At 62.3% G+C, this 56,645-nt stretch carries 54 protein-coding genes and 1 tRNA gene (1 of these 55 running past the window's edge); 21 read left to right on the top strand and 34 right to left on the bottom strand.

The window, feature by feature from the left end:
* Window positions 1–26: 26 nt before the first annotated feature.
* Complete coding sequence (locus G471_RS0106290; RefSeq protein ID WP_051295310.1) at window positions 27–539, bottom strand: disulfide bond formation protein B; 513 nt, start codon at window positions 537–539, stop codon at window positions 27–29.
* A gap of 123 nt (window positions 540–662) precedes the next feature.
* Between G471_RS0106290 and G471_RS16845 the strand changes: the two genes are divergently transcribed.
* The 6 genes from G471_RS16845 to G471_RS0106260 all read left to right on the top strand — a co-directional run bounded on the left by G471_RS16845 (window position 663) and on the right by G471_RS0106260 (window position 5,577).
* Complete coding sequence (locus G471_RS16845; protein WP_051295309.1) at window positions 663–2,789, top strand: putative bifunctional diguanylate cyclase/phosphodiesterase; 2,127 nt, start codon at window positions 663–665, stop codon at window positions 2,787–2,789.
* Window positions 2,786–3,007: a hypothetical protein gene (locus G471_RS0106280; RefSeq protein WP_028994599.1), complete on the top strand. Its 222-nt coding sequence runs from the start codon at window positions 2,786–2,788 to the stop codon at window positions 3,005–3,007. The genes G471_RS16845 and G471_RS0106280 overlap by 4 nt, the downstream gene beginning before the upstream one ends.
* 10 nt (window positions 3,008–3,017) lie before the next feature.
* The gene (locus G471_RS0106275) at window positions 3,018–3,716 is read left to right on the top strand and encodes a winged helix-turn-helix domain-containing protein (protein WP_028994598.1); all 699 of its coding nucleotides are present in this window, start codon (window positions 3,018–3,020) and stop codon (window positions 3,714–3,716) included.
* Complete coding sequence (locus G471_RS0106270; protein ID WP_028994597.1) at window positions 3,703–5,136, top strand: ATP-binding protein; 1,434 nt, start codon at window positions 3,703–3,705, stop codon at window positions 5,134–5,136. Before G471_RS0106275 ends, G471_RS0106270 begins: the two co-directional genes overlap by 14 nt.
* Window positions 5,137–5,233: 97 nt before the next feature.
* On the top strand, window positions 5,234–5,389 hold the full coding sequence (locus tag G471_RS19035) for a hypothetical protein (protein WP_157272453.1): 156 nt from the start codon (window positions 5,234–5,236) through the stop codon (window positions 5,387–5,389).
* Window positions 5,389–5,577, top strand: coding sequence for a hypothetical protein (locus tag G471_RS0106260; protein ID WP_028994596.1), 189 nt, complete (start codon window positions 5,389–5,391; stop codon window positions 5,575–5,577). Before G471_RS19035 ends, G471_RS0106260 begins: the two co-directional genes overlap by 1 nt.
* 60 nt (window positions 5,578–5,637) lie before the next feature.
* Here the strand turns inward: G471_RS0106260 and G471_RS0106255 are convergent, their stop codons facing one another.
* The 22 genes from G471_RS0106255 to rlmE all read right to left on the bottom strand — a co-directional run bounded on the left by G471_RS0106255 (window position 5,638) and on the right by rlmE (window position 26,859).
* The gene (locus G471_RS0106255; RefSeq protein ID WP_028994595.1) at window positions 5,638–6,177 is read right to left on the bottom strand and encodes an NUDIX domain-containing protein; all 540 of its coding nucleotides are present in this window, start codon (window positions 6,175–6,177) and stop codon (window positions 5,638–5,640) included.
* A 61-nt stretch (window positions 6,178–6,238) separates the two neighbouring features.
* Window positions 6,239–7,717, bottom strand: a complete 1,479-nt coding sequence (nuoN, locus tag G471_RS0106250) for an NADH-quinone oxidoreductase subunit NuoN (RefSeq protein ID WP_028994594.1) — start codon at window positions 7,715–7,717, stop codon at window positions 6,239–6,241.
* A 12-nt stretch (window positions 7,718–7,729) separates the two neighbouring features.
* Window positions 7,730–9,214 (bottom strand): NADH-quinone oxidoreductase subunit M, encoded by a 1,485-nt coding sequence (locus G471_RS0106245; protein WP_028994593.1) that lies wholly within the window; start codon window positions 9,212–9,214, stop codon window positions 7,730–7,732.
* A 32-nt stretch (window positions 9,215–9,246) separates the two neighbouring features.
* Entirely contained in the window at window positions 9,247–11,259 is a 2,013-nt protein-coding gene (gene nuoL / locus G471_RS0106240; RefSeq protein ID WP_028994592.1) for an NADH-quinone oxidoreductase subunit L, read from the bottom strand.
* A 2-nt stretch (window positions 11,260–11,261) separates the two neighbouring features.
* The gene (gene nuoK, locus G471_RS0106235) at window positions 11,262–11,573 is read right to left on the bottom strand and encodes an NADH-quinone oxidoreductase subunit NuoK (protein ID WP_028994591.1); all 312 of its coding nucleotides are present in this window, start codon (window positions 11,571–11,573) and stop codon (window positions 11,262–11,264) included.
* An 11-nt stretch (window positions 11,574–11,584) separates the two neighbouring features.
* Window positions 11,585–12,181 (bottom strand): NADH-quinone oxidoreductase subunit J, encoded by a 597-nt coding sequence (locus G471_RS0106230; RefSeq protein ID WP_028994590.1) that lies wholly within the window; start codon window positions 12,179–12,181, stop codon window positions 11,585–11,587.
* A gap of 12 nt (window positions 12,182–12,193) precedes the next feature.
* Window positions 12,194–12,682, bottom strand: coding sequence for an NADH-quinone oxidoreductase subunit NuoI (gene nuoI / locus G471_RS0106225; RefSeq protein ID WP_028994589.1), 489 nt, complete (start codon window positions 12,680–12,682; stop codon window positions 12,194–12,196).
* 10 nt (window positions 12,683–12,692) lie between these two features.
* Window positions 12,693–13,742, bottom strand: a complete 1,050-nt coding sequence (gene nuoH / locus G471_RS0106220) for an NADH-quinone oxidoreductase subunit NuoH (protein ID WP_028994588.1) — start codon at window positions 13,740–13,742, stop codon at window positions 12,693–12,695.
* Complete coding sequence (nuoG, locus tag G471_RS0106215) at window positions 13,743–16,076, bottom strand: NADH-quinone oxidoreductase subunit NuoG (RefSeq protein ID WP_028994587.1); 2,334 nt, start codon at window positions 16,074–16,076, stop codon at window positions 13,743–13,745. It abuts the gene before it with no gap.
* Between the two features lie 45 nt (window positions 16,077–16,121).
* Window positions 16,122–17,450 (bottom strand): NADH-quinone oxidoreductase subunit NuoF, encoded by a 1,329-nt coding sequence (nuoF, locus tag G471_RS0106210; RefSeq protein WP_211226392.1) that lies wholly within the window; start codon window positions 17,448–17,450, stop codon window positions 16,122–16,124.
* Window positions 17,450–17,923 carry an NADH-quinone oxidoreductase subunit NuoE gene (gene nuoE, locus G471_RS0106205; protein WP_028994585.1) on the bottom strand — a complete coding sequence of 158 codons (474 nt, stop codon included), beginning with the start codon at window positions 17,921–17,923 and terminating at the stop codon, window positions 17,450–17,452. The genes nuoF and nuoE overlap by 1 nt, the downstream gene beginning before the upstream one ends.
* The gene (locus G471_RS0106200; protein WP_028994584.1) at window positions 17,923–19,176 is read right to left on the bottom strand and encodes an NADH-quinone oxidoreductase subunit D; all 1,254 of its coding nucleotides are present in this window, start codon (window positions 19,174–19,176) and stop codon (window positions 17,923–17,925) included. Before G471_RS0106200 ends, nuoE begins: the two co-directional genes overlap by 1 nt.
* Window positions 19,169–19,774: an NADH-quinone oxidoreductase subunit C gene (locus tag G471_RS0106195; protein ID WP_028994583.1), complete on the bottom strand. Its 606-nt coding sequence runs from the start codon at window positions 19,772–19,774 to the stop codon at window positions 19,169–19,171. The genes G471_RS0106200 and G471_RS0106195 overlap by 8 nt, the downstream gene beginning before the upstream one ends.
* Window positions 19,775–19,792: 18 nt before the next feature.
* Window positions 19,793–20,269, bottom strand: coding sequence for a NuoB/complex I 20 kDa subunit family protein (locus G471_RS0106190; protein ID WP_028994582.1), 477 nt, complete (start codon window positions 20,267–20,269; stop codon window positions 19,793–19,795).
* A 9-nt stretch (window positions 20,270–20,278) separates the two neighbouring features.
* A complete protein-coding gene (gene ndhC, locus G471_RS0106185; protein ID WP_028994581.1) occupies window positions 20,279–20,653 on the bottom strand; it encodes an NADH-quinone oxidoreductase subunit A in 375 nt (124 codons plus the stop codon).
* A 66-nt stretch (window positions 20,654–20,719) separates the two neighbouring features.
* Window positions 20,720–20,804: transfer RNA gene (locus tag G471_RS0106180), tRNA-Leu, on the bottom strand.
* A 66-nt stretch (window positions 20,805–20,870) separates the two neighbouring features.
* Complete coding sequence (secG, locus tag G471_RS0106175; RefSeq protein ID WP_028994580.1) at window positions 20,871–21,242, bottom strand: preprotein translocase subunit SecG; 372 nt, start codon at window positions 21,240–21,242, stop codon at window positions 20,871–20,873.
* Between the two features lie 11 nt (window positions 21,243–21,253).
* Window positions 21,254–22,003 carry a triose-phosphate isomerase gene (tpiA, locus tag G471_RS0106170; protein WP_028994579.1) on the bottom strand — a complete coding sequence of 250 codons (750 nt, stop codon included), beginning with the start codon at window positions 22,001–22,003 and terminating at the stop codon, window positions 21,254–21,256.
* A gap of 65 nt (window positions 22,004–22,068) precedes the next feature.
* On the bottom strand, window positions 22,069–23,427 hold the full coding sequence (gene glmM / locus G471_RS0106165; RefSeq protein WP_028994578.1) for a phosphoglucosamine mutase: 1,359 nt from the start codon (window positions 23,425–23,427) through the stop codon (window positions 22,069–22,071).
* 2 nt (window positions 23,428–23,429) lie between these two features.
* Entirely contained in the window at window positions 23,430–24,257 is an 828-nt protein-coding gene (gene folP / locus G471_RS0106160) for a dihydropteroate synthase (RefSeq protein ID WP_081700125.1), read from the bottom strand.
* A 48-nt stretch (window positions 24,258–24,305) separates the two neighbouring features.
* Window positions 24,306–26,186: an ATP-dependent zinc metalloprotease FtsH gene (gene ftsH, locus G471_RS0106155; RefSeq protein WP_028994576.1), complete on the bottom strand. Its 1,881-nt coding sequence runs from the start codon at window positions 26,184–26,186 to the stop codon at window positions 24,306–24,308.
* 55 nt (window positions 26,187–26,241) lie between these two features.
* Entirely contained in the window at window positions 26,242–26,859 is a 618-nt protein-coding gene (rlmE, locus tag G471_RS0106150) for a 23S rRNA (uridine(2552)-2'-O)-methyltransferase RlmE (RefSeq protein WP_028994575.1), read from the bottom strand.
* Window positions 26,860–26,891: 32 nt separating this feature from the next.
* Between rlmE and G471_RS0106145 the strand changes: the two genes are divergently transcribed.
* The gene (locus tag G471_RS0106145) at window positions 26,892–27,239 is read left to right on the top strand and encodes a YhbY family RNA-binding protein (RefSeq protein WP_028994574.1); all 348 of its coding nucleotides are present in this window, start codon (window positions 26,892–26,894) and stop codon (window positions 27,237–27,239) included.
* 1 nt (window position 27,240) lies between these two features.
* On the opposite strand, the gene G471_RS0106140 is transcribed toward G471_RS0106145, so the two are convergent.
* From G471_RS0106140 to G471_RS16835, 7 genes are all read right to left on the bottom strand, one after another.
* Entirely contained in the window at window positions 27,241–27,702 is a 462-nt protein-coding gene (locus G471_RS0106140) for a DUF4149 domain-containing protein (protein ID WP_028994573.1), read from the bottom strand.
* 2 nt (window positions 27,703–27,704) lie between these two features.
* A complete protein-coding gene (gene greA, locus G471_RS0106135) occupies window positions 27,705–28,181 on the bottom strand; it encodes a transcription elongation factor GreA (RefSeq protein WP_028994572.1) in 477 nt (158 codons plus the stop codon).
* A 69-nt stretch (window positions 28,182–28,250) separates the two neighbouring features.
* Complete coding sequence (gene carB / locus G471_RS0106130) at window positions 28,251–31,457, bottom strand: carbamoyl-phosphate synthase large subunit (protein WP_028994571.1); 3,207 nt, start codon at window positions 31,455–31,457, stop codon at window positions 28,251–28,253.
* A 21-nt stretch (window positions 31,458–31,478) separates the two neighbouring features.
* On the bottom strand, window positions 31,479–32,669 hold the full coding sequence (carA, locus tag G471_RS0106125; RefSeq protein ID WP_425387148.1) for a glutamine-hydrolyzing carbamoyl-phosphate synthase small subunit: 1,191 nt from the start codon (window positions 32,667–32,669) through the stop codon (window positions 31,479–31,481).
* A gap of 84 nt (window positions 32,670–32,753) precedes the next feature.
* Window positions 32,754–35,309 (bottom strand): response regulator, encoded by a 2,556-nt coding sequence (locus G471_RS16840; RefSeq protein ID WP_051295308.1) that lies wholly within the window; start codon window positions 35,307–35,309, stop codon window positions 32,754–32,756.
* A 5-nt stretch (window positions 35,310–35,314) separates the two neighbouring features.
* A complete protein-coding gene (dapB, locus tag G471_RS0106115; RefSeq protein WP_028994569.1) occupies window positions 35,315–36,121 on the bottom strand; it encodes a 4-hydroxy-tetrahydrodipicolinate reductase in 807 nt (268 codons plus the stop codon).
* A 3-nt stretch (window positions 36,122–36,124) separates the two neighbouring features.
* Window positions 36,125–36,607 carry an outer membrane protein assembly factor BamE gene (locus G471_RS16835; protein WP_051295343.1) on the bottom strand — a complete coding sequence of 161 codons (483 nt, stop codon included), beginning with the start codon at window positions 36,605–36,607 and terminating at the stop codon, window positions 36,125–36,127.
* 96 nt (window positions 36,608–36,703) lie between these two features.
* Here G471_RS16835 and fur point away from each other — a divergent pair, with 96 nt between their 5' ends.
* Window positions 36,704–37,159: a ferric iron uptake transcriptional regulator gene (gene fur / locus G471_RS0106105; RefSeq protein ID WP_028994568.1), complete on the top strand. Its 456-nt coding sequence runs from the start codon at window positions 36,704–36,706 to the stop codon at window positions 37,157–37,159.
* 9 nt (window positions 37,160–37,168) lie between these two features.
* The gene (locus G471_RS0106100; RefSeq protein ID WP_043420943.1) at window positions 37,169–37,768 is read left to right on the top strand and encodes a TMEM165/GDT1 family protein; all 600 of its coding nucleotides are present in this window, start codon (window positions 37,169–37,171) and stop codon (window positions 37,766–37,768) included.
* Here G471_RS0106100 and recN read toward each other — a convergent pair.
* A complete protein-coding gene (recN, locus tag G471_RS0106095; protein ID WP_028994566.1) occupies window positions 37,765–39,423 on the bottom strand; it encodes a DNA repair protein RecN in 1,659 nt (552 codons plus the stop codon). The genes G471_RS0106100 and recN overlap by 4 nt on opposite strands.
* A 2-nt stretch (window positions 39,424–39,425) precedes the next feature.
* On the bottom strand, window positions 39,426–40,340 hold the full coding sequence (locus G471_RS0106090; RefSeq protein WP_081700124.1) for an NAD kinase: 915 nt from the start codon (window positions 40,338–40,340) through the stop codon (window positions 39,426–39,428).
* Between the two features lie 48 nt (window positions 40,341–40,388).
* Between G471_RS0106090 and hrcA the strand changes: the two genes are divergently transcribed.
* From hrcA to G471_RS0106070, 4 genes are read left to right on the top strand one after another with little or no spacing between them, the layout of a single operon-like run.
* Entirely contained in the window at window positions 40,389–41,417 is a 1,029-nt protein-coding gene (hrcA, locus tag G471_RS0106085; RefSeq protein ID WP_028994564.1) for a heat-inducible transcriptional repressor HrcA, read from the top strand.
* Entirely contained in the window at window positions 41,417–42,520 is a 1,104-nt protein-coding gene (gene hemH / locus G471_RS0106080) for a ferrochelatase (protein WP_028994563.1), read from the top strand. The genes hrcA and hemH overlap by 1 nt, the downstream gene beginning before the upstream one ends.
* Window positions 42,521–42,575: 55 nt before the next feature.
* Window positions 42,576–43,631 carry a hypothetical protein gene (locus tag G471_RS0106075; protein WP_028994562.1) on the top strand — a complete coding sequence of 352 codons (1,056 nt, stop codon included), beginning with the start codon at window positions 42,576–42,578 and terminating at the stop codon, window positions 43,629–43,631.
* A 39-nt stretch (window positions 43,632–43,670) separates the two neighbouring features.
* Complete coding sequence (locus G471_RS0106070; RefSeq protein ID WP_028994561.1) at window positions 43,671–45,290, top strand: methyl-accepting chemotaxis protein; 1,620 nt, start codon at window positions 43,671–43,673, stop codon at window positions 45,288–45,290.
* 41 nt (window positions 45,291–45,331) lie between these two features.
* On the opposite strand, the gene G471_RS0106065 is transcribed toward G471_RS0106070, so the two are convergent.
* A complete protein-coding gene (locus tag G471_RS0106065) occupies window positions 45,332–46,681 on the bottom strand; it encodes a protein kinase domain-containing protein (protein WP_043420941.1) in 1,350 nt (449 codons plus the stop codon).
* A gap of 152 nt (window positions 46,682–46,833) precedes the next feature.
* Between G471_RS0106065 and grpE the strand changes: the two genes are divergently transcribed.
* The 4 genes from grpE (at window position 46,834) to G471_RS0106045 (ending at window position 51,860) form a co-directional block, all read left to right on the top strand.
* Window positions 46,834–47,376, top strand: coding sequence for a nucleotide exchange factor GrpE (grpE, locus tag G471_RS0106060; protein WP_028994559.1), 543 nt, complete (start codon window positions 46,834–46,836; stop codon window positions 47,374–47,376).
* Window positions 47,377–47,445: 69 nt separating this feature from the next.
* Complete coding sequence (dnaK, locus tag G471_RS0106055) at window positions 47,446–49,383, top strand: molecular chaperone DnaK (protein WP_028994558.1); 1,938 nt, start codon at window positions 47,446–47,448, stop codon at window positions 49,381–49,383.
* A 97-nt stretch (window positions 49,384–49,480) separates the two neighbouring features.
* The gene (gene dnaJ, locus G471_RS0106050) at window positions 49,481–50,614 is read left to right on the top strand and encodes a molecular chaperone DnaJ (protein ID WP_028994557.1); all 1,134 of its coding nucleotides are present in this window, start codon (window positions 49,481–49,483) and stop codon (window positions 50,612–50,614) included.
* 103 nt (window positions 50,615–50,717) lie between these two features.
* The gene (locus tag G471_RS0106045; protein WP_028994556.1) at window positions 50,718–51,860 is read left to right on the top strand and encodes an ABC transporter substrate-binding protein; all 1,143 of its coding nucleotides are present in this window, start codon (window positions 50,718–50,720) and stop codon (window positions 51,858–51,860) included.
* 65 nt (window positions 51,861–51,925) lie between these two features.
* Here the strand turns inward: G471_RS0106045 and cysS are convergent, their stop codons facing one another.
* Window positions 51,926–53,296, bottom strand: a complete 1,371-nt coding sequence (cysS, locus tag G471_RS0106040) for a cysteine--tRNA ligase (protein ID WP_028994555.1) — start codon at window positions 53,294–53,296, stop codon at window positions 51,926–51,928.
* A gap of 104 nt (window positions 53,297–53,400) precedes the next feature.
* Between cysS and G471_RS0106035 the strand changes: the two genes are divergently transcribed.
* The 4 genes in view from G471_RS0106035 to G471_RS0106020 are tightly spaced (at most 9 nt apart) and all read left to right on the top strand, a layout consistent with a single transcriptional unit that may run on beyond the window.
* Window positions 53,401–54,465 (top strand): nuclear transport factor 2 family protein, encoded by a 1,065-nt coding sequence (locus G471_RS0106035; RefSeq protein WP_028994554.1) that lies wholly within the window; start codon window positions 53,401–53,403, stop codon window positions 54,463–54,465.
* Complete coding sequence (locus G471_RS0106030; protein ID WP_028994553.1) at window positions 54,465–55,766, top strand: L,D-transpeptidase family protein; 1,302 nt, start codon at window positions 54,465–54,467, stop codon at window positions 55,764–55,766. Before G471_RS0106035 ends, G471_RS0106030 begins: the two co-directional genes overlap by 1 nt.
* A gap of 2 nt (window positions 55,767–55,768) precedes the next feature.
* A complete protein-coding gene (locus G471_RS0106025; protein ID WP_028994552.1) occupies window positions 55,769–56,329 on the top strand; it encodes a peptidylprolyl isomerase in 561 nt (186 codons plus the stop codon).
* A gap of 9 nt (window positions 56,330–56,338) precedes the next feature.
* Window positions 56,339–56,645, top strand: the 5' portion of a protein-coding gene (locus tag G471_RS0106020) for a peptidylprolyl isomerase (RefSeq protein WP_028994551.1). 185 nt of this gene lie beyond the right edge of the window; the window shows 307 of its 492 coding nt (coding positions 1–307); the start codon lies at window positions 56,339–56,341; the stop codon falls past the right edge of the window.

The following is a 56,645-nucleotide window of genomic DNA, read 5'->3' as shown; positions in this document are numbered from 1 at the left end:
TTCTACGTGTTTTTTCTGCGCCTCGATCAACGCCCCGGATGTTTCATCAGGAGCAGCACATAGACGATCATGCCGGCGAAGAAGAGAGCCGACCAGTTGGCCATCGACAGACCGAGAAACACCCATTCCTTGCTGGTACAGAACCCGGTGGCAAGAAACAGCGACGGCCACTGCATGCCCAGCATGTCCACCAGGCGCTCGATCAGGTTGGGGTCGGTAAAGCTGCATTCCGGCGCCAGGTCAGGAAAAGCCTGCATCCAGCTTTGATAGGCGGCGACGCCAAATCCCAGCAGCGCCAGCAGGGCGATGGCGCCCAGCCAGAACAGACCCGCCGCCGGCATCATCAGCCCGAGCAGGGCGAGCACGCCGATCAGCAGGTAGAGCAAGCGCTGGAAGATGCAATAGGGACACGGCGCCAGACTCAACATGGTCTGCAGTTGCAGGCCGGCAAAAGCCACGCCAAGGCAGCCCGCCCCCAGCGCCCCGAACCAGGCCCGCAGCGGATAGCAAGCGACACATTTGCTCAGCAAACGGAACATCAAAACTCTCCAAAATTAACAATTAACACAACAATTCACAAAACATCTTGCAAAACCCGCACATCCGCCGGCAGAATGTTACAAAAAGCTTTCAAGAAACCACTTTCATAGCGGAGACAAGTTTTGCCAACCCCTTCTCACCCGTCTGAGAACCAGCGTCTGCTCGCCCTGCTTGCGGCGAGCAACACGGCGCGCCATCAGACCGGCGACGAAACCGCGATGCTACAGCAGCAATGTCGCCTGCTGGTGGAAACCGGCGGCTTTCGTAGCGCCAGTCTGGACATACAGCCCCGGAACATCGACAAGCCTGGCAAAGCCAAGCTGCAAAGGGCTGCCAGCTATCCGCCCGATGCAACGGTGAAATCAAAAACCAGCGCACTCAAGCTGACCTGGACCGATGCCCACCAGGGCAAAGGCGAACTGCACGTCGAATCCGTCAACGGCAATTTTACCGCCGAAGAGCGACTGGCCCTGCAGATCATTGCCGACAGCATCGGCGAAACCCTGCTGCAGATTCGCCAGGACGAGGCCAGCCAGCAGATGGAATCGCGCCTACGCCAGCTTTCCCGGGCCATGGATTCGAGCCTCAACGGCGTCATGATCACCTCGTCGACCCAGCTCGACCACCCCATCGTTTACGTTAATCCAGCCTTTGAACGGATCACCGGCTACAGCGCCGAAGAAGTGATCGGCCAGAGCGGCCGCTTCCTGGTCCGCGACGACTTCAACCAGCGCGGCCTCGGCACGATCCGCGAGGCCCTGCGTTGCCGCCGCGAGGCCCACGCCATCCTGCGCAATTACCGCAAGGATGGTTCGCTGTTCTGGAACGAGTTGTTCATCGCCCCGGTCCGCGATGAAAGCGGCAGCATGACCACGCATTTCGTCAGCATCCTCAACGACGTCAGCGAACGGATCAGCTACGAACAGCAACTGGAATTCCACGCCAACCACGATGCGCTGACCGGACTGGCCAACCGCAACCTGCTCAACGACCGCATTGCTCAGGCGCTCGCCCAGGCGCGCGCCGACGGGCTGATGGTCGGCGTACTGTTGCTCGACCTCGACCGCTTCAAGCTGATCAACGACGGCTTCGGCCATTCGCCGGCCAACGAATTGCTGAAATCGGTCGCCCACCGACTGAACCAGAGCGTACGCGACACCGACACCGTTGCCCGCCTGGGCGGCGACGAGTTCGTCGTTGTCATCGGCCGCCTGCAGTCGGCTGACGATCTGTCCATCGTCGCCGGCAAGATCCTGCGCTCGCTGAACCAGCCCTTCATCATGGAAGGCAAGGAGATCTTCGTCACCGCCTCGGTCGGCGCCGCGCTTTATCCGCGCGACGGCGATCACGGCGAAATCCTGCTGCGCAACGCCGACGTGGCCATGTACCGGGTCAAGGAACACGGCCGCAACAACTACCGTTTCTATGCGCCGGAAATGACGCACATGGCGATCGATCGCCTGGACATGGAAGGCAACCTGCGGCGGGCGCTCGAACGCGGCGAACTACAGGTGTACTACCAGCCGCTGGTCGATCTGGGCAGCGGCGGCATCGTCGGCGCCGAAGCGCTGGTGCGCTGGCAGCATCCACGCATCGGCATGATCCAGCCCGGTGAATTCATCCCGCTGGCCGAGGACACCGGCCTTATCATCCCGCTCGGGCAACTGGTGCTGCGCCAGGTGTGCGCCGACATCCTCGACTGGCAGGCTGCCGGCCTGCCCCCGGTGAAGATTTCGATCAACCTTTCGGCCCGCCAGTTCCGCCAGGACGACCTCTCAGCGACCATTCGCAACGTGCTCGATGAAACCGGGGTCGAGGGCGGTCGCCTCGCCTTCGAGCTGACCGAGAGCATGGTCATGCACGACGTGGAAAACACCCTGGTCACCTTGCGCGAACTGAAAAAACTGGGCGCAACGATTTCGCTCGACGATTTCGGCACCGGTTACTCCAGTCTGTCCTATCTGAAGCGCTTCCCCATCGACACGCTGAAGATCGACCGCAGTTTCGTGCGCGACATCCATGAGGACAAGGACGACGCGGCCATCGCCCACGCGGTCATCGCCATGGCGCACAAACTGGGCATCAAGGTCATTGCCGAGGGCGTCGAAACCCGCGATCAACTCCGACTGCTCAGTGAATTCAGTTGCGACGAAATCCAGGGCTACCTGTTCAGCCGCCCGGTTCCGGTCGGCGAATTCAGCCTGATGCTCAGCAAGCAGCGCAGCTTGGGCGATCTCGACAAGACATGAAGCAGAAACTGGACTACCGGCACGTAGACCGTGGCGAACTCGCCGACTACCTGGCCCAGCGCGACATCCTGTCGGCCGAAGCCCTGGATGGCAGTCATGTCTATCGCTGCCGGGACCAGCAGAGTGAAACCTTGGTTGTCGCCCTGCCGGGCGGCGACGCGCTGATCGTCAGCGTACCACCGGCACTACCAGTGGACCGTCGCCGCCGGGGTGGTTAAACTTGCGCGCATGACTACGCGCATCCTGCTCGTCGAAGACGACCAACGACTGGCTGAGCTGACAGCCGAATACCTCTCCCGCAACGACCTCGATGTCGCCATCGAGGCGCGTGGCGACGTCGCCGAAACCCGGATCCTGGCCGAACAGCCGGATCTGGTCATCCTCGACGTGATGCTGCCCGGCAAGGACGGCTTCGAAGTCTGCCGCGCCGTGCGCCAGCAATACCGCGGCGTGATCCTGATGCTGACAGCGCGCGACGAGGATTTCGACCAGATTCTCGGTCTCGAGCTCGGTGCCGACGACTACATCGCCAAACCGGTGCAACCCCGCGTCCTGCTCGCCCGTATCAAGGCCCTGCTACGTCGCCTGCCGACGCCCGGCGAAACCGATACCGGCGACAGCCAGGTCTTCGGCCAGTTCCGCATCAGCCAGGCGACCCGTACCGCCACGCTGAACGGCCAGGGCATCGACCTGACCACCGCCGAATTCGACCTGCTCTGGCTGCTCGCCTCGCACGCCGGCAACGTCCTGTCCCGCGACGACCTGCTGCAGGAGCTGCGCGGCATCGGTTTCGACGGACTCGACCGCTCCATCGACGCGCGCATCTCGCGCCTGCGCAAGAAGCTGAACGACGACCCGGAAAACCCGACCCGCATCAAGACCGTCCGCGGCAAGGGTTACCTGTTCAGCAAACATGACTGGAACTGATCCGGACACGCCGGACAACGCCCCCCCGGGGCGCCAGGGCCTGGCCCGATCCCTGTTCCGGGGCAGCTTGCCGCGCTGGCGCGGCGGGCGTTACAGCCTGTCCAAGCTGTTCCTCAACTTCTACCTGCTGGCGATGGGTTCCTTCGTCGCCATCGCCTTCACCGCCGACTTCATCATTTCCACCGCGCAGCAGGGCATTACCGACGACTACGCCCGGCGTTTCATGCGCGGCACGATCACGCTGATCGAAGACGAGCTGTTTCGCCATCCACGCCGGCAATGGGAACAGAAGATCCAGGATATCGACGGCAAGTTTTCCTACAAACTGGGCATCGTCGAACGGCGTACGCTCGACACCCGGCTGACCAGCGCCCAGGTCGCCAAACTGGATGCCGGCGATATCGCCATCGCCCACGATCACGACGTGATGTACCACCGCCTTGGCAACAGCAGCAAGGTACTCGTCGTCGGCCCCTTGTCGGCCAGCCGCAACCCCGAGGAACACGCTGGCCTGCCCCTCGACCTGCGCCTGCGCCTGCTGACCTGGAGCCTGATCGGCGTGATCTTCGCCGTCGCCTTGTGGTTCTGGGTCCGTCCGGTCTGGCGCGACCTCGAAACTCTGCGCCAGAGCGCCCGCGATTTCGGCGATGGCAATTTTGACACCGGCAGCACCGTCGTCCAGACACAACTATTCTCGCCGCTGGCCGATACGCTGAACAGCATGGCGGAACGGGTGCGCCAGTTGCTGGCCACCCATCGCGAACTTTCCTGTGGCATTTCGCACGAATTGCGCACGCCGATCGCGCGCATGCGCTTTGCCCTGGAAATGCTCTCGGAAACCGACGACATCGACGAACGCCGTCGCCTGTGGGCGATGATGGAAGCCGATCTCGACGAACTCGACCAGTTGATCGACACCAGCCTGACCTATGCCCGCTACGAGCGGGAAATCCCGGAAGCCCACTTTTCCAGTGTCCGCTTCGCCGACTGGCTGGCCGACGAGGTCGATTCGGTCCGCCTGCTCGGCAGGCAACTTCAGGTGACCGTCGACACTGACAGCCTGCCCGAAAACCTGCACATCGACCTCGACCGCAAGGCCATGCCCTACGCCCTGCGCAACCTGCTGCGCAATGCCTTCAAGTACGCCGCCAGGGAAATCCGGGTCAGCGCCGAAATCCTCGGCGAACGCATTGCCATCCACGTTGACGACGACGGCATCGGCATCCCCGAAGAAGACCGGGAACACATCTTCTCGGCGTTCACCCGCCTCGACCGTTCACGCGACCGCTCGACCGGCGGTTACGGCCTCGGCCTGGCCATCGCCCGCCGCGTTCTCGAACTGCACGGCGGCACCGCCTTCGCCAGCAGCAGCCCGCTGGGTGGCGCACGCTTCACGCTGACCTGGCAGGCCCATCAGTAGGCGCGGTTACAGTTCGTCATTGATCAAGCGAGCAAGGTTACCGGTCCGCCACCGAGGCGCAACAGTCGCTACGCATCGCCTTCCTTAGAATGCATTCATGTCTTCAGTGCATGAGCAAACCAAGGAAAAGATGATGATCGAGAACAATATCCGCGAATTTCTGGCCGCCGCCCGCGCCTACCTGCTCGGCCTGGTTCCCAACACGCCGGAGAGCGGGATGCAGTTGGCGACCATCCCCGTCCGTCGCCAGTGATGGCCCTGCCCGACGACCTGCCGATCAGTGAAAGCCTGGCCGTATTCTTCGGCGTTGCCGGCTTTCAGTGGCTGGTTTCGGGCCAAGCCGGGCTGATCGACGCCATCGTGCCGGCGCTGCTGTTCGGCGCCAGCGTCTTCGCCATCCGTCGCTGGCGCGAGCGCAACCGATCCGAGGACGAATCCTGAATGCCTCCCTCGAACACCCCCGGTTCGAGACTTCCGTCCCGCCCTTAAGGCGGGATTTTTTTAGCAGCGCTCCAGCCAGAACAGCGCCGTGATGGTTTTGGCATCGGTGATCCGGCCGTCGAATACGGCCTGGCGTGCCTCTTCCGGCGACAGTTCGACCACTTCCAGGAATTCATTGTGGTCGAGCTCCTGGCGGCCTTCGCCCTGCAGATCGCGGGCAACGAAAATTTCGATGCGCTCATCCGAATAGCCGATACAGGGATGCATGACGCCCAGGTGTTCCCACTGTGCCGCCAGATAACCGGTTTCCTCGCGCAATTCGCGGCGCGCGGTTTCGGCCAGGGCTTCACCGGGATCGATCTTGCCAGCAGGCAATTCGAGGAATACCTGGCGCAAGGGGTAACGGAACTGGCGTTCGAACAGCAGCTTGCCATTCGGCAGGAAGGCCAGGATCACCACTGCGCCGGGATGATGGATGTACTCACGTACCGAGGTCGCGCCATTGGGCAGGCGCACGGTGTCCTTGCGTACCTTGAGCAGGCAGCCCTCGAAGACGCTTTCGGAACTCAGTTCTGATTCGATCAAATGCGCATCGGACATGTTCATCTTCCCCAATGGAAAACGCCCCGACTCGGCGGGGCGTTTGGCTGTTGTTACGACATCACAGTGAGCGCAGCAAGGCGTAGGCGCACAGCGACATGATCAGTTGCGGGAACAGGCCAAGCCCGGCCATCGCCAGACCGTTGGCGGAGATCAGGATGCGCATGTCGAGACCGGCCGAAATCGGCGTTTCCTCGACTGGAGCATCGAAATACATCAGCTTGACCACACGCAGGTAGTAGAAGGCGCCGATCAGCGAGAACAGCACGGCAACGACCGCCAGCCATAGGTAACCGGCCGCGACAACCGCCTGCAGCACCGAGAACTTGGCGAAGAAGCCGCCGAAGAAGGGAACACCAGCCATCGAGAACATGATCATCAGCATGATCGCGGCAAACCACGGGCTGCGCTTGTTCAGCCCCTTGTAGTCGTCGAGTTCGTCGGCTTCGAAACCGGCGCGGGCCATCAGCAGGATCATGCCGAATGCAGCAGTCGTGGTCAGCACATAGACGATCACGTAGAACATCGCCGAGCTGTAGGCATTCAGGGCGTAGCGGGGATCGCCGCCGACGACGCCGGTAACGATGCCGAGCAGCATGAAGCCCATGTGCGAGATCGCGGAGTAGGCCAGCATGCGCTTGAGGTTGGTCTGGGCAATGGCGGCCAGGTTGCCGACGGCCATCGACAGCACCGACAGGATGATCAACATGCCCTGCCAGTCTTCGGCCAGCGTGATCAGGCCGCTGACCAGCAGACGCATGACGATGGCGAAGGCGGCCAGCTTGGGCGCCGAACCGATGAGCAGGGTCACCGGCGTCGGCGCGCCGTGATAGACGTCGGGAATCCACATGTGGAAGGGAACGACGCCCAACTTGAAGGCCAGACCGGCGACCAGGAAGACCAGACCGAAGATCAGCACGGTACGGTTGCTCTCACCCTGATACAGGACTTCGGCCAGTTCGGTGATCTCCAGCGTGCCGGTGGCACCGTAGAGCATCGACATGCCGTAGAGCAGCATGCCGGACGCCAGGGCGCCGAGGACGAAGTACTTCATCGCGGCCTCGGTCGAGGCCAGCGAATCGCGGTTCATCGCCACCATCGCATACAGCGACAGCGACAGCAGTTCGAGACCGACGTACAGGGTGACGAAGTTGTTGGCCGAAATCATGACCAGCATGCCCAGCGTGGCAAACAGCGCCAACACGTAGTACTCGCCCTTGTTCATTTCCGGGCGGTCGAACAGGTAAGCACGCGAGTAGAACATGACGACGATCATGGTCATGTACAGGAACAGCTTCAGCAGGTCGGCCATCATGTCGTCGACGAACATGTTGCTGAAGGTGTAGGTGACTTCTCCGCTGCTCGTGTAGATCTGGATCGCGGCGGCGCCGAGCAGGGTCAGCTGGGTCAGCACGAAGGTCACGGTGCGACGGCTGTCCTTGACGAAGAGATCGATCATCAGGATGGCCATGGCCATCGTCGCCAGGAAGATTTCCGGAGCAGCCGGCAGGAGGTCGGGAATAACGAAATTGTCGAACATGTCGGCTACCGTTTAGTGAATCTTGCTGACGGCCACGTGACGCAGCAGGTCATTGACCGAGGCGTGCATGACTTCGGTGAAAACTTGCGGGTACAGACCCATCCACAGCGTGCAGATGGCCAGCACGGCGAGGATGGCGAACTCGCGCCCGTTGATGTCGGTGAGTTCCTCGACATGCTTGTTGGCCACGGCGCCGAAGATCACCCGCTTGTACATCCAGAGCGAGTAGGCGGCACCCATGATCAGCGAGCTGGCGGCTAGGACGGCCACCCAGAAGTTGAACTCGACGGCCGCCAGGATGACCATGAATTCGCCGACGAAGCCGGAAGTCGCCGGCAGACCGGCATTGGCCATGGTGAACAGCATGAACAGCGCAGCGAACTTCGGCATGGTATTGACCACGCCGCCGTAATCGGCGATCTGGCGGCTATGCACGCGGTCGTACATGACGCCGATACAGAAGAACATGGCGCCGGAGACGAAGCCGTGGGAGATCATCTGCACCAGCGCGCCTTCGATGGCCAGCGCGCTGAACATGAAGAAGCCGAGGGTGACGAAGCCCATGTGGGCGATCGACGAGTAGGCGACCAGTTTCTTCATGTCGGCCTGGATCAGGGCGACGAAACCGATATAAACCACGGCGATCAGCGACAGGACGATGATGAAGCCGGCCAGTTCCTGCGAGGCATCCGGCGCGATCGGCAGCGAGAAGCGCAGGAAGCCGTAGGCACCGAGCTTGAGGCCGATGGCCGCCAGCACGATGGAACCGCCGGTCGGCGCTTCGACGTGGGCATCCGGCAACCAGGTATGCACCGGCCACATCGGTACCTTGACCGCGAAAGCGATCAGGAAGGCAAGGAAGACCCAGATCTGCGGCGTCAGCTCGATCGGCAGCTTGTGCCAGTCAAGGATGGAGAAGCTGCCGCCGGACTGGAAGAACAGATACATCAGCGCCAGCAGGAAGAGCAGCGAGCCGAACAGCGTGTAGAGGAAGAACTTGAACGCTGCATAGACGCGGTTGGCACCGCCCCAGACACCGATGATAAGGTACAGCGGAATCAGCGAGGCTTCGAAGAAGACGTAGAACAGGATGCCGTCGAGCGAGCTGAAGATGCCGTTCATCAGGCCGGACATGATCAGGAAGGCGGCCATGTACTGGGCGACCTTGTTCTGGATCACTTCCCAGCCGGCAGCGACGACGATGATGGTGATGAAGGCGTTGAGCACCACGAAGAGCATCGAGATGCCATCGACACCGAGGTGGTAATTGATGTTGAAACGCGGAATCCAGTTGGCCAGTTCGACGAACTGCATGCCGCCCTGGCTGACGTCGAAGCCGAGCCACAAGGGCACGGTGACGAGGAAGCCGGCAACGGCGCCGGCGAGGGCGAGCATTCTGGCCAGCGGCGCATTGCGGTCACCGCCGGTCATCAGGACGAGCAGGCCCGCCCCGATGGGGATCCAGATGGCGAGAGATAGCAGCGGGTAATTCGACATGTTATTCCTTGCTGTTCTGCGTGCGATTCAGACTATGCGCGGTTGAGCCAGAGCGTCATCAGGGCAATCAGGCCGATGATCATCGCGAAGGCGTAGTGATAGACGAAACCGGTCTGGAAGAGGCGGCTGATGGAGGACACCCAGCCGACCAGTCGGGCCGAGCCATTGACGATCAGGCCATCGATCAGACCGACGTCGCCGCCGCGCCACAGGGCCTTGCCCAGCACCCGGGCGCCACCGGCGAAGACGAATTCGTTGATCTTGTCGAAGTAGTACTTGTTCTCGAGCAGCGTGTTGATGCCGGAGAAACGACGCTGGATCGCCGCCGGAATGTCCGGACGCTTCATGTAGAAGAACCACGACAGGGCGACACCGCCGAAGGCCAGGTAGAAGGCCGGGGTGACGAAGGCGTGCATGCCCATCGCGGCCGCGCCATGGAAGGTGCTGAGGAAGGTGGCCAGCGCCGGGTGGGCAGCCTGATCGACGTAGATCACATCCTTGAAGTAGTCACCGGCGAGCATCGGACCAACCGCGATGTAACCGACGATCACCGACGGAATCGCCAGCAGCACCAGCGGCAGCGTCACCACCCACGGCGTTTCGTGCGGTTTCTGCCCCGGGGCCAGACCATGGTGATGATCGTCGCCGTGGTCGTCATGACCGTGACCATGGTCGTCCTTGCCGAAGCGCTCCTCACCGTGGAAGACCAGGAAGTACATGCGGAAGGAGTAGAAGGCGGTGACGAAGACACCAGCCAGCACGGCGAAGTAGGCAAAGCCGGCGCCCGGAATGTCGGAGAACTTGACCGCTTCGATGATCGAGTCCTTGGAGTAGAAACCGGACAGGAAAGGCGTCCCGATCAGGGCCAGCGAACCGATCAGCGAGGTGATCCAGGTGATCGGCATGTACTTGCGCAGGCCGCCCATGTTGCGGATGTCCTGGTCGTGATGCATGCCGATGATCACCGAGCCGGCGGCAAGGAACAGCAGCGCCTTGAAGAAGGCGTGCGTCATCAGGTGGAAGATCGCCACCGAATAGGCCGAAGCACCGAGCGCGACGGTCATGTAGCCAAGCTGCGACAGCGTCGAGTAGGCGACGACACGCTTGATGTCGTTCTGGATGATGCCGAGGAAGCCCATGAACAGCGCGGTGATGGCGCCGATGACGATGACGAAGGACAGGGCCGTGGTCGACAGTTCGAACAGCGGCGAGGTCCGGGCCACCATGAAGATGCCGGCGGTCACCATGGTTGCAGCGTGGATCAGTGCCGAGATCGGGGTCGGGCCTTCCATCGAGTCAGGCAGCCAGACGTGCAGCGGCACTTGCGCCGACTTGCCCATGGCGCCGATGAACAGGCAGATGCAGGTGACGGTCATCAGCGACCATTCCTGATCGCCCCAGATGTTGATCGTGGCGTTGGCGAATTCCGGCGCCTTGGCAAACACCGTGGCGTAGTCGAGCGTACCGAAGTGCGCCAGGACCAGGCCGATACCGAGGATGAAACCGAAGTCGCCGACGCGGTTGACCAGGAAGGCCTTGATGTTGGCAAAGATCGCCGTCGGCCGCGTGTACCAGAAACCGATCAGCAGGTAGGAGACGAGGCCGACCGCTTCCCAGCCGAAGAACAGCTGCATGAAGTTGTTGGCCATCACCAGCATCAGCATCGAGAAGGTGAACAGCGAGATGTAGCTGAAGAAACGGTTGTAGCCCGGATCTTCCTGCATGTAGCCGATGGTGTAGATATGCACCATCAGCGACACCGAGGTGACGACCAGCATCATCGTCGCGGTCAGCGTGTCGATCAGGAAACCGACTTCAAAGGTGTAGGTGCCGGAGGTCAGCCAGGTATAGACCGTACCGTTGAAGGTGTTGCCGGCCATCACGTCCATGAAGATCACCACCGAGGCGGCGAAGGCAATGCCAACACCGGCGATGGTCGCGGTATGGGCGACCCAGCGCGGGATGATACGGCAGAACAGGCCGGCGATGATGGCACCGACCAGCGGCGCCAGCGGTACGAGCAAGTAGAGCGATTTCATGTCCATGTTTAACCCTTCAGGCTGCCCAGGTCATCCACATGGATGCTCTTGAGGTTGCGGAACAGCACGATCAGGATGGCCAGGCCGATGGCGGCCTCGGCCGCCGCGACGGCAAGGATGAAGAAGACGAAGACCTGCCCGGAGAGATCGCCAAGGAAATGCGAAAACGCCACGAAGTTCATGTTGACCGCCAGCAGCATCAGTTCGATGGCCATCAGCAGCACGATCAGGTTCTTCCGGTTGAGGAAGATGCCGACCACGGCGATGGCGAACAGGATCGCGCCGAGGATCAGGAAGTGCGAAAGGGAAAGTGTCAGCATGGTCGCCCCGGTCAGTCCTTTTCAACAGGCATCTGGAGCACGCGCACGCGGTCCTTGGCCTTGACGAACACCTGCGTGTTCGGATTCGAGATCTTCGATGCCTTGCGACCGCGGAAGGTCAGCACCACGGCGGCGATCATGCCGACCAGCAGGATCACGGCGGCGAGTTCGAAGGGGAAGACGTAGTCGGTCACCAGCAGCGCACCGATTTCCTTGGTGTTGGACACCCCGGCCGGAACCACGACTTCCGAGATCGGCACCTGGAAGTACTTGCTGCCGAGCACCAGACCCATTTCCAGCACCATGACCAGACCGAGCACGGCGCCGAGCGGCAGGTAGCGCCAGAAGCCTTCGCGGATGCGGTCGATGTTGATGTCGAGCATCATCACGACGAACAGGAAGAGCACCATCACCGCGCCGACATAGACGACGATCAGCGCGATGGCGAGGAACTCTGCCTGCAGCATCAGCCAGAGGCCGCCGGTGGTGAAGAAGGCGAGCATCAGGTGCAAGGCGGCATAGACCGGGTTGCGCGCAGTGATCACACGCAGCGCGGCAAACACCAGGATCGCCGAGAGGAAGAAGAAGACAGCGGTTTGAAAATCCATTACAGGCACCTGTCAGCGGTAGGGCGCATCGAGTGCGCGGTCTTCGGCGATCTGCTGTTCGTAGCGATCACCGTTGGCCAGCAGCATCTGCTTGGTGTAGTAGAGATCACCGCGCTTCTCGCCGTGATATTCGAAAATGCGCGTCTCGACGATGGCATCGACCGGGCAGGCTTCCTCGCAGAAACCGCAGAAGATGCACTTGGTCAGGTCGATGTCGTAGCGCGTCGTCCGGCGCGAACCGTCATCACGCGGCTCGGCCTCGATGGTGATGGCCATGGCCGGGCAGATTGCCTCGCACAACTTGCAGGCAATGCAGCGTTCCTCGCCGTTCTCGTAGCGGCGCAGCGCGTGCAGGCCGCGGAAACGGAAAGACTGCGGCGTCTTTTCTTCCGGATACTGGACGGTGATCTTGCGGGCGAAGAAATACTTGCCCGTCACCGACATGCCTTTCAGCAGCTCCTTGAGGAAGAGGCTGTTGAAGACTTCCTTCATCGAACCCATTCTTCTCTCCTCAATTCCAGATGTTCAGCGGGCTGATCATCCACGCGCCGACGATGATGACCCAGAAGAAGCACAGCGGCAGGAAGACCTTCCAGCCAAGGCGCATCAACAGGTCGTAGCGATAACGCGGGAAGGTGGCGCGGAACCACAGGAACAGGAAGAGCACGAAGGACATCTTCGCGAACATCCACCAGATTCCATCCGGCAGGAAACCGACCGGCGACAGCCAGCCACCCAGGAACAGCAGGGAAGTGAGCGCCGCCACCAGGATCATGTTGGCGTACTCGGCGAGGAAGAACAGCGCGAAGGCCATGCCCGAGTACTCAACGTGGAAGCCGGCGACGATTTCCGATTCGCCTTCGGCGATGTCGAACGGTGCGCGGTTCAGTTCGGCGGTGCCGGAGATCAGGTACACCAGGAACATCGGCAGCAACGGCAGCCAGTTCCACGACAGGAAGCCCAGCCCCATGTCGGCGAACATGCCCTTGTTCTGACCATCGACGATATCGACGAAGTTCAGCGTACCGGCAATCATCAGCACGGTGATCAGGGCGAAGCCCATGGCGATTTCATACGACACCATCTGCGCTGCCGAACGCATCGCGCCGAGGAAGGCGTACTTGGAGTTCGACGCCCAGCCGGACAGGATCACGCCATAGACGCCCATCGAGGTGATCGCCAGGATGTAGAGCAGGCTGGCGTCGATGTTGGCGAGGACCAGCGTGTCGGTGAAGGGGATCACCGCCCAGGCGGCCAGCGCCGGGGCGATGGCGAGCATCGGGGCGATGACGAAGACTGCCTTGCTCGAACCGCTGGGAACGATGATTTCCTTGAGCAGCAGCTTCAGACCGTCGGCGATCGGCTGGATCAGACCCCAGGGACCGACACGGTTGGGGCCGATACGCACCTGCATGAAGCCGATGACCTTGCGCTCGAAGTAGGTCAGGTAGGCGACGCCGAGCATCAGCGGGGCGACGATCAGCACGATCTTGATCAGGGTCCACACGGCCGGCCAGGCGCCGCCGAAGATCCCTTGTCCGAAATTCATCAGTGCGTCCATTTATGCACGCTCCACGGTGATGTCGCCGAACATTTCGCCCAGCATCGCAGTCGTCGGATGCGCCGCAGCAACGCGGACGCAGCCGGCCGGCACCTTGTCGTCGAGACGTGCAACCAGCACGGTCTCGCCGTGACCCTGGCGGACCCGTACCGAAGCACCGGACTCGACGCCGATCGCGGCCAGCGTAGCGGCGGCGGCACGCAGCGTCGGAGCGACGCCGTCGGCCGTCTGCGCCAGCGCCGGCGCCCGGCGGGCCAGCGGATCGGCAAAGTGGATGGGCACGTCGGCGATACGCTGCAGACCGCTTGCCGCTGCACCCGGCAGGGCAATGGTGACGCCGTTCAGGCCGTTATCGAGAGCGGCGGCGAATTCGACACCGGCGCCGAGCACTTCGTCGCGGACCTGCTCACTGCTAGTGTAGGCAAAGCCATCGAGATTGAGGACGTTGCCGAGCACGCGCAGCACCTTCCAGCCCGGACGGGTTTCGCCGCGCGGCTTGACGACGCCGTTGAACGACTGGACGCGGCCTTCGATATTGACGAAGGTGCCCGAGGTTTCGGTGAACGGAGCCACCGGCAGGATCGCGTCGGCGTATTCGAGTGCCGCCGGCGACTTGAACGGCGACATGACGACGACCATGGCCGCCTGCTTCAGCGCAGCCATGACCGGCTGCGGATTGGCGCAATCGAGTTCCGGTTCGACACCGTAGAGCACGTAGCCGCGACGCGGCTGCGCGAACATCTGGCGGGCGTTGGCCTGGCTCGGCAGGGCCCAGGCCAGGTGAGCGCCGACCGTGTTGCCGCTCTCGCCGAGGAAACCGACGGTGGCCCCGGTGATGGCGCCGAGCTGGTTGGCCAGCGCGTGCAGTTGGGTGGCGTCGGCACACTGGGTGGCGACGTTGCCGAGGAAGATCGCGCGCTTCTCGCCTTCAAGCAGGCTGGCGGCAATCTTGCGGCTCTCGTCGCAGACGGCGGCGTTTTCCAGACCGGCCGGCACGGCCACGCCCTTGGCCTCGGCGGCGGCGCGAACCACCGCAGCCAATGCCAGCGCCAGTTGCGACGGCGCCACGGTAAGGCTGCCGTAGAGTTTGATCAGTTGATCGTCGCCGGCCACCGACAACAGGCTGACCTTGGTCCACTTCTTGGCGGCCTGACGCAGGCGCTGAGCGATCAGCGGATGATCCTTGCGCAGGAAGGAACCGACCACCAGCGCGGCGTCGAGATCCTTGATCTCGGCCAGGCGCATGCCCAGCCAGGGCGCACCGGCGCGCTTGAAGTCAGTGCCGAAGTCGGACTGGCGGGTGCGGAAATCGATATTGCCGCTGCCCATGCCCTTCATCAGCTTGCCCAGCAGGAACAATTCCTCGACCGTGGCATGCTGTGCAGCCAGCGCGGCGACGGCGTCACCACCGTGATCGCGGACGATGTCCTTGAGGCCGTGAGCGACGTAGTCGAGGGCGACATTCCATTCGACCTCACGCCACTCGCCACCCTGCTTGACCATCGGTTTGGTCAGACGGGCATCGGAATTCAGTGCCTGGTAGGAGAAGCGTTCCTTGTCGGAAATCCAGCACTCGTTGACCGCTTCGTTCTCGCGCGGCAGAACGCGCATCACGTTGTCGTGCTTGACCTGGACGACCAGGTTGGCGCCGACCGAATCGTGCGGGCTGACCGACTTGCGCCGTTGCAGTTCCCACGAACGGGCGGTGTAACGGAAAGGCTTCGAGGTCAAGGCGCCGACCGGGCACAGGTCGATCATGTTGCCGGACAGTTCGGAATCGACCGAACGACCGACGAAGGTCATGATCTCGGAGTGCATGTTGCGGTTGGCCATGCCCAGTTCCATGATGCCGGCGACTTCCTGGCCGAAACGGACGCAGCGCGTGCAGTGAATGCAACGGCTCATTTCCTGCATCGAGATCAGCGGGCCGACATCCTTGTGGAAGACGACGTGCTTTTCCTCGGTGTAGCGGCTCTGCATCGGGCCGTAACCGACCGACATGTCCTGCAGCTGGCATTCACCGCCCTGATCGCAGATCGGGCAGTCGAGCGGGTGGTTGATCAGCAGGAATTCCATCACCCCCTTCTGCGCCTTGACGGCCAGGTCGGAGTGGGTGAACACCTTCATCCCGTTGGTCACCGGCGTCGCGCACGCGGGCAGCGGCTTCGGCGCCTTTTCCACCTGGACCAGGCACATCCGGCAGTTGGCCGCGATGGACAATTTCTTGTGGTAGCAGAAGTGCGGGATATAGACACCCAACTGCTGCGCGGCATCCATCACCGTGCTGCCGTCGGGCACTTGCGCTTTCTTGCCGTCGATTTCGATTTCTAGCATGTCGCTACCTTGTAGCCAGTTCTTTCGTAACTAACGCGTAAGCCGTCAGGCCGGGATCTTGTGGAAGCCGCTGCCGGCCCACTGAACATCCTTCGGGACCAGACAGGTCTTGTGCTCGATGTGGTACTCGAATTCGCTGCCAAAATGCTTGAGGAAACTCTGCACCGGGAAGGCCGCCGCGTCGCCGAGCGCGCAGATGGTCCGGCCGGCGATGTTGCCGAGCACGCTGTTGAGCAGGTCGAGGTCTTCCGGCTTGCCCTGCCCGTTCTCGATGCGATGCACGACCTTGTACATCCACGCCGTACCTTCGCGGCAGGGCGTGCATTGGCCGCAGGATTCCTCGTGGTAGAAGAAGGACAGGCGCTCCAGCGCCTTGACCATGCACACCGTCTCGTCCATGACGATGACCGCGCCGGAACCGAGCATCGACCCGCCCTTGCTGATCGAGTCGTAATCCATGGTGCAGTCCATGATCACGTCGGCCGGCATCACCGGCGCCGACGAACCACCGGGGATGACCGCCTTCAGCTTGCGCCCACCGCGCATGCCGCCGCACATTTCGAGCAGGGTCGAGAACGGCGTGCCGAGCGGGATTTCGTAGTTGCCCGGGCGATTGACGTGGCCGGACACCGAGAACAGCTTGGTGCCGCCGTTGTTCGGCTTGCCCAGGTTGAGGAATTCCTCGCCGCCCATCTTCAGGATGAAGGGGATGGAGGCGAAGGTCTCGGTGTTGTTGATCGTCGTCGGCCGGCCGTACAGACCGAAGGACGCCGGGAACGGCGGCTTGAAGCGCGGCTGGCCCTTCTTGCCCTCGATCGATTCGAGCAGCGCGGTTTCCTCGCCGCAGATGTAGGCGCCGTAACCGTGGTGGGCAAACAGTTCGAAGCCGAACTGGGTGCCGAGGATGTTCTGGCCGAGCAGGCCGGCGGCACGGGCTTCGTCGAGCGCTTCTTCGAAACGCTTGTAGATTTCCCAGATTTCGCCGTGCACGTAGTTGTAGCCACGATTGGCACCCATCGCGAAACCGGCGATGATCATGCCCTCAATGACCGCATGCGGGTTGTAGCGCATGATGTCGCGGTCCTTGAAGGTCCCCGGTTCACCTTCGTCGGTATTGCAGACGACGTACTTGTCGCCGGGGAAGGAACGCGGCATGAACGACCACTTCAGACCGGTCGGAAAACCTGCGCCGCCACGGCCGCGCAGGACCGACTTCTTGACTTCGCCGATGACGTCTTCCTGGGTCATGCCGGTCTGCAGGATGCGCTTCAACTGCTCGTAGCCGCCACGGGCGACGTAATCCTTCAGGCGCCAGCTGTCATCACCGTTCAGGCCGGCCATCAGGACCGGATTGATTGCCCCCAACATGGCCATTATTTGCACTCCTCAAGGAGCTTGTCGATCTGTTCCGGATGCATGTGGCTGCACATCGAGCGATTATTGACGATGAACACCGGCGCATCGCCGCAAGCGCCCATGCACTCGCCTTCCTTGAGCGTGAACTTGCCGTCGGCAGTGGTCTCGCCATAACCGACGCCGAGCTTCTGCTGCAGGTACTCGCCGGCGTGATAACCGCCGGACAGCGCGCACGGCAGGTTGGTACACACCGTGATCTTGTACTTGCCGACCGGCTTCAGGTCGTACATATTGTAGAAGGAAGCGACCTCGTAGGCAGCGATCGGCGGCATGCCGAGGTAATCGGCAACGGCTTCGATGGCCTCGGGCGGCAGCCAGCCCTTTTCTTCCTGGGCGTGGGCCAGACAGGCCATGACGGCCGACTGCTTCTGCTCGGCGGGGTACTTGGCGACCTCGCGGGCGAATTTCTGTAGGGTGTCAGCGGAAAACATCAGCGGTCAATCTCGCCAAAAACAACATCCTGGGAACCGATGATCGTCACGACGTCGGCCAGCATGTGGCCCTTCGCCATTTCGTCCATCGCCGCCAGATGCGCAAAGCCCGGCGCGCGGATCTTCATCCGGTAGGGCTTGTTGGCACCGTCGGAAACGAAATAGATGCCGAACTCGCCCTTCGGATGTTCGATCGCGGCATAGGCCTCGCCCGGCGGCACGTGGATGCCTTCGGTGAACAGCTTGAAGTGGTGGATCAGCTCTTCCATGTTCGACTTCATCGCCTCACGGTTCGGCGGTGCCACCTTGTGATTGTCGGTGATCACCGGACCCGGGTTGGCGCGCAACCAGGCGATGCACTGCTTGATGATGCGGTTCGACTGGAGCATTTCCTCCATGCGCACCAGGTAGCGGTCATAGCTGTCGCCATTGACGCCGACCGGCACGTCGAAATCGACCTTGTCGTAGGCCGCGTAGGGCTGCTTCTTGCGCAGATCCCAGGCAATCCCGGAACCGCGCAGCATGGCGCCGGTGAAGCCGAGTTGCATGGCCCGTTCCGGGCTGACGATGCCGACATGGACCAGACGCTGTTTCCAGATCCGGTTGTCGGTCAGCAGCGTGTGGTACTCGGCATGGTATTTCGGGAAGCGGTCGGTGAAATCTTCAAGGAAGTCGAGCAGCGAACCACTGCGATTGTCGTTGAGCTCCTTGGCCTTCTTGGCACTGGTCCAGGTCGACTCACGGTACTGCGGCATGCGGTCCGGCAGATCGCGATAGACGCCGCCCGGACGGTAGTAAGCCGCGTGCAGACGCGCACCGCAAACCGCCTCGTAGGCATCCATCAGGTCTTCGCGTTCGCGGAAGGTGTACAACGCCATGGTCATCGCACCGACGTCGAGGGCGTGACAGCCGATCCACAACAGGTGGTTGAGGATGCGCGTGACTTCGTCGAACATCGTGCGGATGTACTTGCCGCGCTCCGGCACTTCGAGCTGCAGCAGCTTCTCGACGCCCAGGCAGTAGGCGTGTTCGTTGCACATCGTCGACACGTAGTCGAGACGGTCCATATAGGGCACGGACTGGACCCAGGTCCGGGTCTCGGCCAGCTTTTCGGTGGCGCGGTGGAGCAGGCCGATGTGCGGGTCGGCGCGCTGGACGACTTCGCCGTCCATTTCCAGCACCAGACGCAGCACGCCGTGCGCGGCCGGGTGTTGCGGACCGAAGTTGAGGGTGTAGTTGCGGATATCAGCCATGTGCCGGATCCCCGTAGGTGTCTTCGCGGACGATGCGCGGCGTGTTCTCGCGCGGTTCGATGGTAACGGGCTGGTAGATCACGCGACCTTGATCCGGGTCATAACGCATCTCGACATGGCCCGAAATCGGGAAATCCTTGCGGAAGGGATGGCCGATGAAACCGTAGTCGGTCAGGATGCGGCGCAGATCCTCGTGGCCGACGTAGGCGATGCCGTAGAGGTCGAAGGACTCGCGCTCGAACCAGTTGGCACTGGTCCACAGCGAGGTCACCGAATCGACCGCCGGGAAATCGTCGTTGTCGGCGAAGACGCGGACGCGCAGGCGGACGTTGTGGGCAATCGACAGCAGATGCACGGTCGTCGCAAAACGCTTGCCGGTCCAGGCGCCATCGCCCCAGGTCGAGTAATCGACGCCGCAGAGGTCAATCAATTCCTCGAAGGACAGGTCGGCGTCGTCGCGCAGCGTCTGCATGAAGGCAAAATAATCGTTGGCGGCGACTTCCACGGTCAGCTCACCGAGGGCGAGCTTGGTCGACAGCAGCTTGTCTCCGAAACGATCCTGCAATTTCTGGCTAAGCGTTTCCAGCTTGGCGGACATAGGGATCAGCCTCGAAAGTTAGCGGGCAATGGTATTGGTGCGGCGGATCTTGTTCTGCAGCTGGATCAGCCCGTAGAGCAGGGCCTCAGCCGTCGGCGGACAGCCCGGCACATAGATGTCGACCGGGACGATGCGGTCGCAGCCGCGCACCACCGAGTAGGAATAGTGATAGTAGCCACCACCATTGGCACAGGACCCCATGGAAATGACCCAGCGCGGCTCGGCCATCTGGTCATAGACCTTGCGCAGCGCCGGCGCCATCTTGTTGGTCAGCGTACCGGCGACGATCATCACGTCGGACTGACGCGGACTCGGCCGGAAGACGATGCCGAAGCGGTCCAGGTCATAGCGGGAACAGCCGGCGTGGATCATCTCCACGGCGCAGCAGGCCAAGCCAAAGGTCATCGGCCACATCGAGCCGGTGCGCATGTAGTTGATGAGCTTGTCAGCCGTAGTGGTGACAAAACCCTCTTGCAGAATACCTTCGATTGCCATTTGGCGCCCTCATTCCCACTCAAGCGCACCCTTGGCCCAGGCGTAGATATCGCCCAGTGCCAGAATGCCCATGAAGATCAACATTTCGACGAAGCCGAAAACCTTCAGCGAATCGATTGCCACCATGTCCGAGAAAACGACCGCCCACGGCACAAGGAAGGCGATTTCAAGATCGAACAGGATGAACAGGATCGCAACCAGGTAGTAGCGCACGTCGAATTTCATGCGCGCGTCTTCGAAGGCCTCGAAGCCGCATTCATAGGGCGAGAGCTTTTCGGGATCCGGGCGACGCGGAGCGAGCACAAAGCCCATCACCATCGGCAAGACGCCGACCGCGACCCCCACGAGCACGAACATCAGGATAGGAAAGTAAGCTTCCATGATCCGCCGCCAAGTTGTAAGTTTTTATTCGGGACGACCGGATTGCAACGGCCAGCCCACTTTATATTTTGGTGCCGACGGCGAGACTCGAACTCGCACAGCTTGCGCCACTACCCCCTCAAGATAGCGTGTCTACCAATTTCACCACGTCGGCACGTGTATTTTTTTACCCACCCGACGAGGACTCGTGCCGGGCGAATTTCCTTGCGTTACTTTGAAATTACTTCGGTACTTCCTGCGCCTTCGAACCCGCACCAGCAGGCGCTCCGGCGGCCTCACCGGCAGCCGGAACCGCCGTCGAAACAGGCTGCGATTGTACAACCTCTTCCATCAGACTACCAGCCGTTTTTGGCTTGTCGGAGGCAATGTAGGCCAGCGAAAGACTGGTCAGGAAGAACACCGTTGCCAGCACCGCAGTGGTGCGACTGAGGAAGTTCGCCGACCCCGAAGCGCCGAACAGGCTGCCCGAGGAACCGCTACCAAAAGCCGCCCCCATGTCGGCGCCCTTGCCGTGCTGCATCAGCACCAGGCCGATGATCGCCAGAGCGACCAGGATATGGACCGTCAAAACCACAGAAAACAACCAGTTCATTTTTATGCCTATCAGTTTGCGGCGCGACAAATCGCCAAGAAATCTTCTGCCACCAAGGAAGCCCCACCGATCAGACCACCATCGATGTCCTGCTGCCCGAACAACTCCTGCGCATTTTGCGGCTTGACACTACCGCCATAGAGGATGCGCACCTCCGCTGCCACCGCTGCATCGTGCGCCGCCAGACAGGCCCGGATGTGGGCATGCACCGCCTGCGCCTGCGCCGGCGTCGCGGTCAGCCCCGTGCCAATGGCCCAAACCGGCTCGTAAGCCAGAACAGCCCCCGACAACGCGGCAGCACCAACACGATCCAGAACCGCCTGCAACTGCCGCGAGACAACCGCTTCCGTCTGCCCTGCCTCACGCTCAACCAGGGTTTCGCCGAGACACAGCACCGGCACCAGACCGGCGGCAAGTGCCGCAGCCAGCTTGGCCGCAACCACCGCATCGGACTCGCCAAACAGGCTGCGTCGCTCCGAATGACCGACCAGCACATAACGGCAGCCGAATTCGCGCAGCATTTCTGCCCCGACTTCGCCGGTGAATGCGCCTGCCGGATGTTCGCTCAGCGTCTGCGCCCCCAACCCGACCGGACTGGCCGAAAGCGCGGACTGCGCCTGTGCCAGATAGGGAAAAGGCGGACAGACCATGACTTCACAGGCAACATCGCCCAGACCGGCGAGAATATCCGCCAGCAATCCGCGATTGGCGGAAAGGCTGCCGTTCATCTTCCAGTTTCCAGCGACTAGCTTGCGGCGCATGGCTCGGTGATTCCGATGGCTAAAACCTGAGGATTATATCGATTGGCCACCTGGCCGGTCAATGTTCACCCCTCGCCAGCCGCCACCCTGACCGCCGCCGCAATTTCTTCGGCTGCAGCAACAACCGCCTGCGCATCCTCGCCTTCGACCATCACCCGCAGCAGCGGCTCGGTTCCCGAAGGACGAAGCAGGACACGACCACGACCGTCAAGACGCCGCTCGACAAGATCGCGGGCCGCTGCAATGGCCGGACAGGCTTGCCAGTCGAAGCCGCGGACGACCGGAACATTGATCAGTTTCTGCGGATAGAGTGGCAAGGCACCGAGCAGGGTCTTGAGATCACCGCCCGACTCGCGCAAGGCGGCCAGCACCTGCAGGCCGGCGATGATGCCGTCGCCGGTGGAATGGCGATCCAGGGCCAGGATGTGCCCCGAATTCTCGCCGCCGAACAGCCAGCCATTGCGGTGCAGCGCCTCGACCACATAGCGATCACCAACCGCCGCCCGCACAAAGGGAATATTCATCCCGGCCAGCGCCCGCTCCAACGAAAGATTGCTCATCAGCGTACCGACCACACCATTGACCGGCCCCTTGGCAGCACGACTGCGAACGATGGCCATCAGCAACTGGTCGCCATCGTAAAGATTGCCTTCGGCGTCGACCATCATGATCCGGTCGGCGTCACCGTCGAGCGCGATGCCGAGATCGGCGCGATTGACCAGGACCGCATCGCACAGTGCCTTCGGCGCGGTCGCCCCGACCTTTTCGTTGATGTTCAAGCCGTTCGGCTGGCCGCCGATCACCACCACCTCGGCGCCCAGTTCGTGGAACACGTCCGGGGCGATGTGATAGGCGGCACCATGGGCGCAATCGACAACGATCTTCAGGCCGCGCAGGTCAAATTCGTTGGGGAAGGTGCTCTTGCAGAATTCGATGTAACGCCCGCGCGCATCGTCGATCCGGCGCGCCCGACCGAGGTCCGGCGAAGGAACGCAGACGATCTCCTGGTCGATGCCGGCCTCGATGGCCTGCTCGACCTCGTCGGGCAACTTGGTGCCCTGCGCCGAGAAGAACTTGATTCCGTTATCGTAGTAGGGATTGTGCGACGCCGAAATCACGATCCCGGCCTGCAGGCGCAGCGCCCGGGTCAGGTAGGCAATGGCCGGCGTCGGCATCGGTCCGACCAGGCAGACATCGACACCGGCCGCCGAAAAACCCGCCTCCAGCGCCGATTCCAGCATGTAGCCGGAAACCCGGGTGTCCTTGCCGATGAGCACGGACGGACGTTCGCCAGCGGGCATTTCGCCCTTGGCCAGTAGCACCTTGCCAGCTGAATAGCCGAGGCGCATCACGAAGTCCGGGGTAATCGGAGCCTGCCCCACCCGACCGCGCACGCCGTCGGTACCGAAATATTTTCTTGTCACCGTCACTCTCCCTGTTTCAACGCCGACCAGACAGCCAGCGCATCTTTTGTTTCTGCGACATCATGAACCCTCAGGATCGCCGCCCCACGCTCCGCCGCCAGCACAGCGGCGGTCACGCTGGCCGCCAGCCGTTCCTCAACCGGTCGGCCGGTGATCTGACCGAGCATCGACTTGCGCGACACCCCGACCAGCACCGGCAACGCCACATCATCGCGACGCATGGCCCGGAACAGCGCAATATTGTGCACCAGCGTCTTGCCAAAACCGAAACCGGGATCGACGATCAGCCGCTCACGCGCGACCCCTGCAGCCAGGCAACGCGCCACGGTTGCTGCCAGCCAGTCATCAACCTCGGCAACGACGTCGGTGTAAGCCGGTGCCTGCTGCATCGTTCCGGGAACGCCCTGCATGTGCATCACGCACACCGCGCAGTCACTGCCGGCCACAGCTGACAAGGCCGCGTCACTGGCCATCCCGGCAATGTCATTGATCATGCTCGCGCCAGCTTCGAGCGCAGCACGCATGACCTCGGGCTTGTAGGTATCGACGGAAACCGGCACACCCCAGCGAGTAATCTCGCGCAACACCGGCAGCAGACGGCGCAACTCCTCGTCGACCGGAGTCGGTACGGCACCGGGACGCGACGATTCGGCGCCGATATCGAGAATATCGGCGCCAGCATCAAGCTGCGCTCGCGCATGAGCTATCGCCTGCTCGAGGTCGCCAGTCAGACCGTCGCCGGAAAATGAATCCGGCGTCAGGTTGACAATGCCCATGATCAGCGGGCGTTCACGCCCCAGCCGGTATTTGCCACAGTGGATGCTATTCATGATGAAAAAAGCCGGGAGCACGCTCCCGGCTTGTTCGATAGCTTTCGATCAGGCCGTTGCCGGCGCACTCGGCTCGGCATCCGGCTTTTCATCCGGCGGACTGGCAGGCTTGATGCCCTGCGTCGGCTTGGGCTCGCGCGGCGGCTTGCCGGCCATGATGTCGTCGATCTGGTCGGCATCGATGGTTTCCCATTCGAGCAGCGCCTTGGTCATGGCCTCGACCTTGTCGCGATTGTCTTCGAGCAATTGACGGGCAAGCGCGTATTGCTGGTCGATGATGCGACGAATCTCGGCGTCGACCTTCTGCATCGTCGCTTCAGAAACGTTCTTGTGCTGCGTCACCGAACGGCCCAGGAAGACCTCGCCCTCGTTCTCGCCATAGACCATCACGCCGAGATCGGACATGCCGTAACGGGTGACCATGTCACGCGCCATGGCCGTTGCCCGCTCGAAGTCGTTGGACGCACCGGTGGTCATCTGGTTCATGAACAGTTCCTCGGCGATCCGGCCACCGAACAGCACGGCGATCCGGCTCATCAGGTACTGACGGTCGTAGGCATAACGATCCTGCTCAGGCAACTGCATGGTCAGGCCGAGGGCGCGACCGCGCGGGATGATCGTGACCTTGTGCACCGGGTCCGACTTCGGCACCAGCTTGGCAACCACGGCGTGACCCGACTCGTGGTAGGCCGTGTTCATCTTCTCATCCTCGGTCATGACCATGCTGCGACGCTCGGCGCCCATCATGATCTTGTCCTTGGCCATTTCGAAGTCGTCCATGTCCACCAGACGCTTGTTGCGTCGCGCCGCAAACAGCGCCGCCTCATTGACCAGGTTGGCCAGGTCGGCACCGGAGAATCCCGGGGTACCACGAGCGATCACATCAGCCTTGATATCGCCGGCAATCGGCACCTTGCGCATGTGCACCTTGAGGATTTCCTCACGGCCGCGGATATCCGGCAACGGCACGACGACCTGGCGGTCGAAACGGCCCGGACGCAGCAGCGCCGGGTCAAGGATGTCCGGACGGTTGGTTGCGGCGATGACGATGATGCCCGCATGACCTTCAAAACCATCCATCTCGACCAGCAACTGGTTCAGCGTCTGTTCGCGTTCGTCGTTACCGCCACCCAGGCCAGCGCCGCGATGACGACCGACGGCGTCGATTTCGTCGATGAACAGGATGCACGGTGCGTGCTTCTTGGCGTTTTCGAACATGTCGCGGACCCGGGCCGCGCCCACGCCGACAAACATTTCAACGAAATCGGAGCCGGAGATGCTGAAGAAAGGCACCTTTGCTTCGCCGGCGATGGCCTTGGCCAGCAAGGTCTTGCCGGTACCCGGGTTGCCGACCATCAGCACGCCCTTGGGAATGCGACCGCCGAGCTTCTGGAATTTTGACGGGTCACGCAGGAAATCAACGATCTCCTGCACTTCTTCCTTCGCTTCGTCGCAACCGGCCACATCGGCGAAGGTGATGGCGTTGGTGGACTCGTCCATCATGCGCGCCTTCGACTTGCCGAAGGAGAACGCGCCGCCCTTGCCACCACCCTGCATCTGGCGCATGAAGAAGACCCAGACGCCGATCAGCAGCAGCATCGGGAACCAGCTGACGAAAATGCTCATCAGGAAAGAGGGTTCTTCTTCCGGCTTGGCCTCGATCTTGACGTCGTATTTCAGGAGATCGGAGACCAGCCACAGATCCGGCGGCGCATAACTGGTGATACGACGGCCTTCAGTCGTCGTCGCCTTCAGCGTGCGGCCTTCCATGACCACCTTGGCGATGCGCCCCTGCTTCACTTCCTCGAGGAATTGCGAATACTCGACGGCACCGGTCGCGACCTGACGGCTGTTGAACTGGTTGAACACAGTCATCAGCACCAGGCCGATCACCATCCAGATTGCGAGATTTTTGAACATGTTGTTCAAGCGTGCTCTCCTTCTGCTTCGTCGAGCGATAAAAACACCATTCTAAACAAAACCATCACCGCAATGTGCGGCCGAGCAAGTAAATCTCCGGGCTACGGTCACGCGAAGCATCCGGTTTACGCACGGCGACGGTGCGGAAAGTCTCACGCATCGCCTTGACGAAAGCCTCGTAATCGCTGCCCTGGAAAACTTTGACCAGAAAAGCGCCATCAGGTTTCAAATGGGCCCGCGAGAACTCAAGCCCCAGTTCCGCCAGGTGCATCACCCGGGCCTGATCGACCAAGGGTACACCTGACATATTGGGGGCCATGTCGGACATTACAAGCCCTACCCGACGATCGCCGAGTTTTTCTTCGAGTTGCTGCAGGACCTCGTCCTCGCGAAAATCGCCCTGGATGAAGTGCACACCGTGGATCGGATCCATTTCAAGCAGATCGAGCGCGAACACCAATCCGCCGCCGCCAACCCGCTGCACCGCCACCTGCGACCAGCCGCCCGGCGTTGCGCCGAGGTCAACGACCACCTCGCCATGCCGCAGCAACTTGTCCTTGTCGTCGATCTCCATCAGCTTGAAAGCGGCTCGCGAACGCCAACCCTCCTTCTTGGCGAGCTGGACGTAGGGGTCGTTCACATGCTCGCGCATCCACGCCTTGCTGGTTCTGGTTCGTTTCATTCGGTAAAATGCCGTTTTTGAAAGGTTTTCACATGCAACAACTGAACTCTGCCCAGGTGCGCGAACTGCGCGCCCAGGCCCATGGCCTCAATCCGGTCGTCTCGATCTCCGAAAACGGCCTCACTGACGCCGTCCTCAAGGAAATCGACGTCTGCCTGAAGGCACACGAACTGATCAAGATCCGCGTCTATGGCGACAGCCGCGAGGATCGCCTAGCCTACTACGAACGCATCTGCCAGGAACTTGCCGCGGCGCCGGTACAGCACATCGGCAAACTGCTGGTCGTCTATCGCGAAAATCCTGAAAGTTCTGCGCCGAAGAATACGGCAAAACCGCGTCCGGCGGCACCGCGCCGCACCAAGCGCAGCTTCCAGGGCTGATTCAGCGCAGACCTCGCCCGCTCCACAAAAGCAGCCACAGGCCGAGCAGGCTCTGGATCAGATATACGATGCTGGAGATGCCGTGCCAGGTGGCGAAGCGATCGCGGGTCACGCTCGCCATCGCCTCCTGGGCCACTGCCGCCAGCTTGAGTTGCTCCATCAAGGGCTGAATCCCGAACAACTGGGCGGCCGCCAATGCCGCCATCAGCAGGACCAGCCATAGCCCAGCAGCGCGCAGGGCACGCAGGCCATGCCGGGCGAGCAGAAAAACAAACAGATAAGCCGCCGCCCCCAGACCAATCCAGCCAATCAGCGCAAACAGCTTGCCGGCAACCATGCCGGCCAACTGTCGGTCACCGAGATTGGCGAACAGGACCGGCGCCACCAGATAGCCAATCACCCACAAACCACCGATCCACAGGGTGATCGCAAACAGATAGAGGGCTTCCGACAGGCGGCGCATGCTTATTCGTAGCGGATGTCGAGAATCTCGAATTCCCGGATACCGCCAGGCGCCTGCACCTGAGCGATATCGCCGGCGTACTTGCCGATCAGCGCCCGGGCCATCGGCGACGCCACCGACAGCTTGCCATTCTTGATATCGGCCTCGTCCTCACCGACGATCTGGTAAGTGAAGACTTCACCGCTGTCCTGATCCTCGATCTCCGCCGTGGCGCCAAACACGCAGCGACCGTCGGCATCAAGCAGTTTGGGATCGATGATCTGGGCGTTCGACAGCTTGCCTTCGACTTCCTGGATACGCCCTTCGATGAAACCCTGGCGCTCCTTGGCGGCATCGTACTCGGCGTTTTCGGAGAGATCACCGTGGGCACGCGCCTCGGCGATCGCAGCGATCACCCAGGGGCGATCGACGGTCTTCAGCCGATGCAGCTCCTCGCGGAGTTTCTCGGCGCCAGTTACGGTCAACGGAACTTTGCTCATGTCTTTTCCCTGCAAAAGCAAAACCGCCGGCGCCCGGAAGGGACGACCCGGCGGTGGTTCTGGTTGGTCTCAGTGAAGCTGCGCGTGCAGCGTCTGAATCGGATACACCACAAGTTCGCCCAGGTTGCGGATGCCTTCGGCAGCCGCTTCGGCACCCCAGATCGTCGTATACATCGTCACCCGCGCCTGCAGGCCCGAGGTCCGGATCGAGCGCGAATCGTTGATCGCGCCGCGCTTTTCCTCGACGGTGTTGATGATCAGCGCAATCTCGTTGTTCTTGATCATGTCGACGATGTGCGGACGGCCTTCGGTGACCTTGTTGACCGGCTGCACCGGCAGGCCGGCAGCCTCGATGGCCTGCGCCGTACCGCGCGTGGCAACCAGCTGGAAGCCGGCCTCGTGCAGATGACGGGCGATCTCGACCGCCTTCGGCTTGTCGCTGTCCTTGACCGACAGGAAGACCTTGCCCGACGACGGCAGCTTGACCCCGGCAGCCAGCTGCGACTTGACGAAAGCTTCGGCAAAGCTGACACCGACGCCCATGACTTCACCGGTCGACTTCATTTCCGGACCGAGGATGGTATCGACGCCCGGGAACTTGACGAAGGGGAAGACAGCTTCCTTGACCGAGAAGTACGGCGGCACGACTTCCTTGGTGATGCCCTGGGCCTTGAGGCTCTTGCCCGACATGCAGCGGGCGGCGATCTTGGCCAACTGCAGGCCGGTCGCCTTGGACACATAGGGCACAGTGCGCGAGGCGCGCGGATTGACTTCGAGCACGTAGACGTCGTTGTCCTTGATCGCGAACTGCACGTTCATCAGGCCGCAGACGTTGAGCGCCTTGGCCATCAGCTTGGTCTGGCGACGCAGTTCGTCCTGGACGGCAGCGGACAGCGAGTACGGCGGCAGCGAGCAGGCCGAGTCGCCGGAGTGCACGCCGGCCTGTTCGATGTGTTCCATGACGCCACCGATGATCACTTCCTCGCCATCGGACAGCGCATCGACGTCGCATTCGACAGCGTCGTTGAGGAAGCGGTCGAGCAGCACCGGCGAATCGTTGGAGACCTTGACCGCTTCGCGCATGTAGCGCTCGAGGTCCTTCTGCTCATGGACGATTTCCATGGCCCGGCCACCCAGCACGTAGGACGGGCGAACGACCAGCGGGTAGCCGATTTCCTGCGCCAGACGCAGCGCATCCTCTTCGGTACGCGCCGTGCGGTTGGGCGGCTGCTTCAGGCCGAGGTCGTGCAGCAGCTTCTGGAAACGCTCGCGGTCTTCGGCGATGTCGATCGATTCCGGCGTCGTGCCGATGATCGGCACGCCGTTGGCTTCCAGCGCCAGCGCCAGCTTGAGCGGGGTCTGGCCACCGTACTGGACGATGACGCCGACCGGCTTCTCGATGGCGCAGATCTCCAGCACGTCTTCCAGCGTCAGCGGCTCGAAGTAGAGGCGGTCAGAGGTATCGTAGTCGGTGGACACCGTTTCCGGGTTGCAGTTGACCATGATCGTTTCGTAGCCGTCTTCGCGCATTGCCATCGCGGCATGCACGCAGCAGTAGTCGAACTCGATGCCCTGGCCGATGCGGTTCGGACCGCCACCGAGGACCATGATCTTCTTCTTGTCGGTCGGCTGCGCTTCGCACTCTTCGTCATAGGTCGAGTAGAGGTAAGCGGTGCCGGTCGCGAATTCGGCGGCGCAGGTATCGACGCGCTTGTACACCGGACGCACGCCCAGTTCATGGCGGCGCTTGCGGAACTCGGATTCGCTGGTCTTCAGCAGGTAGGCCAGACGACGGTCGGCAAAACCCTTCTGCTTCAGGAAACGGACTTCGTCGGCGGTCAAGGACGCAAATTCGCGGTTTTCCACTTCCAGTTCGAGATCGACGATCTCCTTGATCTGGGTCAGGAACCACGGATCGATCTTGGTCAGGTCGAAGACGCGCTCGACCGACATGCCGATGCCGAAGGCGTCAGCGACGTACCACAGGCGGTCCGGCGTCGGCCGGGCCAGTTGCTCGTCGATGGTTTCCGGATCGACCGTCTTCAGGTTGAAGCCGTCAACACCCACTTCCAGACCGCGCAGGGCCTTCTGCAGCGATTCCTGGAAGGTGCGGCCCATGGCCATGACTTCGCCGACCGACTTCATCTGCGTGGTCAGGGTATTGTCCGCCTGCGGGAATTTTTCGAAGGCAAAACGCGGCACCTTGGTGACGACGTAGTCGATCGACGGCTCGAACGAGGCCGGCGTCTTACCGCCGGTGATGTCGTTGGTCAGTTCGTCGAGCGTATAGCCGACCGACAGCTTGGCAGCGATCTTGGCGATCGGGAAGCCGGTCGCCTTGGACGCCAGTGCCGACGAACGCGAAACGCGCGGATTCATTTCGATGACGATGCAGCGACCATCCTTCGGATTGATCGAGAACTGCACGTTGGAACCACCGGTGTCGACGCCGATTTCGCGCAGCACGGCGATAGAGGCGTTGCGCAGCAACTGGTATTCCTTGTCGGTCAGCGTCTGGGCCGGGGCAACGGTGATCGAGTCGCCGGTATGCACGCCCATCGGATCGAGGTTTTCGATCGAGCAGACGATGATGCAGTTGTCCGCCTTGTCGCGGACCACTTCCATTTCGTATTCCTTCCAGCCGAGCAGCGACTCTTCGATCAGCAGCTCGTTGGTCGGCGAGGCTTCGAGACCGCGCTTGCAGATGGTCTCGAACTCTTCCATGTTGTAGGCGATGCCGCCGCCGGTACCGCCGAGCGTAAACGACGGGCGGATGATGGTCGGGAAACCAATCATCGCCTGCACCTGGTAAGCCTCTTCCATGCTGTGCGCGGTGGCTGACTTGGCCGAACCGAGACCGATCTTGGTCATCGCGTCCTTGAACTTCTGGCGGTCTTCGGCCTTGTCGATGGCTTCCTTAGACGCACCAATCAGTTCGACGTTGAACTTGGCCAGCACGCCTTCGCGGTCGAGGTCGAGCGCGCAGTTCAGCGCGGTCTGGCCGCCCATGGTCGGCAGCAGCGCGTCCGGACGCTCCTTCTCGATGATCTTGGCGACGACTTGCCAGGTGATCGGCTCGATGTAGGTGACGTCGGCCATTTCCGGGTCGGTCATGATCGTCGCCGGGTTGGAGTTCACCAGGATGACCTTGTAACCCTCTTCGCGCAGGGCCTTGCAGGCCTGGGCGCCTGAATAGTCGAATTCACAGGCCTGGCCGATGATGATCGGGCCGGCACCAATGATCAAAACACTCTTGATGTCTGTACGTTTCGGCATCGTTATCTCTCTCTGTGCCGCTTATTGCGCGTTATTGAGCGCAGCCACGCCGCGCGTCATGGTGTCGAGGAAGCGATCGAACAGGTAGGCCACGTCGTGCGGGCCGGGGCTGGCTTCCGGGTGCCCCTGGAAGGAGAAGGCCGGCACGTCGGTGCGGGCGATCCCCTGGTTGGAACCGTCGAACAGCGAGACATGGGTGACTCGCAGGTTGGCCGGCATCGACGCCGGATCGACCGCGAAACCGTGGTTCTGGCTGGTGATCAGCACCTGGCCGGTATCCATGTCCTTGACCGGATGGTTGGCACCGTGGTGGCCGAACTTCATCTTCAAGGTCTTGGCGCCGGAAGCCAGCGCCAGCAACTGGTGGCCGAGGCAGATGCCGAAGGTCGGCACGCCGGCGGCGAGGATCTCACGGATCGCGGCGATCGCGTAGTCGCAGGGTTCCGGGTCGCCCGGACCGTTGGACAGGAAGACACCGTCCGGTTTCATTGCCAGCACGTCGGCCGCAGGCGTCTGCGCCGGCACGACGGTCAGCTTGCAACCGCGCTCGGCGAGCATGCGCAGGATATTGCTCTTGACCCCGAAGTCGTAAGCGACGACGTGGAAACGCTCCTCGGCACGCTGCTTGTAGCCGTCGAGCGTCCATTCGGCCTCGCTCCAGGTGTAACGCTCGGTCGCCGAGACGACCTTGGCCAGATCCATGCCGGCCAGCCCGGGGAAGGCGCGGGCGGCGGCCAGCGCCTTGGCTTCGTCGGCTTCGCCGGCGAGAATGCAGCCGGCCTGGGCGCCCTTTTCCCGCAGGACGCGGGTCAGCTTGCGCGTATCGATGCCGGCGATGGCGACGATGCCGTGCTTCTTCAGGTAAGCGCCGAGATCTTCCTGGCAACGCCAGTTCGAGGCCAGGCGCGGCAGGTCCTTGACCACCAGTCCGGCAGCGTAGTTGGCGCGCGACTCGAAGTCCTCGGCATTGCAGCCGGTATTGCCGATATGCGGATAGGTCAGGGTGACGATCTGGCGCGAATACGACGGATCGGTCAGGATTTCCTGATAACCGGTCATCGCGGTGTTGAACACCACTTCACCGCTGGTTACGCCGTCGGCGCCGATGGATTGGCCCTTGAAAACCGTCCCGTCGGCGAGGGCGAGGATGGCGGGTGTGAATGAGGGCAGCAGCGACACGTCAGCTCTCCTGTAATTTTTCTGCTCGTTCATGTGCCAAGCGGGAAGGCTCGCGCCTCCCCGCTTGTGCTTTTTTAACCTTCCCATTCTAGCCGAAAAGAGCCTTTTCAGGCAAATTCAAGGCATTACACGCGTCTCGACAAAAGCTTCCAGATGCGGACGGATACGTTCCATTTCCGCCGCCAGTGAGGCGAACAATTGCAGGCCAGCAGCCCAGTCGATGACTTCCGCCATCATGTCGTTTTCGATACGTGCAGACAGGCTGCGCGCCTCCTCGGCATGGAACATCGCCACCAGGCTTTTCAGGGTATGGGCATGCATGCGGGCATCGACGGCGTCCTGAGCTTCGATGGCCTGCTTCAACCGCTCCAGGTGCCCCTGCCACTCGGCCAGCAGCATTTCAGCCATGGTTGCCAGCAGGTCAACATCGCCAAGATTATCCAGCGCCGCCTGCAGGTTGATCCCCGACACGTGCGGGCGCACACTCACCGGGCCGATCACCGAGACACGCAGCGGATCGTCACCACTCGCGCGCTCCAGCGCGGCATAAAGCACCTCGGGCCGCAGCGGCTTGGCGACGTAATCGTTCATCCCCGCCGCCAGGCAGCGCTCGCGATCGCTTTCCATGACATTGGCCGTCATCGCGATGATGTAGATCGGCTTCAATTCGTGCGAGATCACCCAGCTCCGGCGCATTTCGTGCGAACGAATGGCCTCGGTTGCCTCGATCCCGCCCATGACCGGCATCTGCATGTCCATCAGGATAATGTCGAAGCTTCCCTGATCGAACATGTCGACCGCTTCCGCCCCGTTGTTCGCCACCTTGACTTGATAGCCTTCGCGCTCAAGCAGGCGCAGGGCCAGTTCCTGGTTGACCGGATTATCTTCGACCAGCAGCACGCGATGGCTGCGTACCGCCGCCCGCCCCGCCGGCGCATCGACGTCGAAAGGCTCGAGTTCGACGACCGCCTGTGCCGAACCAGAGACTTCGGCCAGCCCCAGCGCCACTTCCACATCGCCGCCACCCACCGGCTTGACCAGGTGCACCGCCACGCCGAGTTCGCGCAGGCGAGCCAGATCCTGGCGCTGGTTCTCAGTCGTCAGCATCACCATCATGCGTTCGCGCTGGCCGCCAAGGCGCCAGTTCTCGACCATGGCCATGCCGGCCGGGGCGGCCATGGCCGCATCGACGAACAGGTAGTCGAAGGGGAAATCCATGGCCCGGCTCTTGTTCATGACTGCCGCCGCCTGCACCGGGTCGCTCACCAGCGAAACCTGCATCCCCATGCTCTCGAGCATGCCCCGCAGGCAGCGACCAGCAACCGCGCTATCTTCGACGATCAGGGCACGGCGACCACGATAGGCAGCAACAGGCGCCGATCCGACCACCGGCGCCGCCGGATCGGCGCGCAAGCCGACGGTGAAATGAAAAGTCGAGCCTTGCCCTTCCGCGCTCTCCAGCCAGATGCGCCCGCCCATCAGCTGCACCAGCTTGGCACAGATCGCCAGGCCGAGCCCGGTGCCGCCGTAGCGCCGGGTCGTGGACACGTCGGCCTGCGAGAAAGCATCGAAAATCGCCTGCTGCTTGTCAGCCGGCACACCGATACCGGTATCGCGGACCGACACCAGGATTTCGGTTTCCTTGATCGACGCCTTGCTGACCGACACCGATACCTCGACCTCACCGGCCTCGGTAAACTTGATGGCGTTGCCGACCAGATTGATGATCACCTGGCGCAGGCGGGTCGGGTCGCCGACCATGCGCCCCGGCACCTCCGGGCGGATGTCGACGACCAGTTCCAGGCCCTTGCGATGCGCATTGACGGCAACCACGCGGACCGCTTCGAGAACGACATCGTGCACCAGGAAGGAAACTGCCTCGACTTCCATGCGCCCGGCTTCGATCTTGGAGAAGTCGAGAATGTCGTTAACGATGGTCAGCAGGGATTCCGCCGACGATTTCACGGTTTTCAGGTAATGGCGCTGCTCGGCATCCAGTTCGGTATCGAGCGCCAGTTCGGTCATGCCGATGATGCCGTTCATCGGCGTCCGGATTTCATGACTCATGTTGGCCAGGAAAGCACCGCGGGCCTTGTTGGCCGATTCGGCCGACTCCTTGGCCGCGATCAGGGCCGACTCAGCCGCCTTGATCTGGCTGATGTCGCGTTGCAGGACCAGCATGCGCACCGGCTCGCCATCGGCATCACGGGCGGCGACTGCGCCACGGATCATGAACCAGCGCCAGGCACCATCCTTGGCCTTGAGGCGACATTCCAGCTCGAACCAACGATCCCGGCTGCTTGCATGGCGGGCAATCCTGGACTGCAGGTTGCGCAGATCCTCGGGGTGCAGCAGACGCTGCCACTGGACGATGGAATTATCGAGATCCTCCTGGAGATAACCCAGCATCTCCTTCCATTGCCGACCGGCATCGATGGAGCCGCTGCGCAGGTTCCAGTCCACCAATGCGTCGCCCGACAGGGCGGTGGTCCAGTTGTTCAGACCGGCATAGGCCACGTAGGAAGCATCGACCCGCTCGATCAGCTTCTCGACAGCCTGCGCCAGAACCTGCCCCCCCTGCTGCCGCGCTGACTCAAGCAACTGCCGCAGGGTGGCTTCGCCATCACCCCCGAACAATTCCTCAATCTGGCGCTGCAGCAGTCGGGATTTCATGGCTGTCAGCGGAAGCCGAGCACGTCCTGCATGTCGTAAAGACCGCTCTGACGGCCGAAAATGAAGCGTGCCGCGCGCAGGCTGCCCAGCGCGTAGGGCATGCGGCTACTGGCCTTGTGCGTGACTTCGACGCGCTCGCCGAGACCGCAGAACATGACCGTATGGTCGCCGACGATGTCGCCACCGCGTACCGTGGCAAAACCGATGGTCGACGGATCGCGCTCGCCGGTAACGCCTTCGCGACCATACACCGCGCAATCGTCAAGATCGCGACCCAGTGCGGCAGCAACGACTTCGCCCATGCGTAGCGCCGTACCCGAAGGCGCATCGACCTTCATCCGGTGATGGGCTTCGACGATTTCGATGTCGTAACCTTCATTGAGGATGCGCGCTGCCGTATCGAGCAACTTGAAAACCAGATTGACGCCGATCGCCATGTTCGGCGCAAAAACCACCGGCACATCCTTGGCGGCGGCGGCGATGGTGGCCTTGCCGGCCGCGTCGAAGCCGGTCGTGCCGATGACCATGGCCACACCCGCCTGACGACAGATTTCCAGATGCTCCAGCGTCCCTTCCGGGCGGGTGAAATCGATCAGGCAGTCAATCTGCTTCATGCCCGCAACCAGGTCGCTGATGACCACGACTTCGCTGTCCATGCCAACCAGCGCCCCGGCACTGGCGCCGATCACCGGGCTACCCGGGATATCGAAAGCGGCACCGAGAACCACCGAGTCATCCTTGAGGACGGCCTCGATCAACATGCGGCCCATGCGGCCGCCGGCACCGACGATGCCGATACGTGCTTTGCTCATTGCTTACAATCCAATACGGTTCATCATGCGCCGGAGGAAACCCGGCTCTTCGGGCGGCGGCAGGGGTTCCGCAGCACCATCCTCGCCGATCGAGCCGAGATCGACCATGCGCATTTTCGACACCGGCATCGTCAGCTCTTCGACCGAGGCCAGTTCAACATCGCCGGCGACGCGCTCAAGCTGTCCGTTGGCGTCGAAAAACACGGAAAACTTGCGCGACTGGACCTGGCCGCTACGCCCTTCACGGAAGCGATAGACGTAGTCCCAGCGGTCGCGGTGAAAAATATCGGTAATCAGGGGCGAGCCGAGAATGAAGCGCACCTGCTCCCGGGTCTGTCCGGGTTTCAGCTGGGCCACCATGTCCTGGGTCAGCACATTGCCCTGCTGGACATCGATCTTGTACTCGTTGATGAAACTCGGCTTGTACGAACAGGCTGTCAGCAGCACGCAGGCGGCGACAAGCAACAGGGAGCGGGAACGGCGCATGCGGATTTCCGGAAGTTTCGTATCGACTGTGAAGCGGTATATCATACCCGAAATCCTCACACTCCCAGCCTCGCAAAAAGAACAGGAATCCCCACGATGAGCGACCCGCAGAGCCTCAAGAGCATCGGCCTGAAAGCCACCTTTCCCCGCCTGAAAATTCTTGAGCTGTTCGAAAAGGGCACGATGCGTCACATGACGGCAGAAGACGTCTACCGCATGTTGCTGGCTGAAAACATGGACATCGGCCTGGCCACTGTCTATCGCGTGCTCACCCAGTTCGAACAGGCCGGCCTGCTGGAGCGCCACTTCTTCGAATCCGGCAAGGCCGTTTTTGAAATCAACCGCGGCAAGCACCACGACCACCTGGTCTGCATCGACTGCGGCAAGGTCGAGGAATTCTACGATCCGGAAATCGAACGCCGGCAGAACATGATTGCCGAGGAACGCGGCTTCAAGATCCAGGATCACGCGCTCTACCTCTACGCGCACTGCACCAAGGAAGCCTGCCCGAACCGTACCCAGGTTCCTGCCGACGATACCGCCGACCACTAAGAGTCACCGATGATTGAGGCAATTCCGCCGGGCAGCGGTGCCTGGCTGTCGTCGGTCGGCACCACTTTCCTGGTCATCGGCCTGGCCGAATTCGGCGACAAGAGCCAGCTCGTGTGCATGACCCTGGCCTCGCGCCATCGCGGCCTGCCGGTCGCGCTCGGCGCCATCGCCGCCTTTGCCGTACTCAACCTGCTCGCCGTGCTATTCGGTGCTGCTGTTGCCGCCTGGTTGCCGGGCTGGCTGGTAGCGCTGGCCGTCGCCGTGCTGTTCGCCGTTTTCGGGATCAGCGCCCTGCGCTACCGTGAAGAGGATGAGGACGAGGAAATCGAGGAAAAACCGGGGCACGGCATCTTCGCCACCACCTTCCTGCTGATCTTTCTGGCCGAATTCGGCGACAAGACCCAGATTGCCGTCGCCGGCCTGGGCAGCACCGGCAGCGCCGCCGCCATCTGGACCGGCGCCACGCTGGCGCTGGCCACCACCTCGCTGCTCGGCATCATCGCCGGCCGCCGCCTGCTCAACCGCTTGCCGCTGGTCTGGATTCACCGTGTCAGCGGCGTCTTCTTCCTGTTACTGGCCGCTTTCGCCGCCACCAAGGTGTTCGCCTAAGCGTCCAGGCGCAACAGCTCACGGGCGTGCTGCAGGGTGATATCGGTAATCTCGACGCCGCCCAGCATGCGCGCGATTTCCTGGACCCGGCCATCGTCGTCGAGTGCCTTGATCGCCGACAGCACGACGCCGTCGCGCCCCGCCTTGCTCACCTGCCACTGCCAGTCGGCCTGCGCCGCCACCTGCGCCAGGTGGGTAACGCACAACACCTGCCGCTCACGGCCGAGTTCGCGCAGCAGACGACCGACGATTTCGGCGACACCGCCGCCGATGCCGACATCGACCTCGTCGAAGATCAACGTCGGCACGCTGGCCGAGCGCGAAGTCAGCACCTGGATGGCCAGGCTGATGCGCGACAGCTCGCCGCCGGAAGCGACCTTGGCCAGCGGCCTGGCCTCGTTGCCAGCGAGACCGCCGATCCTGAATTCAACCTGTTCGAGGCCGTAAACCGCACCGCCATCGACCGGCAACAGCGCCACCTCGAAACGGCCTGAGGACAGCGCCAGCTGGCGCATGATCTCGCTGACCCGGGCGCCCATCTCGTCGGCAGCCTGGCGCCGTCCGGCCGACAGCCGCCCGGCGACTTCCAGATAGGCACTGCGCAGCGCATCGACACGCGCCTGCAAGCCTTCGAGATCGGCCGCCGCCGACAGTTCGGCCAGCCGCGCCTGCCAGCCGGCGAGCAGCGCCGGCAACTCGACCGGCGGCACCCGGTGCTTGCGCGCCTGGGTCATGACTGCGTCCATCCGCGCTTCTACTTCGGCCAGCCGCGACGGATCGAGATCGGCGCGATCAGCATAGCGGCGCAGCGTGGACACGGCGTCCGACAACTCGGCCTGGACCGAACCGAGCAGTCCGGCAACCTCGGCCAGCGCCGGATCGTAGTCGGCCAGCCCGGCCAGCCGGGTGGCGACGCGGTCGATCTGGCGCTCGCAGGCGGCGTCGTCCTCGGCGAGCACGGCCAGCGCGTACTGGGCGCCCTCGATCAGGCTGGCCGCATGGCCGAGGCGGCGATGCTCAAGGTCGAGTTCGGCCCACTCGTCGGCGGTGAAGGCCAGCGCTGCCAGTTCGCCAACCTGCCATTCCAGTTGTTCGCGCTCACGCAGTAGCGCTGCCGCCCCTTCGCTCGCGCTCCGCCAGGCCTGCTCGGCATCACGCCAGGCCTTCCAGGCGCCACCGACCTCGCGCGCCAGATCGCCCAGGCCGGCATGACCGTCGAGCAACTGGCGCTGCGCATCGGCGCGCAGCAGTGACTGATGGGCGTGCTGACCGTGAATATCGACCAGCCATTCGCCGACTTCGCGCAACTGCTGGACGGTCGCCGACGAACCATTGATCCAGGCGCGCGAGCGGCCGTTGGCGTCAACTACCCGGCGCAGCAGCAGCTCGTCGCCGACGTCGAGCCCATTTTCATCGAGCCAGGCGGCGACTTCGGGCACGGCGGCAACCTCGAAGGTGGCGGCGATCTCGGCCTTGTCGCAGCCGGCGCGGACGACGCCGGCGTCGCCGCGCTCGCCGAGCGCCAGGGCCAGGGCGTCGATCAGGATCGACTTGCCGGCGCCGGTTTCGCCGGTCAGCGTGCCGAAACCGGCGGAAAATTCGAGTTCGAGGCGGTCGACAATGACAAAGTCGCGCAGAGTCAGGTGGCGAAGCATGCTTATCCCTTGGGCCGCTCGCTCCACTGCAGCTTCTGCCGCAGCATGGCGAAGTAGCTGTAACCCGGTGGATGCAGGAAACAGATGGTGTGTTCGGAACGGCGCAGACGGACGCTGTCGCCGGTCTGCAGGTCGAGCGTCAGCTGACCGTCGAAGTGCACCCGCGGGTCGTCGGCGTGAGTGACGCGCAGTTCGATGTCGGCGTTGTCATTGACGATCACCGGGCGGTTGGTCAGCGCGTGCGGGCACAGCGGCACCAGCGCGATGCCGGTCAGCGTCGGATGCAGGATGGGGCCGCCGGCCGACAGCGAATAGGCGGTCGAACCGGTCGGCGTCGACACGATCAGGCCGTCGGAGCGCAGGTTGTAGATGAACTCGCCGTCGATGAACAGTTCGAATTCGATCATGCGGCCGATCGCGCCCTTGTCGATGACGACATCGTTGAGCGCCATGTTGGTCGCCAGCTCCTTGCCGTCGCGGATCACCTCGGCCGCCAGCAGCATGCGGTTCTCGCGCAGGAAACGGCCGTCGAGCAGGTCGTCCATGCAACTGAGCATGTCCTGGCGGGCGATGTCGGTCATGAAACCGAGCCGGCCCTGGTTGACGCCGACCAGCGGCACGCAGTAGCGGGCCAGTCGGCGCGCCGCGTTGAGCATGGTACCGTCGCCGCCCAGGACGATGGCAACGTCGGCGTGGGCGCCGATGTCGTTGAAGCCGCAGGTGACCCAGCGCGACAGATCGACCAGCTTGCCGATGTGTTCGGCGGTCTCACGCTCGACGAAGACCGAGACGCCGCGCTCGTGCAGGTACTCAGCCAGGCGTCGCAGCGATTCGGCGATTTCCGGGCTGTGGTACTTGCCGACGAGGGCGATGGTTCGGGGTTGGCGCAGGCGGTTCATGGGTGCGAATTCTTGCATAAAAAACGGCTTGCCGTGCCGCCGCCGCTTTTGGGTAGAATCCACGCCATGCTTGATGATCGCTCGCGCACCCTGCTCAAGGCCCTGGTCGAACACTATATTGCCGACGGGCAACCGGTCGGCTCGCGCGCCTTGTCGAAATTTTCCGGCCTCGACCTGTCGCCGGCGACGATCCGCAACGTCATGGCCGACCTCGAGGAAGCCGGCTTCGTCGCCAGCCCCCACACCTCGGCCGGACGGGTGCCGACGGCGCGCGGCTACCGCTTGTTCGTCGACAGCCTGCTCACCATGCAACCGCTGGAGGCCCGCCAACGCGGCGAAATTCAGGAAGCACTGCATGGCCTGCCGTCAAACCAGGTCATTGCCAACGCCTCGCAACTGCTGTCCAGCCTGACCCATTTCGCCGGCGTCGTCATCGCGCCGCGCCGCGCCGCCAACCGCATCCGCCAGATCGAATTCCTCAGCCTGTCGGAAAAACGCATCCTGCTGATCATCGTCACCACCGACGGCGACGTACAGAACCGCATTCTGAGCAGCGACAAGGCCTACACGCCGTCTGAGCTAGTCACCGCCGCCAACTACCTTAACCAGAATTTCGCCGGCCTCGATTTCGAGCAGATCCGCCAGCGCCTGGCCGGCGAAATCCAGCAATTGCGCGAGGACATCAAGCCGCTGATGACGCTGGCGCTGGAAGCAGGCGACGCCGCGCTGTCGGAAAACGCTCAACCCTATGTCATTTCCGGCGAAAAGAACCTGCTCGATGTCGAGGAGTTGTCGTCGAACATGAAGCGCCTGCGCGAACTGTTCGAACTTTTCGAGCAGCGCTCCAGTCTGATGCGGCTACTCGATATTTCCAACCGCGCCGAAGGCGTCAAGATCTTCATTGGCGGCGAATCCGGCATCGCCACCCTTGACGAGTGCAGTGTCATCGCTGCCCCTTACAGCGTCGACGGCCAGATCGTCGGCTCGGTCGGCGTCATCGGACCGACCCGGATGGCCTACGAAAGGGTCATTCCCATCGTCGACATCACCGCCCGACTGCTGTCTTCAGCCCTCTCCTACAAAAACGACAACTGATGCCCCGCTTCCAGCCCGAACCGCCCTACCGCCACGGCACACCTGCCGGCACCGCGATCATCCTGGCCAACCTCGGCACGCCCGAGGCGCCGACCGCGCCCGCCTTGCGCCGTTACCTCAAGCAGTTTCTCTCTGATCCGCGCGTCGTCGAAATCCCCAAGGCGCTGTGGTGGCTGATTCTGAACGGCATCATCCTAAATATCCGGCCAAAGAAATCCGCCGCCAAGTACGCCACCGTGTGGACCGACGAAGGTTCGCCGCTGCGCGTGCACACCGAGCGCCAGGCCAAGCTGCTCAAGGGACTGCTCGGCGAGCGCGGCCACCGGGTCGACGTCGCCTGGGCAATGCGTTACGGCCAGCCCTCGGTCGGCGCCGTACTCGATCGCCTGAAAGCCGCCGGCTACCGGCGCATCCTGATCGTGCCGATGTACCCGCAGTACGCCGCCAGCACCACCGCCACCGTCGTCGACGAAGCCGCCCGCTGGCTGCTGCAGACGCGCAACCAGCCGGAGATGCGTTTCCTGCGCAACTACCACGACGACGCCGGCTATCTGGCGGCGCTCGAAGCCAGCGTTCGTCGCCACTGGCAGCAAGTCGGCCCGCTGGCCGACGGCGACCGGCTGCTCATGAGCTTCCACGGTCTGCCCAAACGCAGCCTCGACCTTGGCGACCCTTACTTCTGTGAATGCCACAAGACCGGCCGCCTGCTCGCCGAACGCCTCGGCCTGCGCGACGATCAGTACCAGATCTGCTTCCAGTCCCGCTTCGGCAAGGCCGAATGGCTGCAGCCCTACACCGCGCCGACCCTGCATGCCTGGGGCCAGGCCGGCGTGCGCCGGGTTGACGTGATCTGCCCGGGCTTCTCCGCTGACTGTCTGGAAACGCTCGAAGAAATCGCCCAGGAAGGCCGCGAAGACTTCCTTGCCGCCGGCGGCAAGGCATATCACTACATCCCGGCGCTCAACGAGGAACCAGACTGGATCGCCGCCCTCGCCGATCTCGCCGAACGCCATCTGGCTGGCTGGGAGACCCGGGCAGCGGATGACCCGCAAGCGCTCGCCAAGAGTCTGAGCGAAGCCAGAAAATACGGAGCAGCATCTTAATTTTCCGGCGCGCCTGCCGTTAACAATGTGTCAGACACATTGCCGGGAGGCCACCATGAAAATCGCCAGCGCCGAACTGCAGTTGGCCTCATCGCACAGCAGCATGCAGCGTCACGAGGTCAGTGAATCGCTGCGCGCCTGGGTTGGGCCCCAGCGCCCAGATTTCGAAGGCCGGGGCACGAACAATCCGACGCCGGCCCGCCCGCAAGTGGTCATCTCCGAGGCCGGCAAGGCCGCAGCGGCGAGCAGCATCGACCAGGACATCGAAGACCGCATCGACGAAGATCCGCGCATGCTGCTGATGCGCCTGATGCTCGAAGCACTGACCGGCAAGTCGACCCGCATCTTCGATGCGCGCGAACTCGCGGACCGCTCCCGTCCGGTCGATGTCCCAGCCTCGCCGGGCAACGCCGGTGGTCAGAATACGAACGCCCCGGCCGGTTTCGGCATCGAATACGACTATCACGAATCCTATACCGAACTTGAAGCCACCAGCTTTACCGCCAGCGGCACCGTCAAGACCGCCGACGGTAAGGAAATCCGCTTCGACGTCACCCTGATGATGTCGCGCGCCTATCACGAGGAAAGTTCGATCAGCCTGCGCCTGGGCGATGCGGCGCGCAAGGTCGATCCCCTGGTTCTCAACTTCTCGGGCAACGCCGCCAGCCTGCTGGATCAACGCTTCTCCTTCGACCTCGACAGCGATGGCAAGGAAGAGCAGATTTCCCGCCTGGCCAGTGGCAGCGTCTACCTGGTCTTCGATCGCAATGGCGACGGCAAGATCAACAACGGCAGTGAAATGTTCGGCCCGAATTCCGGTGACGGCTTTGCCGAACTGGCACAGCTCGACGACGACGGCAACGGCTGGATCGACGAGAACGACGAGGCCTGGCAGAAGCTGAGTCTGTGGCAGCCCGATGAAAATGGTTCAGGCGAGCTGAAATCCTTGAGCGAAAGCGGCGTTGGCGCGATCGCGCTGGCGCGCGTGGCGACGCCATTTGACCTCAAAGGAAACACGAATACGCTTTTTGGACAAATTCGCACTTCAGGAATTTTTTTGCATGAGAATGGCGCTGCTGGCACAATCCAACAAATAGACTTGGCCGTCTGAGACAAACTGACCAAGTCGTCACAACAAGGGTTGATAAAAATGCCGCGCTTTGCCGACTTGAAAATATGGGTTCGCCTGACTGCTGCCATCTGGGTTGTTCTTGCATTGATCTGGGCCGGAGCCATCGTCTGGATGACCAACGTCAATCGCGAAACCGCGATCAACCAGGCCAAGGACTTCTCGCAGAGCATTCACGAAATGACCATGGCCGGCCTGACCGGCATGATGATCACCGGCACCGTCGATCAGCGTGAGGTCTTCCTTGACCAGATCAAGCAGCTGTCGATCATCAAGGATCTGCACGTCGCCCGTGGCGAAGCCGTGATCAAGCTGTACGGCCCTGACACCAAGAGCAATCGCGAACTCGACGCGCAGGAGCAGAAGGTGATGCGCGAAGGCAAGCCTTACATCGCCGTCGAACACGAAGCCGGCAGTTCCTTCCTGCGCGTGATCAACCCGACCAATGCCTCGTCCAACTACCTCGGCAAGGACTGCATCGTTTGCCACCAGGCCCCGGAAGGCACCGTGCTCGGTCTGGTCAGCATGAAGGTCTCGCTCGACTCGGTCGAGGCCGAAGTCGCCAGCTTCCGCCTGAAGATTGCCGGCGCCGCGCTCGGCGCCCTGGGCGCACTGCTGCTGATCATCTACTTCCTGACCCACCATTTCGTCACCGTACCGCTCGACCACCTGCGTAGTGGTCTGCGCGACATCGCCCGCGGCGAAGGCGACCTGACCCGTCGCCTGCCGGTCAAGGGACGGGATGAGGTCGGTCAGTCGGCCCAGGTATTCAACGAAATGATGGGTAACTTCCAGCAACTGGTCAGCCAGGTCCGCGATGCTGCGACTCAGGTTTCGGCCCGGGTTGCCGCGCTGTCCGACAGCGCCGACCGGGTTTCCCAGAGTTCGCACCAGCAGAACGAAAAATCCAACGACGCCGCTACCGCCGTCGAACAACTGGTCTCCAGCATCTCGTCGATCGCCCAGAGCGCCGAGCATGTCCAGCACCAGTCGCAGGAAAGCCTGGCCCGCGCCAACGAAGGCAGCCGCAACTTGCAGACCCTGCTCGGCGAAATGAACGTTGTCGAAGGCGCGGTCAAGGAAATGGCCGACTCGGTGAACAACTTCGTGCGCAACACCGAATCGATCACCATGATGACCCGCGAGGTCAAGGACATTGCCGAGCAGACCAACCTGCTGGCGCTCAACGCCGCCATCGAGGCGGCCCGCGCCGGCGAACAGGGCCGCGGCTTCGCCGTGGTTGCCGACGAAGTCCGCAAGCTGGCCGAAAAGTCCTCACGCTCGGCCAGCGAGATCGACACCATCACCGCCAGCCTGAGCGCCCAGTCGGTTGCCGTCCGCCGTAGCATCGAGGCCGGCATCCACCACCTGGAAAGCAGCCAGGCCGCCGTCGCTTCGGTCTCCAGCGTCCTGCAGGCGACCAACGGCTCAGTCAGCGAAGTCGGCCAAGGCCTCGACGCCATCGCTGCCGCCACCGAGCAGCAACGGCGCTTCTCCGGCGATGTCGAAACCAGCATCGAAGCCATTGCCGGCATGGCGCGCAGCAATACCGGCGCCGTCGAGCAAACGGCCGGTGCGGCACACGACCTCAAGCGTCTGGCCGATGGCCTGGCCAATCTGGTTGGCCGTTTCAAGGTCTGACGGTCAGGGCCCCGGCAGCGCCTTCGGCCTGCCGGACTGGATCAGTCGGGCGCCAGTTCGAGGTTGAAACCGCTTCCGTACTGAGAGCTTTTCTCCGGCTCAAGCGCCGCCTGCCCAAGACTGGCGGCAATCTTGTTCACCTCGCGCATGCGCTGGATCATCTTCGCCAGCAAGACGTTACGCATGCGCTCGACCAGCTCCTCCGACGACAGGGCCAGCGCGGCCGCATTGATTTCGAGGAACAGCGTCGGCTCGAGCGAAACCACGGTGGCGTGGCGCAGATCGCTCGACGGATGCAGGAAAGCCACCTCACCGACCGGTTCGCCGGCTGACAGCCGGCACAGGGCCTTGCCGGCGATCGAGATTTCGACGCAACCGGAAATGATGATCCCGAACAGTTTGTTGTTGCTGCCCTCGCGGATCAGCGCAACGTTCGGTGCAATTTCCCGCCACACGGAAACCCGCAACACTTCCCACAGTTCGATGTTCTCGAACTCGGTGAAGAACTGCAGCCGCCGCAACTGCTCGAAGCGACGGTTGTCCTGCTCGGTCTGGTCCTCTTCGAGCATCTGGTAACGAACGGCGGAAAGATCCTTGGCCATTTCCGCTCCGTTCCGGTAGCGGCTGTAGAGATCCTTCTCCAGCGCCTTGCGCAGGACGGCATTGAGGCCTTCGGGCAGGTTCGGATTGAGCGAGGTGACCGCCGGGGCGTCGGTATTGACGATCTTGTACACCAGCGTCGCCTGGTTGTTCGCCCGGAACGGCAAGCGCCCGGTGAGCAACTGGAACAGCACCACGCCCAGCGAGTAGAGATCGGTCTTCTGATTGAGCGGATAGGCCTTGATCTGCTCGGGCGACATGTAGGCAGGCGAGCCGACCCCCATGATGAAGGTCGAGTCGCGGTCCATGTCCTTGTTCATGTTCAGGGCCAGGCCGAAATCGGCGATCTTGGCTTCGTCGTTGGCCGCAACCATGATATTGGCCGGTTTGATGTCGCGATGGATGATGCCCTGCCGATAGGCAGCATCGAGCGCCATGCAGCACTTGAAGATGATGCCGATGACCCGGTGCATGGGCAGCAGCTTGTCGATACGGCAATGCTGCTCCAGACTGAAGCCGTCGACGTATTCCATCGCCAGATAGGCAAAATCGTCCTCGACCACGGCATCGTAGACGCGCACGATGTTCGGATGATCGAGCCGCTTCGAGACCATGCCTTCATTCTGGAACAGCTTGCGCATGCGCCGCGACATGGCGGCACAATCCTGGCCGAAGCGGATGACCTTGACGGCCACCTGACGGTCTTCATCCGGGTCGTCGCACAGGTAGACCGTGGCGGTCGCGCCCTTGCCCAACTCTCGAATTACGCGGTATTTGCCTATTGTTTCCATGGCCGACAATCTGAGGATGCCCTGCTGCCTGGATGCTAGCACGGGCGCAGCAGCAGCACTGTAAACAAGTGTGATCAAAAAGTTCCCGAAAGACTCTTGAAAACCAGCGAAGGGCCCCCAACTGTTTCGACAGTCTTTTTGGAGAAACGTGCATGTCCAATCCGGAAACCCCGCAGGAAAACCAGCCTGACATCGAAGTCAATGACGCAGCACCGCAGGAATCGCATACCGACACCCTGCCCAGCATCGAAGAGCAGATCCGCAACCTCGAACTCAAGGTCGCCGAGACCCACGATGCCTGGCTGCGCGCCAAGGCCGAAGGCGAGAACATCCGCCGCCGTGCCCAGGAAGACATCAGCAAGGCGCACAAATTTGCCGTCGAGAAGTTCGCCGGCGAACTGCTGGCCGTCAAGGACAGCCTGGAAGCCGCACTGGCGGTTCCGGAACAGACCGTCGACAGCTTCCAGTCCGGCGTCGAACTGACGCTCAAGCAACTGGTTGCCGCCTTTGAAAAGAACGCGCTGATCGAGGTCAATCCGGCTGGCGAGAAGTTCGATCCGCACAAGCACCAGGCGATCGGCATGGTCGATTCCGACCAGGAAGCCAACACCGTCGTCACCGTCCTGCAAAAGGGCTACCTGATCGCCGACCGCGTGCTGCGTCCGGCGCTGGTCATGGTCGCCAAGGGCAAATAATCCACTTGAAATCCGGGGCGACGCCCCCACTTCACGAACATCGGTAATTCACTTTCAGGAAAGAACATCATGGGCAAGATCATCGGTATTGACCTCGGCACCACCAACAGCTGCGTCGCCATCATGGAAGGCGGCACCCCCAAGGTCATCGAAAACGCAGAAGGTGCGCGCACCACGCCGTCGGTCATCGGTTACACCGAAGACGGCGAGATCCTGGTTGGCGCCCCGGCCAAGCGCCAGGCCGTGACCAACCCGAAGAACACGCTGTACGCGGTCAAGCGCCTGATCGGCCGCCGCTTCGAAGAAAAGGAAGTGCAGAAGGACATCGCCCTGATGCCGTTCAAGATCACCAAGGCTGACAACGGCGACGCCTGGGTCGAAGCCCGCGACAAGAAGATCGCACCGCCGCAGGTTTCCGCCGAAGTACTGCGCAAGATGAAGAAGACCGCCGAAGACTACCTCGGCGAGGAAGTCACCGAAGCCGTCATCACCGTGCCGGCCTACTTCAACGACAGTCAGCGCCAGGCCACCAAGGACGCCGGCCGCATCGCCGGTCTGGAAGTCAAGCGCATCATCAACGAACCGACCGCTGCGGCACTGGCCTTCGGCATGGACAAGGTGTCCGGCAAGGACAAGAAGATCGCTGTCTATGACCTCGGCGGCGGTACGTTTGACATCTCGATCATCGAAATCGCCGACGTCGATGGCGAAAAGCAATTTGAAGTGCTGGCCACCAACGGCGACACCTTCCTCGGCGGCGAAGACTTCGACCAACGCCTGATCGACTACATCATCGATGAATTCAAGAAGGAATCCGGCACCGACCTGAAGAAGGACGTGCTCGCCCTGCAACGCCTCAAGGAAGCCGCCGAAAAGGCCAAGATCGAGCTGTCCTCGAGCCAGCAGACCGAAGTCAACCTGCCCTACATCACCGCCGACGCCTCCGGCCCGAAGCACCTGGCACTGAAGATCACGCGCGCCAAGTTCGAGTCGCTGGTCGACGAACTGATCGAGCGCACCGTCGCCCCGTGCATCACCGCACTCAAGGACGCCGGCTGCAAGATTGGCGACATCGACGACGTGATCCTGGTCGGCGGCCAGTCGCGCATGCCGAAGGTGCAGGAGAAGGTCAAGGAAGTGTTCGGCAAGGAGCCGCGCAAGGACGTCAACCCGGATGAAGCCGTCGCCGTCGGCGCCGCCATCCAGGGCGGCGTGCTGCAAGGCGAAGTCAAGGATGTGCTGCTGCTCGACGTCACCCCGCTGTCGCTCGGTATCGAAACCCTGGGCGGCATCATGACCAAGCTGATCCAGAAGAACACGACGATCCCGACCAAGGCTAGCCAAGTCTTCTCGACCGCCGATGACAACCAGGGCGCGGTGACCATCCACGTCCTCCAGGGCGAACGTGAAGTCGCTTCCGGCAACAAGAGCCTCGGCCAGTTCAACCTGGAAGGCATCCCGCCGGCCCCGCGCGGCACGCCGCAGATCGAGGTCATCTTCGACATCGACGCCAACGGCATCATGCACGTTACCGCCAAGGACAAGGCCACCGGCAAGGAAAACAAGATCACCATCAAGGCCAACTCCGGCCTCAGCGAAGAAGAAATTCAACGCATGGTCAAGGATGCCGAACTGCACGCCGAAGAGGACAAGAAGGCGCACGAACTGGCCGATGCCCGCAACCAGGCCGACGGCATGGTGCACATGGTCAAGAAGTCGCTGACCGAATACGGTGACAAGCTCGACGCCGCCGAGAAGGAAGCCATCGAAGCCGCGATCAAGGACGTCGAGGACGTGCTGCGCGACGGCGACAAGGACGTCATCACCGCCAAGACCGAAGCCCTGTCGGCCGCGGCCCAGAAGCTGGGTGAAAAGATGTACGCCCAGCAGCAAGCCGAAGGCGCCGCCGCCGGCGCTGCCGGTGGCGAACAGCCGAAGGAAAAGACCGTCGAAGGCGATGTCGTCGATGCCGAATTCACGGAAGTGAACAAGGACAAGAAGGCTTAAAACGGACGCCTGCGCGCCGTTTTAAGTGGCCGGATCGAAGCGGACGCCCCGGCGCCGCTTGATCCGGCCTTTGTGCAGTAACTGACGGGAACCAGTCATGTCTAAACGCGATTTTTACGAAATCCTCGGCGTCAACCGCGACGCTGCGGACGACGAAATCAAGAAGGCCTACCGCAAGCTGGCCATGAAGTACCACCCCGACCGCAACCCGGACAATCCGTCGGCCGAGGAAAAATTCAAGGAAGCCAAGGAAGCCTACGAAATCCTGTCGGACGCCCAGAAGCGCGCCGCCTACGATCAGTACGGCCATGCCGGCGTTGATCCCCAGGCAGGCATGGGTGGTTTCGGCGGCGGCGGTGGCGGCGGTTTCTCCGACGCCTTCGGCGGCATCTTCGACGAAATTTTCGGCAATCGTGGCGGCGGTGGCGGCGGCCGTTCGAATATCTATCGCGGCGCCGACCTGCGTTACAACCTGGAAATCACCCTCGAACAGGCCGCTCACGGTACCGAGACCAAGATCCGCATCCCGACCATGGAGGAATGCGAACCCTGTCACGGCACCGGCGCCAAGGCCGGCACCCAGCCGAAGACCTGCCCGACCTGTGGCGGCTCCGGTCAGGTGCGCCTGCAACAGGGCTTCTTCTCGATCCAGCAGACCTGCCACAAGTGCCACGGTACCGGTCGCTTCATCGCAGATCCCTGCAAGAGCTGTGGCGGCGCCGGTCGCATCAAGCAGCACAAGACACTGGCAGTGAAAATTCCGGCCGGCGTAGACGAGGGCGATCGTATCCGGCTCGCCGGCGAAGGTGAGCACGGCGTCAATGGCGGCCCGCCGGGCGACCTCTACGTACAGATCCACCTCAAGCAGCACCCGGTGTTTCAACGCGACCACAACGACCTGCATTGCGAGATGCCGATCTCCTTCACCACCGCTGCGCTCGGTGGCGAAATCGAAATTCCGACACTGGACGGCGCCGCAGCCATCAAGATTCCGCCAGAAACCCAGTCCGGGCGGGTCTTCCGTCTGCGCGGCAAGGGCATCAAGGGCGTGCGCAGCCATACGCATGGCGACCTGATGTGCCATGTCGTCGTCGAAACGCCGGTCAACCTGACCGACCGCCAGAAGGAATTGCTGCGCGAACTGGAAGAGTCGAGCAAGGACACCGACCACAAGCACAATCCCAGGGCCAAGTCGTGGATGGCCAAGGTGCGTGAGTTCTTCGGTGAATAAGTAGTCCGGCAGGACAGTCGCGGCACATTGTGTCGCCGCGACTGTCCTGCTTTGCCTTTCCACTGCTAGAATCACAGCAGGTTTCAGGGAGAGGGACGACAGCATGAAAGTTTTCAAGAAATTTGCCGCGGCCTGTGCCATGGCGCTTTCCACGGTTTGCTGGGCAGACCCCGGCCTGACCGACACCAGCATCACCATCGGCATGTCCGCCCCCTTCTCCGGGCCCAACGGCGCCTACGGCGAGGACATGCGGCAGACCATCCAGTCCTATTTCGAGCAACTGAACAAATCCGGCGGCATCAATGGCCGCAAGCTGCAACTGGTGGCGCTCGACGATGGCTACGAAACGGAACGGACGGTTGCCAACACGCGCAGCCTGATCAACGAAAAGAACGCCTTCGCCCTGCTCTCCTTCTATGGATCGAGCCCGACCACCGAGGCCATGAATTCGGTCTTCGGGCCGGCCAAGGTGCCGCTGGTCGGTACCATTTCCGGCGCAGAGACACTGCGCCAGCCGATCTCGGCCAATCCGAATTCGCGCTACATGTTCCACGTCCGCGCCAGCTATGCGGATGAAACCGAAGCCATCGTCAATCAGATGGTTTCGATCGGCCTGCGCAGCATCGCCGTCTTCTACCAGAACGACGGCTTCGGCAAGGCCGGCCTCGACGGTGTCACTGCCGCGCTGAAAAAGCACAACCTGACGCCCTCGGCGATTGGCACGGTCGAGCGCAATTCGCTCAACGTCAACGCCGCTGTCCAGTCGATTGCCAAGGGCAATCCGCAGGCAGTCGTCATGGTCACGCTGTACAAACCAACTGCAGCTTTTGTCCGGGCCATGAAGCGCGCCGGACAGAATCCAATGTTCATGACCCTGTCGCCGGTCGGCACCGAACAACTGGTCCAGGAACTGGGACCGGAAGCCCGCGGCATCGGCATTTCCCAGGTCGTTCCCTACCCCTGGAACGACATCGTGCCGGTCGTCCGCGATTACCAGAAGCTCGGCGCAAAGAGCGGCAACTACTCCTACTACGGACTGGAAGCCTACCTGACCGCGCGCACCATGGTCGAAGGCCTGCGCCGCGCCGGCCGCGACCTGTCGCGCGAAAAACTGGTCACTGCCCTCGAGTCGATGAACGGCACCGATTTCGGCGGTTACCGCGTCAACTATTCGGGTACGGCGCGTCACGGCTCACGCTTTGTCGAACTGACCGTGATCGGCCCGGGCGGCAAAGTCCTGCGCTGAAACAGTCGCAATACCAATGAAAACGGCCCGCATCAGCGGGCCGTTTTCATTTCCGGGACGCTAGTTCAAGCCCGGCGCCAGGTGGTTCCCTGCGGACTGTCGTCGAGGACGATGCCGGCGGCCTTGAGTTCGTCGCGAACCCGGTCGGCAGTAGCGAAATCGCGGGCTTTCTTGGCTTCGGCACGCTGCACGATCAGCGCTTCGATCGCGGCTTCATCCAGGGCACCCGCAGCCGGACCGGCACGCAGGTAGACCAGCGGCTCGCGCTCCAGTAAACCGATGACGCCACCGAGCGCCTTGAGCAAGCCGGACAACTCGCCCGACTTCTGGCGATTGGCCTCGGCGGCCAGTTCGAACAGCACCGCAATCGCCCCGTGCGAATCGAAGTCCTCGTTCAGCGCAGCGGCGAAGCGAGCGGCATGCGCCTGCGCCCAATCGATCTCGACCGGCTTGGGCGGCACGTCACGCAACGTGAAGTAGAGGCTATCGAGCGAACGCTTGGCGTCGTCGAGATGGGCATCGGAGTAGTTCAGCGGACTGCGGTAGTGCGCACGCAGGATGAAGAAACGGACGACTTCAGCATCGTAATTCTCGAGCACGGTGCGGATGGTGAAGAAATTGCCCAGGGATTTGGACATCTTCTCGTTGTCGACCCGCACGAAACCGTTGTGCATCCAGTAATTGACGTAGCTGCAGCAGTTGGCGCCCTCGGACTGGGCAATTTCGTTCTCGTGGTGCGGGAATTGCAGGTCCTGGCCGCCGCCATGGATGTCGAAGTGTTTGCCGAGCAGCGACGAACTCATTGCCGAGCACTCGATGTGCCAACCCGGCCGTCCATCGCCCCAGGGCGATTCCCAGGCCGGCTCGCCCGGCTTGGCATGTTTCCAGAGCACGAAATCGAGCGGGTCCTGTTTGGCGTTATCGACCTCGACCCGTTCGCCGGCACGCAGATCGTCGAGCGACTTGCCCGAGAGCTTGCCGTAGCCGGGGAACTTGCGCACCGCGTAATTGACGTCGCCGTCGGCGGCCTGGTAGGCCAGTCCCTTGCTTTCCAGCGCGCGGATGATTTCCTGCATCTGCGGCACGAATTCGGTCGCCCGTGGTTCATGATCGGGGCGCAGCACGCCCAGGGCGTCGGCATCCTCATGCATGAAGGCAATGAAGCGATCCGTCAATTGCTGGATCGTTTCGCCGTTCTCCAGCGCCCGCTTGATGATCTTGTCGTCGATATCGGTGATGTTGCGGACATAGGTGACGTCGTAGCCCGAGGCTTTCAGCCAGCGATAAACCATGTCGAAAACCACCATCACCCGCGCGTGCCCCAGATGACAGTAGTCATAAACCGTCATCCCACAGACATACATGCGAACCTTGTTGGCTTCGATCGGTTCGAAAATCTGCTTCTCGCGCTTGAGTGAGTTGAATATCTTTAGCATGACGGAATGAAAAGAAGTGCAGGGATGCCTTTGCAAACCTATGGCATCTCGCGCTTCTTTGATAGAATTGGGCGATTGAAAACCTCGGAAATTATAGCACGGCGATGACCACCAAATCCTTGTTCCAGCCTCGCTTCCGGGCACTTCGCGCCCTGGCATTCGGTCTCTCCATCGGCTTTGCCGCCCCGGTTTTTGCCGACAATCTGCCTGATATCCAGCGCCTGATCCGCCAAGGCCAGCATGCCCAGGCACTGGAAAAGGTCGATCAATACCTGGCCAGCCGCCCCAAGGACGCCCAGGGACGTTTCCTCAAAGGCCTGATCCTGACCGAAATGAACCGCCCGGCCGACGCCATCGGCGTGTTCACCAAGCTGTCCGAAGACTATCCGGAGCTGCCGGAGCCCTACAACAATCTGGCCGTGCTCTACGCCCAGCAGAAGCAGTACGACAAGGCCCGCACGGCGCTGGAAATGGCGATCCGCACGCACCCGTCCTATGCCATCGCCTACGAAAACCTCGGCGATGTTTACGCCAAGCTGGCCAGCCAGGCCTACGACAAGGCCCTGCAACTCGACGGCGCCAATGCCACGACGCAGAACAAACTGGCCTTGATCCGCGACCTGATCAGCACCTCCGGCAAGGGCAATGTCCGTCCGCCGGCCCCCACCCCGGCACCGACGCCGGTGGCAGCCGCCATCGCCCCGCAGCCGAAGCCGGCTGCCCCCGCACCGACGGCGACCGTCGTCGCGACGACACCGGCCGCTTCCAGCCCGGCTCCGGTGGTTAGCGAACCGCGTCCGGCACCGGCCCAGCCGGCACCTGTTCAGGACAGCGCCCGCGACGATGTGGCCAAGGCCATTGCCGCCTGGGCCCGCGCCTGGTCGCGCAAGGACATGAAGGGCTATTTCGCGGCCTACACCAGCGATTTCACCTCGGGCAAGGGCGGTCGCAAAGCCTGGGAAGAGGAACGCCAGCAGCGCATCGGCGACCGCTCGGGCAACATCTCCGTCACCTACGACGAACCGCGCATCACCATCGACGGCGATCGCGCCACCGCACGTTTCCGCCAGCACTACAAGGCACCCGGCCTGAATAGCTCCAGCAACAAGACCCTGGTCTTTGTCCGTACCGGTGGCAAGTGGTTGATCAAGGAAGAAAACGCTCGCTGATGCAGAAGTTGAAGCTGGTCCTGCCCGCCCTTCTGGGGCTGGCAGTCGTTGTTGCGATGGTGTTTTTTTTCCAGGGCGAGGAAGAACCCGATACTGCTGCGGCCGCTCCCGCCAGCCAAACCGGCGAACTGCCGGTGTGGCCGGTGCGCGCCGACACGGGTTCAGAGCCCACCGGTCTGCCACCCACGCTTGGCGACGCCGGACCGGAGTCGCAGCTGGCCCGGATTTTTCGGGAAATCGAGGGACGCAATCTGGGCAACGCGCTGCAGTTGACCGAGTCCCTGCTCCAGCAATACCCCAACTATCGCCTGGCCCACCTGATCAAGGGTGACCTCCTGCTGGCCAGGGCGCGTCCGCTCCAGGGCTTCGGCGCGCTGAACGGACTCCCCGCCGAGCAGGTCAATGATTTGCGCGCAGAGGCCTTGAAGCGGCTGCAAGCCTACCGGGAGAAGCCGCCCGCCGACTACGTTCCGCGCTACCTGCTGCAGATGCGGCCGGATCAACGTTACGCGGTGGTCGTCGACACCGAGCGCTCGCGCCTCTACGTCTACGAAAACGACCTGAGCAGCGGTCGCCCGCGTTTCGTTGCCGATTACTACGTCACCCAGGGCAAGCTTGGCGCCGACAAGTTCGTCGAGGGCGACAAGAAAACGCCGATCGGGGTCTATCACGTCACCGCCGACCTGTCTCGGCAAAAGCTGCCCGACCTTTACGGCAACGGCGCCTTCCCGATCAATTACCCGAACGAATGGGACCGGCGCCAGGGTCGTGGCGGCAGCGGCATCTGGCTGCACGGCACCCCGTCCGACACCTTCGCCCGCCCCCCGCTCGCTTCCGATGGCTGCGTGGTGCTGACCAACCAGGACCTGGAAGCCATCCGCGAAAACCTGCAGGTCGGGCTGACACCGGTCATCATCAGCAACAGTGTCGACTGGCTGTCGCTCGACGACTGGGCGCGGGAACGCGACGAACTGAACCGCAGCATCGAGAACTGGCGCGCCGACTGGGAAAGCCGTGACATCAAGCGCTACCTGTCCCACTACTCCCGCGAGTTCAAGGCCGGCGGTCAGGATTATTCGCAATTTGCCGCACAGAAGCAGCAAGTCAACGCCGGCAAGGAATGGATCAAGCTCGAACTGAAAAACCTCTCTGTATTCCGCAACCCGGGCAAGGAAGAGGTCGTGGTCGTGACTTTCGACCAGGATTACCGCAGCAACAATCTCAACAACCGGATGAAAAAACGCCAGTACTGGCTGCGTGAAGGCGGCCAGTGGAAAATCATCTACGAAGGAGCCGCCTGAACATGAAGAGACTGATCGGCATCATCGCCGCACTGACGCTGTCCAGCGCATCCGCCTGGGCCGCCCCGACGCTGGAACTGCAAACCAGCATGGGCCGCATCGTCGTCGAACTGGACGCTGAAAAGGCCCCCAAGAGCAGCGCCAATTTCCTGCAATATGCGCGCGATGGCTTTTACAACGGCACCATCTTCCACCGCGTCATTCCCGGCTTCATGATCCAGGGCGGCGGCTTCGACGCCAGCATGAACAAGAAATCGACCCGCGAGCCTATCGAGAACGAGGCGAAGAACGGCCTGAAAAACCGTCGCGGCACCATCGCCATGGCCCGCACCATGGACCCGCATTCGGCGACCGCCCAATTCTTCATCAACCACAACGACAACCTCCCGCTCGATTACCCGAGCCGTGACGGCTGGGGCTACGCGGTTTTCGGCAAGGTCACCGAGGGCATGGACGTAGTCGACAAGATTGCCAAGGTGCCGACCGCCAATGTCGGCATGCACGGCGATGTGCCGCGCACGCCAGTCGTTATCCAAAACGTCAAAATCATTTCCGAAAAATAAGGACTCCCCATGATCAAGCTCACCACCAATCACGGTGTCATCACCCTCGAACTCGACGCTGAAAAGGCGCCGAAGACCGTCGAGAACTTCATTGCCTACGTCGAGGCCGGCCACTACAACGGCACCATCTTCCACCGCGTGATCAAGAATTTCATGATCCAGGGCGGCGGCATGGAGCCGGGTATGAACCAGAAGGAAACCCGCGACCCGATCGAGAACGAGGCCGCCAACGGCCTGAAGAACGTCCGCGGCAGCATCGCCATGGCGCGTACCAACGACCCGCACTCGGCCACCGCCCAGTTCTTCATCAACACTG

The sequence above is a fragment of the Azonexus hydrophilus DSM 23864 genome (assembly GCF_000429605.1).
Lineage (GTDB): Bacteria > Pseudomonadota > Gammaproteobacteria > Burkholderiales > Rhodocyclaceae > Azonexus > Azonexus hydrophilus.
This window is presented reverse-complemented; position numbering and strand designations above follow the sequence as displayed.

Coding starts and splice junctions, on each gene's coding strand:
- dnaJ (WP_028994557.1), top strand. CDS start 49,481: ATGTCTAAACGCGATTTTTACGAAATCCTCGGCGTCAACCGCGACGCT.
- G471_RS0106245 (WP_028994593.1), bottom strand. CDS start 9,214: ATGTCGAATTACCCGCTGCTATCTCTCGCCATCTGGATCCCCATCGGG.
- recN (WP_028994566.1), bottom strand. CDS start 39,423: ATGCTTCGCCACCTGACTCTGCGCGACTTTGTCATTGTCGACCGCCTC.
- G471_RS0106090 (WP_081700124.1), bottom strand. CDS start 40,340: ATGCAAGAATTCGCACCCATGAACCGCCTGCGCCAACCCCGAACCATC.
- greA (WP_028994572.1), bottom strand. CDS start 28,181: ATGAGCAAAGTTCCGTTGACCGTAACTGGCGCCGAGAAACTCCGCGAG.
- G471_RS0106290 (WP_051295310.1), bottom strand. CDS start 539: ATGTTCCGTTTGCTGAGCAAATGTGTCGCTTGCTATCCGCTGCGGGCC.
- G471_RS0106230 (WP_028994590.1), bottom strand. CDS start 12,181: ATGGATTTTCAAACCGCTGTCTTCTTCTTCCTCTCGGCGATCCTGGTG.
- nuoL (WP_028994592.1), bottom strand. CDS start 11,259: ATGGACATGAAATCGCTCTACTTGCTCGTACCGCTGGCGCCGCTGGTC.
- G471_RS0106100 (WP_043420943.1), top strand. CDS start 37,169: ATGATTGAGGCAATTCCGCCGGGCAGCGGTGCCTGGCTGTCGTCGGTC.
- G471_RS0106145 (WP_028994574.1), top strand. CDS start 26,892: ATGCAACAACTGAACTCTGCCCAGGTGCGCGAACTGCGCGCCCAGGCC.
- G471_RS19035 (WP_157272453.1), top strand. CDS start 5,234: ATGTCTTCAGTGCATGAGCAAACCAAGGAAAAGATGATGATCGAGAAC.
- G471_RS0106070 (WP_028994561.1), top strand. CDS start 43,671: ATGCCGCGCTTTGCCGACTTGAAAATATGGGTTCGCCTGACTGCTGCC.
- G471_RS0106195 (WP_028994583.1), bottom strand. CDS start 19,774: ATGTCCGCCAAGCTGGAAACGCTTAGCCAGAAATTGCAGGATCGTTTC.
- hemH (WP_028994563.1), top strand. CDS start 41,417: ATGCCCCGCTTCCAGCCCGAACCGCCCTACCGCCACGGCACACCTGCC.
- G471_RS0106045 (WP_028994556.1), top strand. CDS start 50,718: ATGAAAGTTTTCAAGAAATTTGCCGCGGCCTGTGCCATGGCGCTTTCC.
- nuoF (WP_211226392.1), bottom strand. CDS start 17,450: ATGGCCATGTTGGGGGCAATCAATCCGGTCCTGATGGCCGGCCTGAAC.
- G471_RS0106065 (WP_043420941.1), bottom strand. CDS start 46,681: ATGGAAACAATAGGCAAATACCGCGTAATTCGAGAGTTGGGCAAGGGC.
- G471_RS0106075 (WP_028994562.1), top strand. CDS start 42,576: ATGAAAATCGCCAGCGCCGAACTGCAGTTGGCCTCATCGCACAGCAGC.
- G471_RS0106030 (WP_028994553.1), top strand. CDS start 54,465: ATGCAGAAGTTGAAGCTGGTCCTGCCCGCCCTTCTGGGGCTGGCAGTC.
- dnaK (WP_028994558.1), top strand. CDS start 47,446: ATGGGCAAGATCATCGGTATTGACCTCGGCACCACCAACAGCTGCGTC.
- G471_RS0106270 (WP_028994597.1), top strand. CDS start 3,703: ATGACTGGAACTGATCCGGACACGCCGGACAACGCCCCCCCGGGGCGC.
- G471_RS0106140 (WP_028994573.1), bottom strand. CDS start 27,702: ATGCGCCGCCTGTCGGAAGCCCTCTATCTGTTTGCGATCACCCTGTGG.
- G471_RS0106025 (WP_028994552.1), top strand. CDS start 55,769: ATGAAGAGACTGATCGGCATCATCGCCGCACTGACGCTGTCCAGCGCA.
- nuoN (WP_028994594.1), bottom strand. CDS start 7,717: ATGTTCGACAATTTCGTTATTCCCGACCTCCTGCCGGCTGCTCCGGAA.
- nuoH (WP_028994588.1), bottom strand. CDS start 13,742: ATGGACGCACTGATGAATTTCGGACAAGGGATCTTCGGCGGCGCCTGG.
- fur (WP_028994568.1), top strand. CDS start 36,704: ATGAGCGACCCGCAGAGCCTCAAGAGCATCGGCCTGAAAGCCACCTTT.
- grpE (WP_028994559.1), top strand. CDS start 46,834: ATGTCCAATCCGGAAACCCCGCAGGAAAACCAGCCTGACATCGAAGTC.
- G471_RS0106260 (WP_028994596.1), top strand. CDS start 5,389: ATGGCCCTGCCCGACGACCTGCCGATCAGTGAAAGCCTGGCCGTATTC.
- G471_RS16840 (WP_051295308.1), bottom strand. CDS start 35,309: ATGAAATCCCGACTGCTGCAGCGCCAGATTGAGGAATTGTTCGGGGGT.
- folP (WP_081700125.1), bottom strand. CDS start 24,257: ATGAATAGCATCCACTGTGGCAAATACCGGCTGGGGCGTGAACGCCCG.
- nuoI (WP_028994589.1), bottom strand. CDS start 12,682: ATGGGTTCGATGAAGGAAGTCTTCAACAGCCTCTTCCTCAAGGAGCTG.
- rlmE (WP_028994575.1), bottom strand. CDS start 26,859: ATGAAACGAACCAGAACCAGCAAGGCGTGGATGCGCGAGCATGTGAAC.
- dapB (WP_028994569.1), bottom strand. CDS start 36,121: ATGAGCAAAGCACGTATCGGCATCGTCGGTGCCGGCGGCCGCATGGGC.
- carA (WP_425387148.1), bottom strand. CDS start 32,669: ATGAACGAGCAGAAAAATTACAGGAGAGCTGACGTGTCGCTGCTGCCC.
- G471_RS0106200 (WP_028994584.1), bottom strand. CDS start 19,176: ATGGCTGATATCCGCAACTACACCCTCAACTTCGGTCCGCAACACCCG.
- G471_RS0106255 (WP_028994595.1), bottom strand. CDS start 6,177: ATGTCCGATGCGCATTTGATCGAATCAGAACTGAGTTCCGAAAGCGTC.
- G471_RS0106275 (WP_028994598.1), top strand. CDS start 3,018: ATGACTACGCGCATCCTGCTCGTCGAAGACGACCAACGACTGGCTGAG.
- nuoG (WP_028994587.1), bottom strand. CDS start 16,076: ATGCTAGAAATCGAAATCGACGGCAAGAAAGCGCAAGTGCCCGACGGC.
- carB (WP_028994571.1), bottom strand. CDS start 31,457: ATGCCGAAACGTACAGACATCAAGAGTGTTTTGATCATTGGTGCCGGC.
- G471_RS0106035 (WP_028994554.1), top strand. CDS start 53,401: ATGACCACCAAATCCTTGTTCCAGCCTCGCTTCCGGGCACTTCGCGCC.
- hrcA (WP_028994564.1), top strand. CDS start 40,389: ATGCTTGATGATCGCTCGCGCACCCTGCTCAAGGCCCTGGTCGAACAC.
- G471_RS0106190 (WP_028994582.1), bottom strand. CDS start 20,269: ATGGCAATCGAAGGTATTCTGCAAGAGGGTTTTGTCACCACTACGGCT.
- G471_RS0106280 (WP_028994599.1), top strand. CDS start 2,786: ATGAAGCAGAAACTGGACTACCGGCACGTAGACCGTGGCGAACTCGCC.
- nuoK (WP_028994591.1), bottom strand. CDS start 11,573: ATGCTGACACTTTCCCTTTCGCACTTCCTGATCCTCGGCGCGATCCTG.
- secG (WP_028994580.1), bottom strand. CDS start 21,242: ATGAACTGGTTGTTTTCTGTGGTTTTGACGGTCCATATCCTGGTCGCT.
- tpiA (WP_028994579.1), bottom strand. CDS start 22,003: ATGCGCCGCAAGCTAGTCGCTGGAAACTGGAAGATGAACGGCAGCCTT.
- cysS (WP_028994555.1), bottom strand. CDS start 53,296: ATGCTAAAGATATTCAACTCACTCAAGCGCGAGAAGCAGATTTTCGAA.
- nuoE (WP_028994585.1), bottom strand. CDS start 17,923: ATGTTTTCCGCTGACACCCTACAGAAATTCGCCCGCGAGGTCGCCAAG.
- G471_RS16835 (WP_051295343.1), bottom strand. CDS start 36,607: ATGCGCCGTTCCCGCTCCCTGTTGCTTGTCGCCGCCTGCGTGCTGCTG.